General features: G+C 33.3%; 65 protein-coding genes (1 of these 65 running past the window's edge). All 65 read right to left on the minus strand.

Translation table 11 applies throughout. The features are described from left to right. Positions 1–186 precede the first annotated feature (186 nt). Positions 187–456: a 30S ribosomal protein S15 gene (rpsO, locus tag ACESM9_RS00005; RefSeq protein ID WP_372993983.1), complete on the minus strand. Its 270-nt coding sequence runs from the start codon at positions 454–456 to the stop codon at positions 187–189. A 127-nt stretch (positions 457–583) separates the two neighbouring features. Beyond that, entirely contained in the window at positions 584–1,495 is a 912-nt protein-coding gene (locus ACESM9_RS00010) for a bifunctional riboflavin kinase/FAD synthetase (protein WP_372993985.1), read from the minus strand. A gap of 16 nt (positions 1,496–1,511) precedes the next feature. Further along, entirely contained in the window at positions 1,512–2,423 is a 912-nt protein-coding gene (truB, locus tag ACESM9_RS00015; RefSeq protein WP_372993987.1) for a tRNA pseudouridine(55) synthase TruB, read from the minus strand. A 3-nt stretch (positions 2,424–2,426) separates the two neighbouring features. Continuing rightward, a complete protein-coding gene (locus tag ACESM9_RS00020) occupies positions 2,427–3,386 on the minus strand; it encodes a DHH family phosphoesterase (RefSeq protein WP_372993989.1) in 960 nt (319 codons plus the stop codon). Next, on the minus strand, positions 3,383–3,748 hold the full coding sequence (rbfA, locus tag ACESM9_RS00025; protein WP_372993991.1) for a 30S ribosome-binding factor RbfA: 366 nt from the start codon (positions 3,746–3,748) through the stop codon (positions 3,383–3,385). The genes ACESM9_RS00020 and rbfA overlap by 4 nt, the downstream gene beginning before the upstream one ends. Before the next feature lie 18 nt (positions 3,749–3,766). Continuing rightward, positions 3,767–5,944, minus strand: coding sequence for a translation initiation factor IF-2 (infB, locus tag ACESM9_RS00030; protein WP_372993993.1), 2,178 nt, complete (start codon positions 5,942–5,944; stop codon positions 3,767–3,769). 20 nt (positions 5,945–5,964) lie between these two features. Further along, positions 5,965–6,279: a L7Ae/L30e/S12e/Gadd45 family ribosomal protein gene (locus ACESM9_RS00035; protein WP_372993995.1), complete on the minus strand. Its 315-nt coding sequence runs from the start codon at positions 6,277–6,279 to the stop codon at positions 5,965–5,967. Further along, positions 6,266–6,541, minus strand: coding sequence for an RNase P modulator RnpM (rnpM, locus tag ACESM9_RS00040; protein ID WP_372993997.1), 276 nt, complete (start codon positions 6,539–6,541; stop codon positions 6,266–6,268). The genes ACESM9_RS00035 and rnpM overlap by 14 nt, the downstream gene beginning before the upstream one ends. 11 nt (positions 6,542–6,552) lie before the next feature. Then, positions 6,553–7,596 carry a transcription termination factor NusA gene (nusA, locus tag ACESM9_RS00045; protein ID WP_372993999.1) on the minus strand — a complete coding sequence of 348 codons (1,044 nt, stop codon included), beginning with the start codon at positions 7,594–7,596 and terminating at the stop codon, positions 6,553–6,555. 16 nt (positions 7,597–7,612) lie between these two features. Further along, positions 7,613–8,032 carry a ribosome maturation factor RimP gene (rimP, locus tag ACESM9_RS00050; RefSeq protein WP_372994218.1) on the minus strand — a complete coding sequence of 140 codons (420 nt, stop codon included), beginning with the start codon at positions 8,030–8,032 and terminating at the stop codon, positions 7,613–7,615. Between the two features lie 194 nt (positions 8,033–8,226). After that, positions 8,227–12,468 carry a PolC-type DNA polymerase III gene (locus ACESM9_RS00055; RefSeq protein WP_372994001.1) on the minus strand — a complete coding sequence of 1,414 codons (4,242 nt, stop codon included), beginning with the start codon at positions 12,466–12,468 and terminating at the stop codon, positions 8,227–8,229. A gap of 42 nt (positions 12,469–12,510) precedes the next feature. Then, positions 12,511–13,149, minus strand: a complete 639-nt coding sequence (locus ACESM9_RS00060) for a glycosyltransferase family 2 protein (RefSeq protein ID WP_372994003.1) — start codon at positions 13,147–13,149, stop codon at positions 12,511–12,513. Between the two features lie 21 nt (positions 13,150–13,170). Then, complete coding sequence (gene ispG / locus ACESM9_RS00065; protein WP_372994005.1) at positions 13,171–14,226, minus strand: flavodoxin-dependent (E)-4-hydroxy-3-methylbut-2-enyl-diphosphate synthase; 1,056 nt, start codon at positions 14,224–14,226, stop codon at positions 13,171–13,173. Positions 14,227–14,236: 10 nt separating this feature from the next. Next, entirely contained in the window at positions 14,237–15,247 is a 1,011-nt protein-coding gene (gene rseP, locus ACESM9_RS00070; RefSeq protein WP_372994007.1) for an RIP metalloprotease RseP, read from the minus strand. 5 nt (positions 15,248–15,252) lie between these two features. Beyond that, entirely contained in the window at positions 15,253–16,413 is a 1,161-nt protein-coding gene (locus ACESM9_RS00075) for a 1-deoxy-D-xylulose-5-phosphate reductoisomerase (protein WP_372994220.1), read from the minus strand. Between the two features lie 6 nt (positions 16,414–16,419). After that, on the minus strand, positions 16,420–17,226 hold the full coding sequence (locus tag ACESM9_RS00080; RefSeq protein WP_372994011.1) for a phosphatidate cytidylyltransferase: 807 nt from the start codon (positions 17,224–17,226) through the stop codon (positions 16,420–16,422). A 12-nt stretch (positions 17,227–17,238) separates the two neighbouring features. Further along, complete coding sequence (locus ACESM9_RS00085) at positions 17,239–17,961, minus strand: isoprenyl transferase (RefSeq protein ID WP_372994014.1); 723 nt, start codon at positions 17,959–17,961, stop codon at positions 17,239–17,241. Between the two features lie 83 nt (positions 17,962–18,044). Beyond that, the gene (locus tag ACESM9_RS00090) at positions 18,045–18,245 is read right to left on the minus strand and encodes a hypothetical protein (RefSeq protein WP_372994017.1); all 201 of its coding nucleotides are present in this window, start codon (positions 18,243–18,245) and stop codon (positions 18,045–18,047) included. A 2-nt stretch (positions 18,246–18,247) separates the two neighbouring features. Continuing rightward, positions 18,248–18,805, minus strand: coding sequence for a ribosome recycling factor (frr, locus tag ACESM9_RS00095; RefSeq protein ID WP_372994020.1), 558 nt, complete (start codon positions 18,803–18,805; stop codon positions 18,248–18,250). A gap of 3 nt (positions 18,806–18,808) precedes the next feature. After that, positions 18,809–19,522 (minus strand): UMP kinase, encoded by a 714-nt coding sequence (gene pyrH / locus ACESM9_RS00100; protein WP_372994023.1) that lies wholly within the window; start codon positions 19,520–19,522, stop codon positions 18,809–18,811. A gap of 103 nt (positions 19,523–19,625) precedes the next feature. After that, positions 19,626–20,537 carry a translation elongation factor Ts gene (gene tsf, locus ACESM9_RS00105; protein WP_372994026.1) on the minus strand — a complete coding sequence of 304 codons (912 nt, stop codon included), beginning with the start codon at positions 20,535–20,537 and terminating at the stop codon, positions 19,626–19,628. 79 nt (positions 20,538–20,616) lie between these two features. Then, the gene (gene rpsB, locus ACESM9_RS00110) at positions 20,617–21,315 is read right to left on the minus strand and encodes a 30S ribosomal protein S2 (RefSeq protein WP_372994029.1); all 699 of its coding nucleotides are present in this window, start codon (positions 21,313–21,315) and stop codon (positions 20,617–20,619) included. A gap of 209 nt (positions 21,316–21,524) precedes the next feature. Further along, on the minus strand, positions 21,525–21,962 hold the full coding sequence (locus tag ACESM9_RS00115) for a hypothetical protein (RefSeq protein WP_372994031.1): 438 nt from the start codon (positions 21,960–21,962) through the stop codon (positions 21,525–21,527). Further along, positions 21,949–22,464 (minus strand): DUF6115 domain-containing protein, encoded by a 516-nt coding sequence (locus ACESM9_RS00120; protein ID WP_372994033.1) that lies wholly within the window; start codon positions 22,462–22,464, stop codon positions 21,949–21,951. The genes ACESM9_RS00115 and ACESM9_RS00120 overlap by 14 nt, the downstream gene beginning before the upstream one ends. A gap of 11 nt (positions 22,465–22,475) precedes the next feature. Continuing rightward, positions 22,476–22,793 (minus strand): hypothetical protein, encoded by a 318-nt coding sequence (locus ACESM9_RS00125; RefSeq protein WP_372994035.1) that lies wholly within the window; start codon positions 22,791–22,793, stop codon positions 22,476–22,478. A gap of 12 nt (positions 22,794–22,805) precedes the next feature. Next, a complete protein-coding gene (locus tag ACESM9_RS00130) occupies positions 22,806–24,476 on the minus strand; it encodes a FapA family protein (protein ID WP_372994037.1) in 1,671 nt (556 codons plus the stop codon). Positions 24,477–24,514: 38 nt separating this feature from the next. Further along, positions 24,515–25,255 (minus strand): sigma-70 family RNA polymerase sigma factor, encoded by a 741-nt coding sequence (locus ACESM9_RS00135; RefSeq protein WP_372994039.1) that lies wholly within the window; start codon positions 25,253–25,255, stop codon positions 24,515–24,517. 40 nt (positions 25,256–25,295) lie between these two features. Beyond that, positions 25,296–25,625, minus strand: coding sequence for a hypothetical protein (locus tag ACESM9_RS00140; protein WP_372994040.1), 330 nt, complete (start codon positions 25,623–25,625; stop codon positions 25,296–25,298). A gap of 14 nt (positions 25,626–25,639) precedes the next feature. Next, a complete protein-coding gene (locus ACESM9_RS00145; RefSeq protein ID WP_372994042.1) occupies positions 25,640–26,125 on the minus strand; it encodes a chemotaxis protein CheD in 486 nt (161 codons plus the stop codon). Position 26,126: 1 nt separating this feature from the next. Next, positions 26,127–26,741: a chemotaxis protein CheC gene (locus tag ACESM9_RS00150; protein ID WP_372994044.1), complete on the minus strand. Its 615-nt coding sequence runs from the start codon at positions 26,739–26,741 to the stop codon at positions 26,127–26,129. A 23-nt stretch (positions 26,742–26,764) separates the two neighbouring features. After that, positions 26,765–27,199 carry a chemotaxis protein CheW gene (locus ACESM9_RS00155; protein WP_372994046.1) on the minus strand — a complete coding sequence of 145 codons (435 nt, stop codon included), beginning with the start codon at positions 27,197–27,199 and terminating at the stop codon, positions 26,765–26,767. An 11-nt stretch (positions 27,200–27,210) separates the two neighbouring features. Further along, a complete protein-coding gene (locus ACESM9_RS00160) occupies positions 27,211–29,217 on the minus strand; it encodes a chemotaxis protein CheA (RefSeq protein WP_372994048.1) in 2,007 nt (668 codons plus the stop codon). A 23-nt stretch (positions 29,218–29,240) separates the two neighbouring features. Next, positions 29,241–29,912, minus strand: coding sequence for a flagellar brake protein (locus tag ACESM9_RS00165; RefSeq protein ID WP_372994050.1), 672 nt, complete (start codon positions 29,910–29,912; stop codon positions 29,241–29,243). Positions 29,913–29,932: 20 nt separating this feature from the next. Further along, on the minus strand, positions 29,933–30,853 hold the full coding sequence (locus ACESM9_RS00170) for a MinD/ParA family protein (protein ID WP_372994052.1): 921 nt from the start codon (positions 30,851–30,853) through the stop codon (positions 29,933–29,935). Beyond that, positions 30,834–32,018, minus strand: a complete 1,185-nt coding sequence (flhF, locus tag ACESM9_RS00175; protein WP_372994054.1) for a flagellar biosynthesis protein FlhF — start codon at positions 32,016–32,018, stop codon at positions 30,834–30,836. Before flhF ends, ACESM9_RS00170 begins: the two co-directional genes overlap by 20 nt. Then, positions 32,018–34,048 (minus strand): flagellar biosynthesis protein FlhA, encoded by a 2,031-nt coding sequence (gene flhA / locus ACESM9_RS00180; protein WP_372994056.1) that lies wholly within the window; start codon positions 34,046–34,048, stop codon positions 32,018–32,020. Before flhA ends, flhF begins: the two co-directional genes overlap by 1 nt. Before the next feature lie 13 nt (positions 34,049–34,061). Continuing rightward, positions 34,062–35,147, minus strand: coding sequence for a flagellar biosynthesis protein FlhB (gene flhB, locus ACESM9_RS00185; RefSeq protein ID WP_372994058.1), 1,086 nt, complete (start codon positions 35,145–35,147; stop codon positions 34,062–34,064). Between the two features lie 5 nt (positions 35,148–35,152). Then, positions 35,153–35,938, minus strand: coding sequence for a flagellar biosynthetic protein FliR (gene fliR, locus ACESM9_RS00190; protein ID WP_372994060.1), 786 nt, complete (start codon positions 35,936–35,938; stop codon positions 35,153–35,155). Positions 35,939–35,942: 4 nt separating this feature from the next. After that, entirely contained in the window at positions 35,943–36,212 is a 270-nt protein-coding gene (gene fliQ, locus ACESM9_RS00195; RefSeq protein ID WP_372994062.1) for a flagellar biosynthesis protein FliQ, read from the minus strand. A 21-nt stretch (positions 36,213–36,233) separates the two neighbouring features. After that, positions 36,234–36,992, minus strand: a complete 759-nt coding sequence (gene fliP, locus ACESM9_RS00200) for a flagellar type III secretion system pore protein FliP (protein ID WP_372994064.1) — start codon at positions 36,990–36,992, stop codon at positions 36,234–36,236. Continuing rightward, positions 36,985–37,371, minus strand: coding sequence for a flagellar biosynthetic protein FliO (locus tag ACESM9_RS00205; RefSeq protein ID WP_372994066.1), 387 nt, complete (start codon positions 37,369–37,371; stop codon positions 36,985–36,987). The genes fliP and ACESM9_RS00205 overlap by 8 nt, the downstream gene beginning before the upstream one ends. 49 nt (positions 37,372–37,420) lie before the next feature. Further along, entirely contained in the window at positions 37,421–37,783 is a 363-nt protein-coding gene (locus tag ACESM9_RS00210; RefSeq protein WP_372994068.1) for a response regulator, read from the minus strand. 37 nt (positions 37,784–37,820) lie between these two features. Further along, the gene (gene fliY, locus ACESM9_RS00215; protein ID WP_372994070.1) at positions 37,821–38,900 is read right to left on the minus strand and encodes a flagellar motor switch phosphatase FliY; all 1,080 of its coding nucleotides are present in this window, start codon (positions 38,898–38,900) and stop codon (positions 37,821–37,823) included. Then, the gene (fliM, locus tag ACESM9_RS00220) at positions 38,893–39,888 is read right to left on the minus strand and encodes a flagellar motor switch protein FliM (RefSeq protein WP_372994072.1); all 996 of its coding nucleotides are present in this window, start codon (positions 39,886–39,888) and stop codon (positions 38,893–38,895) included. Before fliM ends, fliY begins: the two co-directional genes overlap by 8 nt. A gap of 16 nt (positions 39,889–39,904) precedes the next feature. Next, positions 39,905–40,330, minus strand: a complete 426-nt coding sequence (gene fliL / locus ACESM9_RS00225; RefSeq protein WP_372994074.1) for a flagellar basal body-associated protein FliL — start codon at positions 40,328–40,330, stop codon at positions 39,905–39,907. Positions 40,331–40,360: 30 nt separating this feature from the next. Continuing rightward, positions 40,361–41,071: an OmpA family protein gene (locus ACESM9_RS00230; protein WP_372994076.1), complete on the minus strand. Its 711-nt coding sequence runs from the start codon at positions 41,069–41,071 to the stop codon at positions 40,361–40,363. A gap of 2 nt (positions 41,072–41,073) precedes the next feature. Beyond that, the gene (locus tag ACESM9_RS00235; RefSeq protein ID WP_372994078.1) at positions 41,074–41,865 is read right to left on the minus strand and encodes a motility protein A; all 792 of its coding nucleotides are present in this window, start codon (positions 41,863–41,865) and stop codon (positions 41,074–41,076) included. Positions 41,866–41,887: 22 nt separating this feature from the next. Continuing rightward, positions 41,888–42,094 (minus strand): flagellar FlbD family protein, encoded by a 207-nt coding sequence (locus ACESM9_RS00240; RefSeq protein ID WP_372994080.1) that lies wholly within the window; start codon positions 42,092–42,094, stop codon positions 41,888–41,890. A 55-nt stretch (positions 42,095–42,149) separates the two neighbouring features. Beyond that, on the minus strand, positions 42,150–43,589 hold the full coding sequence (locus tag ACESM9_RS00245; protein ID WP_372994082.1) for a flagellar hook protein FlgE: 1,440 nt from the start codon (positions 43,587–43,589) through the stop codon (positions 42,150–42,152). An 80-nt stretch (positions 43,590–43,669) separates the two neighbouring features. Then, positions 43,670–44,062: a TIGR02530 family flagellar biosynthesis protein gene (locus ACESM9_RS00250; RefSeq protein WP_372994084.1), complete on the minus strand. Its 393-nt coding sequence runs from the start codon at positions 44,060–44,062 to the stop codon at positions 43,670–43,672. A gap of 20 nt (positions 44,063–44,082) precedes the next feature. Next, entirely contained in the window at positions 44,083–44,691 is a 609-nt protein-coding gene (locus tag ACESM9_RS00255; protein WP_372994086.1) for a flagellar hook assembly protein FlgD, read from the minus strand. Positions 44,692–44,702: 11 nt separating this feature from the next. Continuing rightward, positions 44,703–46,163 carry a flagellar hook-length control protein FliK gene (locus tag ACESM9_RS00260; RefSeq protein ID WP_372994222.1) on the minus strand — a complete coding sequence of 487 codons (1,461 nt, stop codon included), beginning with the start codon at positions 46,161–46,163 and terminating at the stop codon, positions 44,703–44,705. Between the two features lie 36 nt (positions 46,164–46,199). After that, entirely contained in the window at positions 46,200–46,814 is a 615-nt protein-coding gene (locus ACESM9_RS00265) for a MotE family protein (RefSeq protein WP_372994088.1), read from the minus strand. A 14-nt stretch (positions 46,815–46,828) separates the two neighbouring features. Beyond that, on the minus strand, positions 46,829–47,269 hold the full coding sequence (fliJ, locus tag ACESM9_RS00270; protein WP_372994090.1) for a flagellar export protein FliJ: 441 nt from the start codon (positions 47,267–47,269) through the stop codon (positions 46,829–46,831). A 9-nt stretch (positions 47,270–47,278) separates the two neighbouring features. Next, positions 47,279–48,592: a flagellar protein export ATPase FliI gene (gene fliI, locus ACESM9_RS00275; protein ID WP_372994224.1), complete on the minus strand. Its 1,314-nt coding sequence runs from the start codon at positions 48,590–48,592 to the stop codon at positions 47,279–47,281. Positions 48,593–48,594: 2 nt separating this feature from the next. Next, a complete protein-coding gene (locus tag ACESM9_RS00280) occupies positions 48,595–49,341 on the minus strand; it encodes a FliH/SctL family protein (protein WP_372994092.1) in 747 nt (248 codons plus the stop codon). Continuing rightward, positions 49,334–50,350, minus strand: a complete 1,017-nt coding sequence (fliG, locus tag ACESM9_RS00285; protein ID WP_372994094.1) for a flagellar motor switch protein FliG — start codon at positions 50,348–50,350, stop codon at positions 49,334–49,336. The genes ACESM9_RS00280 and fliG overlap by 8 nt, the downstream gene beginning before the upstream one ends. Before the next feature lie 14 nt (positions 50,351–50,364). Continuing rightward, on the minus strand, positions 50,365–52,056 hold the full coding sequence (gene fliF / locus ACESM9_RS00290) for a flagellar basal-body MS-ring/collar protein FliF (RefSeq protein WP_372994096.1): 1,692 nt from the start codon (positions 52,054–52,056) through the stop codon (positions 50,365–50,367). A 19-nt stretch (positions 52,057–52,075) separates the two neighbouring features. Beyond that, the gene (fliE, locus tag ACESM9_RS00295; RefSeq protein ID WP_372994098.1) at positions 52,076–52,369 is read right to left on the minus strand and encodes a flagellar hook-basal body complex protein FliE; all 294 of its coding nucleotides are present in this window, start codon (positions 52,367–52,369) and stop codon (positions 52,076–52,078) included. Positions 52,370–52,384: 15 nt separating this feature from the next. After that, complete coding sequence (flgC, locus tag ACESM9_RS00300) at positions 52,385–52,828, minus strand: flagellar basal body rod protein FlgC (protein ID WP_372994100.1); 444 nt, start codon at positions 52,826–52,828, stop codon at positions 52,385–52,387. Positions 52,829–52,834: 6 nt separating this feature from the next. After that, positions 52,835–53,242 carry a flagellar basal body rod protein FlgB gene (gene flgB / locus ACESM9_RS00305; RefSeq protein WP_372994102.1) on the minus strand — a complete coding sequence of 136 codons (408 nt, stop codon included), beginning with the start codon at positions 53,240–53,242 and terminating at the stop codon, positions 52,835–52,837. A gap of 372 nt (positions 53,243–53,614) precedes the next feature. After that, positions 53,615–54,391, minus strand: a complete 777-nt coding sequence (codY, locus tag ACESM9_RS00310) for a GTP-sensing pleiotropic transcriptional regulator CodY (RefSeq protein WP_372994104.1) — start codon at positions 54,389–54,391, stop codon at positions 53,615–53,617. Positions 54,392–54,409: 18 nt separating this feature from the next. Further along, positions 54,410–55,798, minus strand: a complete 1,389-nt coding sequence (hslU, locus tag ACESM9_RS00315; protein WP_372994106.1) for an ATP-dependent protease ATPase subunit HslU — start codon at positions 55,796–55,798, stop codon at positions 54,410–54,412. Positions 55,799–55,808: 10 nt separating this feature from the next. Further along, positions 55,809–56,339 carry an ATP-dependent protease subunit HslV gene (gene hslV / locus ACESM9_RS00320; RefSeq protein ID WP_372994108.1) on the minus strand — a complete coding sequence of 177 codons (531 nt, stop codon included), beginning with the start codon at positions 56,337–56,339 and terminating at the stop codon, positions 55,809–55,811. A gap of 191 nt (positions 56,340–56,530) precedes the next feature. Continuing rightward, positions 56,531–57,671, minus strand: partial view of a type I DNA topoisomerase gene (gene topA, locus ACESM9_RS00325; RefSeq protein ID WP_372994110.1) — the 3' portion only. The gene runs 947 nt beyond the window's last position; the window shows 1,141 of its 2,088 coding nt (coding positions 948–2,088); the start codon falls outside the window, past its right edge — the gene reads right to left on this strand; it ends in the stop codon at positions 56,531–56,533.

Genomic DNA, 57,671 nt, shown 5'->3' on the forward strand with positions numbered 1-57,671 from the left:
GGAGTTGGCAGGAAGAACATTATCTGTAGAAGTAGGAAAAGTAGCTCAACTCCATACTAAATTCCTCCAATATATTACCTCCTTTCATGAAATTAATATTTCTATACAATATGTATTATTTCCTGCTTCTGATTTTTAAAAACATAAATAATGAGCGGATTCAACCGCCCATCATTTATAAAAATATTACCTTCTTATTCCAAGTTTATCAATTATTTCTCTATATCTTTCAATATCCTTGGACATCAAATAGTTGAGCAAGCCTCTTCTCTGACCAACCATCTTTAGAAGACCTCTTCTTGAATGATGATCTTTCTTGTTAATCTTTAAGTGCTCATTTAGAGTATTAATTCTTTCGGTAAGTAAAGCAATTTGCACCTCTGGGGATCCAGTATCCCCCTCTTTTAATTGGTACTTTTTGATTATCTGTTCTTTAACTTCCTTTGATAATGCCATTTTTTCACCTCCTAATTTTACGCCATTTGCTAAGCATATCGTCGGTGAATCGATATACCTGGTAAATGGTCTCATCTATAACAAATAAATTTTAACACAAGGGTGGGCTTTGTGTAAAGGTAATTATTTAATAATTTAATCTATTATTAATATCATCCAATATCTGCTTTTTTAATTCTGATGCATTATTAAATGCTTTCTCTTCTCTGTTCCATTTTAAGAAGAATATTTCAATATTTTTTCCATATAAATCTTCTTGAAAATCTATTATATGTGTTTCTATGTTCATTTTGTTGCCGTTAAAAGTTGGGTTAGTGCCAATATTTGTGACACTCTTATAAACATTATTATTCACAATTGTATCTGTGAAATATACTCCCGGTTTTGGTACTACTAAATCTTTGTTGATACTTAAATTTGCAGTTCGTATACCAATCTTTTCTCCAATTTTCTTACCGTGGATTACTTGTCCATCGATGCTATAGTTGCGACCTAAATATTCTTTCACATCATCAACCTTACCGCTTTTTATCATATCTCTTATAAAGCTGCTTGAAACAATGTTTCCTTTTATCTTAACCGCATCCACTATAGCTACTTCAAAACCATATAGGTCACCGTATCTTTTTAATATTTCTGCATTGCCATCTTTTTTATTACCAAAGGTAAAATTATATCCAGCTACAGCGCATTTAATGTTAAAATGAGACACTAATATATCTTTGACAAATGTCTCTGCATCCATCTTCATTATATTTTGAAAATCCTCTAGATAGACAGCATCAAGTCCAAAGCTTTCCATTATTTTAACTCTTTGTAAATTTTGTGTTATCATTTCATGAGAGCAATTTGGTGTTAACACTTTTTTAGGGTGATCCATAAAAGTATAAACCATGCTATTGCAATCCAGTTCCTTTCCTTTATTCACAACCCTTTCGATTAATTTTTGGTGTCCTAAATGAACTCCATCAAAACTGCCAAGAGCTATACAATAAGGATTTCCCTTTTTTGCTTCTTTATAATTTGTATAAACTACCATGTATATCTCCTCTTAATCAGGTAAATAAGGTTTTTATTTTTATAAAGTTTTTATTGTAACAAGCATCATATCCTATGACTCCTAAAGCAATGAATCTATCTCCAATGTATAAACGGACCATTGTTCCTTCTTCATATGCTTCTATATTATCTTCTAAACCTGGTGTAAAAATTGGATTGCCATTAATTGCAGATTTCTCTGCAGATTTTTTTATATTGATTCTGTCAAATTCTTGGAAGAATAGATCCGGTGGGTATATAAACTTCTGCAAACAATTATTTTTAGCTGCGGCACTAACTTCTTCAAGAGTAAGAGAATCATCTATACTAAAAGGAAAAGATTCTAATCTAATTAACTGGGACAAATGGGCTCCATAGCCGGATTTTAATCCTATATCATGGCACAGAGTTCTTATATAAGTTCCTTTAGAACATAATACATCCATAATAAATTCATCTTTATCAATTTTATCAATTATATTGATTTCATAAATTTCAATATATCTGTTTTTAATATCAACTGATTGCCCTTCTAAAGCATATTGATATAATTTTTTTCCCTTATGCTTTATAGCTGAATATATAGGCGGAGTTTGAAGAATCCTTCCTTTAAAGCATTCAACCAATTCTTTAACAGTCATGATATCCATGTCAGGTACAGGCAGTTGCTCTATCACTCTGCCATGCTTATCTTGGGTATCAGTAGTAATACCAAACTTAATATTTGCTCTGTACTTTTTAGTCTTTTCCGTCAGATATTGGGCTGCCTTTGTGGATTTTCCAATACAAATCGGTAGGACTCCCGCTGCTTCGGGATCTAGTGTTCCAGTATGTCCAACCTTTTTAATCCCTAATTCTTTTCTGATAAAATAAACTACATCGTGAGAAGTCATGCCTGGAGGTTTTAAAATATTAATTACACCATTCATAGCCTACACCACCGGAAAAACACTTATTACAGCTTCTATCACTTTATCCTTTATATTTTTAATCTCACCAATAGCAGTTGCACCTGCAGCTCTCTTATGTCCTCCACCGCCAAACTTCTGGGCAATTTCATTTACATTAATAAGATCTTTTGACCTAAAACCGATCTTTATTTTTCCATCCTCAGTTTCTCTAAACAATAAGGCTACTTCTACACCCCTAATGTCTCTTGCAAAATTAATAAGCCCATCTGCATCCTCATCCTTAGCTCCTACTTGCTCAACTAACTTTTTCGTAAGTGTAATTGAAGCTACCTTATTATTATAGTGGAGTTCAATTGAATTGAGAGCTTCCCCTATAAGCTTCATCTTTGATATGGAATTATTCTGGTATATATCCTTATATATTTTTGCCGGTTCAACACCTTTACTAATCAAATCTGCAGCTATTCTATGAGTTAGAGAAGTTGTGTTGCTATATTGAAATTGGCCTGTATCGGTGACTATTCCTGTATATATACATTCACATATATCCTTATCCAAGGCTATCTCAAGCTTATTTATTAATTCATATACTAATTCAGCCGTTGCTGAAGCATTTGTATCCACTATATTGTAATGTCCAAAATTAGTATTGCTAATATGATGATCGATATTAATTACCTTACTATTTTTCAGATATTTGGCACTCTTCCCAAGCCTTCCTATATCGCCGCAATCTAAAGCTATAACTAGATCGAAATCGTAGTTACCTTCAGGTTTTACTATTCTATTTGAATTCTTAAGAAATCTATATGCTTCTGGTACATCGTCATCCTGTACAACTACAACATTTTTACCTAGCCCAAGAAGGGCATTATATAATGCAAGGCAAGAGCCAATATTGTCCCCATCAGGCATAATGTGAGACAATATTGCAATATTACTGCTCTCTTTTATCAATTCTACTGCTGCTTCAACAATCAAATCTGTTTTCCCTCTTCCTTTTTATTAATCTCATTTAAGATCTCAGCTATTTTAGCACCATGTTTTATGGATTCATCCATAACAAAATGGATCTCGGGAAGGTACCTGATTTTCATTACATCTCCCAGCTTTCTTCTTATGAAGCCGCTTGCATTCTTTAAGCCCTTTAAAGTATTCTCCTTTTCTTCTTTGCTTCCAAATATACTTACATATACTTTTGCATACTTTAAATCCGGGGTGGTTTCTACAGAAACAATGCTGCACATAGCAGATATTCTGGGATCCTTTAACTCGTTCATAATAATCATGCTGATTTCTTTTTTTAATTCCTCAGAAATGCGATTTAGTCTTTGTGTAGACATATTAAATCACCTGCTTTTCTATTTTCTTGGTACAGCCTCCATTGTGAAGCTCTCTATTATATCCCCTTCTTTTATATCATTAAACTTCTCTAAGCTGATACCGCATTCAAAACCAGTGTTCACTTCCTTGGCATCGTCTTTGAATCGTTTTAAAGATGATATTTTACCTTCATGTATGACTACACCATCTCTGACTACTCTGATATCGTTATTTCTATTTATTTTGCCGTCTGTAACATAACAGCCTGCAATAGTACCTATGCTTGAAGCTTTAAATATAGCTCTAACTTCTGCATGACCTAATACCACTTCTTTATATTCAGGTTCCAGCATCCCTTTCATTGCAGATTCAATATCTTCTATAGCATCATAGATAACTCTATATAGTCTAATATCAACCTTATCTTTCTCTGCTAATGTAATTGCAGCGGGCTGTGGTCTTACATTAAAGCCGATAATTATAGCATTTGATGCAGAAGCAAACATAACATCAGTTTCTGTTATAGCACCAACTCCCCCGTGTATAGCCTTTATCTTGACTTCATCGTTGCTAAGTCTTTCCAGAGATTGTTTTACAGCTTCTACAGAACCTTGCACATCTGCTTTTACAATAAGATTTAATTCCTTAACCTTACCTGCTTGTATCTGACTAAATAAATCATCTAAAGATATTTTTTGGCTGCTTTGCAAATGTTCTTCTCTATATTTTTCTTTTCTCTTGTCGGATATTTGTTTTGCTATCTTTTCATCCTCCACTGCTATGAAAATATCACCTGCATCCGGAACTTCTGATAAACCTGTTATCTCAACTGGTGTAGAGGGTCCTGCTTTTTTTATATTTTTACCTTTTTCATCTATCATAGTCCTTACTTTTCCATGGGTATTGCCCACAACAAAGAAATCGCCGATATTTAAAGTACCATTTTGTACAAGAACTGTAGCTACAGGTCCTCTGTTTTTGTCCAATTTAGCTTCTATGACAGTACCTTTTGCTTTTCTATTGGGATTGGCTTTTAATTCTTGCATTTCTGCAACTAAAAGAACCATTTCCAATAGGTTTTCTATTCCTATTTTCTTTTTTGCAGAAACAGGAACACAAATTGTATCTCCGCCCCAATCCTCAGGTAATAATCCATGCTCTGTAAGCTCTTGTTTTACCCTATCAGGATTTGCCCCAGGCTTATCAATCTTATTTATTGCTACTATTATTGTAACATTGGCAGCTTTGGCATGGTTTATGGCTTCGACCGTTTGTGGCATAACACCATCATCAGCAGCTACTACTAATATTGCGATATCAGTTACCTTGGCACCTCTCGCCCTCATAGCAGTGAATGCTTCATGCCCGGGAGTATCTAAGAATGCTATCTTTCTTCCTTCTACATTTACCATATAAGCACCAATGTGCTGTGTAATTCCTCCTGCTTCTGTAGCAATTACATTTGTTTGTCTTATGGCATCTAATAGAGAAGTTTTTCCATGGTCAACATGACCCATTATTGTTACTACAGGTGGTCTCGGTTTTAAGTCTTCTTCTCTATCTTCCACATCATTCAAAAGCAATTCTTCGTCATCTTTATCGATAGCTTTTTCTATTTTAATTCCAAACTCCTCAGCAATGAGAGCTGCGGTATCATAATCTAAATCTTGATTGATAGTTGCAACTACTCCAAGTAGTAATAATTTCTTAATTATCTCTGCAACAGTTTTGCCAGTTTTTTCACTTAAATCCTTTACTGATATGGTATTACCAATTTTTATTGGTTTTTTAGGTGCAGTATTTTCATCTTTACTTACCGGTATAGATTGAGATTTATCTTTCCGCTTATCATTTCTATTATGATGTTTCTTTGCATTACTCTCATTTCTTTTATTGGATACAACTTTTTTGCTTTTCTTTGCTAATTTTTTGTTATTAAACTCAGTATCAAAATCTTCATTAATAGTATCTCTCACATTGTTTTTCACAGTCTCTTTCATCTTTACTGAATCGGGAGAGTTAATTGTATTCTCTTTACTTCCTGATTTTATATCATTCTTTTTGGCAAACATATCTCTAATTATTTTTTCCTCATGACTTTCTATATTACTCATATGATTATTCACAATAATATTTGCTTCTTTTGCCTTGCTTATTAATTCCTTGCTTGATAATCCCAATTCTTTAGCTAATTCATATAATCTCTTCTTACTCAAACAATTCACCCCCAGTTTTTTTAGCTACTATTCTCCATGAGACTGATTAAATGCTTGGCAAATCCTTCGTCAGTTACACTAGCCACAGATCTTATTTTTTGGCCTAAGCTGTCACTTAGCTCCGCCTTAGTCAAGTAAATAAAGTATGGTACATGGTAATAAATTGCAGAATTAATAAACCTTTTTTTTGTATTGTCAGAAGCATCTTCTGCTATTATCAAAAGTTTGACACTATTCTTTCTAATAGCTTTTCTCACAGGATCCTCGCCGGATATTATTTTACCTGCTTTATATGCCATACCAATCATTGATAACAGTTTTTTACGATGTTCCATTTGATAATATTTGCTCCCTAAGAGTGTTGACTAATTCATCGTCTATTTGTGTTTCCAAAGCACTTTGTATCCTTTTAGCCTTTATAGCACTTTCTAGGCACTCGATGGTAGGACATATATAGCACCCTCTCCCAGAGGCTTTCCCCTTTAAATCCATGTTTATTTTTCCTTCAGGACTTCTTACTATCCTTATCATTTCCTTTTTTGCTTTCATTTCATTACAGCCCAAACATTTTCTCATGGGAACCTTTTTTTTCACCATCAAATCACCTCTTATTCATTTAATAAGGCTTGTGATTCACTTTTTATATCTATTTTGCATCCAGTAAGCTTTGCAGCTAATCTTGCATTTTGCCCTTCCTTTCCAATTGCCAGAGATAGTTGAGAATCACTGACAACAACATTGGCAGTATTCTCTTCTTTATTTATATTGACACTTATAACCTTTGCTGGACTTAAGGCGCTTGCTACAAATATAGCTAAATCACTATTCCACTCAATAATATCTATCTTTTCTCCCCTTAATTCATCTACTATCACCTGTACCCTTTGTCCTTTTTGTCCTACGCATGCCCCTACTGCATCTACGTTCTCATCATGAGAGTATACAGCCATTTTAGTCCTTGAACCTGCTTCTCTTGATATACTTTTAATCTCCACAATCCCATCTTTTATCTCCGGTACTTCAAGTTCAAAAAGCCTTTTTACCAACCCTGGGTGAGTTCTGGATAACATCACTTGTGGCCCCTTCGTTGTCTTTTTCACTTCAACAACATATGTTTTTAATCTGTCACCTAGATTATAAGTTTCCCCAGGTGCTTGCTCATTTGGTCCAAGAACAGCTTCTGTTTTGCCAAGATCAATATAAACATTGTTTTTTTCTTTTCTTTGGACCAATCCTGTTACAATTTCATCTTCTTTATTAATGAACTCTTCATAAACATTGCTTCTTTCAGCCTCTCTTATTCTTTGAACAACTACTTGTTTAGCAGTTTGTGCAGCAATTCTTCCGAAATTTTTTGGAGTTACTTTGATTTCAACAATATCACCAATATCATAATTCCTATTAATATTCTTGGCTTCCTCTAAACTGATTTCTAAAAGCTCGTCATTAACAACCTCGACTACTGTCTTTTTAGCAAATACATCAACATCTCCATTTTGCCTATTTATTGTTACTTTTACATTCTGTGAAGTTCCATAGTTTTTCTTATATGCTGTCACCAGAGCTGCATCAATTGCTTCAAACAGTACTTCCTCTTTTATACCTTTTTCCTTAGCAATCTGCTCAATTGCCTGGAGAAATTCCCCATTCATTTATTTATAACCCTCCTTAAAACTTAATCAAAGGTCTCATTATGGCTATTGTTTTCTTATCAATTTCAATTTCTTTGCCTTTATAGTCCAATATCACTTTTTTATCATCATAATCTAATAAAGTAGCTTCGATAGATTTTTTCCCATCAAAAGAATCATAGAACTTCACTTCTAATTCCTTGTTTAAGTTCTTTTTGTAATCTCTTTCGGTTTTTAGAGGCCTATCGATACCAGGTGAAGATACTTCGAAAATATAAGAATGTTCTATGGGATCAATTTCATCTAATTTGTCACTTAATATTTCGCTTACCAATTGACAATCGTCTATAGTAATTCCACCGTCTTTGTCAATAAATAATCTTAAGTACCACTGACCACCTTCCTTCTTATATTCTACATCAACAAATTCAAAATTATATTTGTCTAGAATCGGCATGCTTATATCATATAATATGTCTTCTACTTTTCTCTTCAAGGTAACTCCTCCTTTATCTGTTTACCCGATGACAAATTAGAGCAAATAATCTGTTTATGTTTATAATAGGAAAGAGTGGGAAAGCCCCACTCTAATTGAAAAAAATAAGTTTGTGTCCAGAAAGATTATAACATTGTTTATATATTCATGCAAGTTTAAAATAAGCTCAACTGATTATTTTCGGGCAGTCCCTCTAAACATCCATGATTTCTCATTATTTCAATAACGGTTTTGGAGATTTTTGTTCTCTCCCTTAAATCCTCTACAGAAATAAATGGACACTTTTCTCTTTCTGTTACTATGCTTAAAGCAGCGTTAGAGCCCAACCCTTGTAAAGCTCTCAGTGGAGGTCTTATACCTTCATCAGTAACAACAAACTTATCTGCTTCAGACATATATAAATCTACCGGCAAAAGCTTAATACCCCTGCAATACATTTCATAGACCACTTCTACTAATGTCATCAGGTTTTTTTCTTTTGTAGTTGCATTATTCCCTAATTTGTCTAATTCAATCCATTTTGCTCTAACCAAATTCTTCCCTTTAGTAAGAATATCAGCATCAAAATCATCTAACCTAACCGTGAAATACGTAGCATAAAAGGCTTCTGGATAGTAGACTTTATAATAAGCGATTCTAAAAGACATCATAACATAAGCCGTTGCATGAGCTTTAGGGAAGAGATATTTGATAGTTTTACATGAATCTATATACCATTCAGGTACACCTTTTTCTCTCATGGCTTCTTCAAATTCAGGCGTTAAGCCCTTGCCCTTTCTTACACTTTCTGCAGTCTTGAAAGCTAGCTTTGGCTTTACTCCTTTGTAAATAAGATATAGCATTATATCATCTCTAGTTGATATTACATCCTTCAGAGTAGCCTTACCACTTTTTATAATGTCTTGTGCATTATTAAGCCATACATCCGTGCCATGTGATAAGCCTGAGATTCTCAATAACTCTGCAAATGTAGAAGGTTTAGTATCCATTAACATCTGCCTTACAAACTTAGTCCCGAACTCTGGTATGCCTAGACTACCAACTTTACAATCAATATCGTCTAAACTTATCCCTAAAGCTTCTGTTGAAGTAAAAAGACTCATGGTTTTTTTATCATCTAATTTTATGCTTTGAGCGGATAATCCGGTAATATCCTCCAGCATCCTTATTATTGTAGGCACATCATGGCCTAAAATGTCTAGTTTTAATAGTCTGCCGCTTATAGAATGATAATCAAAATGAGTAGTGATTATTGATGAGTCTGTATCGTCTGCAGGATGTTGTATCGGAGTGAACTCATAAATCTCTTTATCCGATGGGACAATCATAACTCCTCCTGGATGTTGACCAGTAGTTCTTTTAATTCCAGTACAGCCTGATATTAATCTCTTAGCCTCCGCACTATTAAGCTTTTTGCCTTTGCTTTCAAAATACTTTTTAACAAAGCCATAAGCCGTCTTTTCTGCTATGGTACCTATCGTCCCAGCCCTGAAGACATGGCCTACTCCAAAAAGTTCTTCTGTGTATTTATGAGCAACAGGTTGGTATTCCCCTGCAAAATTCAGATCTATATCAGGCTCTTTATCCCCTTCAAAACCTAGGAATATTTCAAAAGGTATATCATGTCCATCTTTTATTAAACTATTGCCGCATACTGGACAGCTCTTGTCAGGTAAATCAGCTCCAGACCCAACGCTTCCATCTGTAAAAAAGTAGGAATATTTACAATTGCCACATACATAATGGGGTGGAAGAGGGTTCACCTCAGTTATGTCGCACATGGTAGCTACAAAAGAAGACCCTACAGATCCTCTTGAACCAACTAAATAACCATCTTTCATAGATTTAGTTACCAATTTATGTGCTATTAGATACAACACTGCATATCCATTGTTTATTATAGAATTCAGTTCCTTGTCCAGTCTTTCTTTAACTATTTGAGGTAACTCATCACCATAGATACTATGGGCTTTTCGCAATGTCATTTCTTTTATCTGTTCTTCTGCACCATCTATCTTAGGAGGAAATGTTTCTTGTGGTATTGGTATTATTTCTTCAATACTGTCAGCAATTTTTGATGGGTTTTCAATGACAATTTCATGAGCTATATCATTACCGAAGTAATCAAAATCCTTAAGCATCTCCTCTGTAGTTTTATAGTATAAAGGAGCTTGTTCGTCAGCATCACTATATCCTTGGCCAGACATAAGTATTCTTCTGAAAACCTCGTCTTCGGGTTCAATAAAATGAACATCACCAGTTGCCACCACAGGCTTATTCAGCTTCTTACCCAATGCATAAATCTTTTTATTTATCTCTATGAGCCCTTTCATATCAAGGGTTCCATTTCTAATCATGAACTCATTATTCCCCAGAGGTTGTATTTCAAAATAATCATATAACTTTGCTTTCTCAAGCAAAACATTTTCTTCAACATTATTCATAATAGATCTGAATATTTCCCCTGCTTCACAACCAGAGCCCACAATCAGTCCCTCTCTATAATTCAACAATATACTTTTCAATATCCTTGGCTTCTTGTAAAAATGATCAAGATGAGAAATAGAAATAAGCTTATAAAGATTTCTCAGCCCAATATGGTTTTTAACCAATAAAACTATATGATAACTTTCTGATGTCTTCAGATTCATGCCCTCTTTTATTATACTGTTTATTTCAGACATAGAATTTATATTTTTCTCCTCAAGCAGCCTAAACAGTTCAATAAGTATTAAAGCTGCAGCTTCTGCATCGTCAGAAGCCCTGTGATGATGCAGAAGTTTTATGCCAAAATGATCACACAAATTATTCAACCTATGCTTCTTTATTGGCAGCAAATTTCTAGATAGCTGTAATGTATCTACAACGGGATTATTAACTTCGATACCTAATAAAGATGCTTTATATTTTATAAAGCCAACATCAAACATTGCGTTATGTGCAACTAATGGCCTGTTCCCAACAAAATTCAAAAATTCAGGAAGGACTTCTTTTATAGATGGAGCATCAGCTACCATCTCATTTGTTATACCTGTTAATCTCTGTATCTTATCTGGTATAGGTATTTCGGGATTAATAAGAGAATTGAATTTAGATATAACTTGCTTATTTCTAATCAAAACAGCTCCTATTTCAGTTATTTTATCATTTACATTGTTAAGTCCAGTGGTCTCTATATCAAATACAACATATTCATCTTCAAAACTATAATCAATTTCATTGTAAACAATAGGGATTCCATCATTTACCAGATAGCCTTCTACCCCATATAATACCTTTATGCCATATTTCTTTGAAGCTTCAAAAGCCTCTGGAAAGGCTTGTACCACTCCATGGTCTGTTATTGCCACTGCTTTATGGCCCCAGTCCTTAGCCTTTTGTATTAGAGCAGTGGCTGAAGACATTCCATCCAAAGCACTCATTGAGGTATGAGCGTGTAATTCGACTCTCTTCATAGGAGCTGAATCCACTCTTTCCTCTATATTTGAAGCCATAATGCTTATAGGATATAGTACAACTTCCTTAGAATATGGGTCTAGCTGTACATCACCCTTCACTTTTACAGCATTGCCAGGGCATAGCTTTCTTTCCATATCAGCCAGGTCTTCATCTTCCTTTAAAAACAACTTGCAAACTATAGAATTTGAATAATCAGTTATGTATAAACTTAATATTTTTTTGCCATTATTAAGTATCTTGCTCTCTTGATGAAATATCTTACCTTTAATCACAACTCGTCCTGATTCTTCATTTAAATCATCTATAGAAACTGATATAGCATCAGAAAAAGATTTTCCAAAAATCACATCATTATAACATGTTTTTTTCTCCTTATTATTCGTTTCACTATTGTCTATAGATTTTAGTGTTTCTATAATTATCTTTTTTTCCTCTTTCTGTAGAGTGTCAATATAATCATTGCTATCTATATCCTCTTCGGAATAATTAAACTTTACTGACATATTAATGCCAAAATCCTTTAAGGCTATTTTTTCTATAAGTAAATCCAACTTTTTCTGTTTCACATAATCATAAGATAATTGGGATTTTAACGTAATCTCCATTATATTACTATTACCACATGTTATTGAACAATCCTTCAAAAAACCTATAAAACCAGGGTTTTCATTTAAAACTCTGGCTATTATATCATTCTTGCATTCTTCGATACTAATTTCTGTTCTAAACAGGTTGGTTTCATCCATAAGTACCAGTTTTACCTCGGATAAGGCATATTCTTTAGCGAGTTTAGCCTCAATATACTCCAGCTCTTTAACATCAATAGGTTTCTTAGGCTTTATATATAATTCCCATTTTTTTCTTCTAGGATGTACCTTAATTTTATTAATATCAAATACACTATTATATAAATCAATTAGATTCTTAGTTTTCTTCATATTATTTTGCATATTATCACCAAGCATTTTCAAAATTTTATCTTAATGTTTTACAGATTTACTCAGGACTTTTATTATATCCTTATACATTTTTAACCGTGATGAAAAGCCATGAACAAATCCAAACTTTTCTTCTTTAGTTAAATGAGTTATATCCTCTAGATATATTTCTTTAACATTGTAAGATTTCTTATTAGCATGAATTGTAAGAGAGACTTCTATCCCATATCTAACAATATCCATGTCTTCTATCTCATCTAATATACACTTTTTCAATGCTCTTTGACCAGAAAGGTTGGGTGCGATTTTCTGAGCAATATCTGTGATTGGTCTTCCATTCTTAAACACACCTACAGTCATATCAATGTTTTCAAACATAATAGGAGTAACTAAATCATATATGTGATCCTTTTTCAGACCTATAAGATCTGCATCCAGCAGCAGAACAATATCTGAGTTACATTCTTTTAATCCTGCTTTTATCGCCCCACCTTTACCAATATTATCTTTCAGCTCAATTACTTTTACCCCATATTTTTTTGCAATATTCACAGTATTATCCCATGAACCATCACTTACTACTATGATTTCATTAATTAATGATAATTCAGATACTACATTTAAAACATTTCCTATTGTTTTTTCTTCATTATAAGCAGGAATAATCGCTGTAATAGACATTCTTAATCCCTCCATCGGTTGCTAAATAATCTTTTTAATTTCCTCTATCAATATGTCTACCGCACAGCTTTCATTAACCTTTTTAATTGGTTCTCCTTTAACAAAAAGCAAATATTCTCCTTTTCCACCTGCAATACCAATGTCTGCATCTTTAGCCTCACCAGGTCCGTTTACTCCACAGCCCATTACTGCAACTTTTATCCTTTTTTTTGTTATAATATTTTCTACCCTTTTGTCAACTTCTTCAGCAATCTTAATCAAATCCACAGAAGTTCTTCCGCATGTAGGGCAGGATATAACCTCTATGCCTGAATCAAATAACCCTAAGTTCTTTAGTATTTCATAGGCAACTTTTATCTCATCCTTTGGCTCTCCAGTTAATGATACTCTTATTGTATCTCCAATTCCTTGATATAGCAAACATCCAATACCTATTGAAGATTTAATTATACCTTTTCTCGCTGTTCCTGCCTCGGTAATTCCTATATGAAGAGGGTAATCTACAATGTCAGAAATCCTTTTGTAACTCTCAATAGTATCCAAAACATTACTGGATTTTATAGATATAACTATTTGGTCATAGTCTAGTTGCTCTATCATCCTCACATTTTTTATTGCACTTTCAACCATTGCTTCAGGATCAGGTCCTCCGTATTTTTCAAGGAGTTCCTTCTCCACGGAACCAGAATTAACTCCTACCCTAATTGGAATACTCCTCTCCTTGGCAGCCTCCACAACTTTTTTCAGCCTTTCGCTGCCTCCTAGATTCCCTGGATTAATTCTTATTTTATCTGCTCCATTCTCTATTGAAGCTATTGCAAGCCTGTAATCAAAGTGAATATCTGCAACAAGTGGTATATTTATAGCTTTTTTAATATCTTTTATTGCTTCAGCAGCTTCCATGCTTGGAACAGCAACTCTTATTATTTCACAGCCTACATTCTCAAGCTCATGTATCTGTCTTATCGTATCCTTTATGTTCTCCGTTTTAGTGTTAGTCATAGATTGAACAATTACTCTTTGTTCGCCGCCTATAACAACATCTCCGACTTTTATTTCCTTTGTTTTTCTACTCATAATACTTTACCTACCTAAAAAAATTCAACAAATTAAATTTTATTAAGTCTTTATATGCTATTATCACAGCAAGTACCATCAAAGCTACAAAACCTACAAAGTTAATAAAACCTTCTTTCTCTGCTTCTATTGGTTTACGCCTTATAAGTTCTATAAAGAGAAATAGCAATCTTCCTCCATCTAATGCAGGAATTGGCAATAGATTGACTATACCTAAGTTTAAGCTTAAGAAAGCAGTTAGGTTTAATAAATATAAAAATCCAATTTTTGCAGCTTCGTTAATAAAAACTATAATCCCTACAGGTCCTGATACCTCATCAGATGAAGCTCTTCCTGTAAACAGCTTTACAAGAAAATCTAACATGGTTTTTGACACTTCTACAGTTGTGTTTATTCCGTTTTTAAATGACATTCCAGCTATCCTAAGGGATGGTGTTATTCCAATGATTGCGCCTTCTGCTTCATTCTCAACTATTGGTGTTACAATGATGTTTTTTAATTCTTTATCTCGCTCCACAACAATATTAATAGGAATATTAGGATTAGATGAAATACTTTGCTTTATGCTATCCCAATCTTCTACCTGCCTCCTGTTTATCTGCACAATTTTATCACCTTTTTGCATACCGGCGGTATAAGCAGGTTTATCCTCTATTACTTCATTAATTATTGTACTTTGAGATATAACTAAAGAAAAAATCAAAACAGCCAGTAGAAAATTCATCAATGGACCAAAGAAAATCACTGCCATTCTCGTAAACAAAGACTTATTATTAAAGGCTCTAGTATCATTAGATGCTTCATCTTCGCCAGTAAGCTTGCAATACCCTCCAATAGGTATGGCTCTTAATGAATACAATGTCTCTCCTTTTTTCTTTCCTACAATTTTAGGTCCCATACCAATAGCAAATTCTTCAACTCTTATACCAGATAATTTTGCTACTATAAAATGACCAAACTCATGAACCATAACAATAGCAGCAAATACTAAAACTGAAATAATAAAATTACCAAAAGTCATTTTCCTCACCTCTTATTATACAATTCCAAAGCAATTTTTCTCGACCACGCATCTACTTGAAATACATCTTCTAAATCATTTATATTAGTTTTTACATGTCTCTCTAAAGCATTTGCTACTATATCATATATTTCAATAAATCGAATCTTCTCTTGTAAAAATAGGTTTACTGCTACCTCATTAGCTCCATTCAGTACTATACAACTGCTGTCTCCATCTTTCAAAGCCTCGTATGCCAGGTTTAGACAAGGAAATCTTTTTATATCAGGCTCTTCAAAACTAAGGGATTTAAGCTTGGAAAAATCCAGTTTATTTTCATTGGTTATTGTTCTTTCAGGATATGTTAGAGAATACTTTATTGGAGTTCGCATATCCGGTACTCCCAATTGAGCCAGGATGGCTCCGTCTACAAACTCTACCATTGAATGAATAATACTTTCCGGATGTATACATACATCTATTTTATCCGGGTTCATATCAAACAACCATCTAGCTTCTATAACTTCTAATCCTTTGTTCATCATTGTAGCAGAATCAATTGTGACTTTCTTACCCATGTTCCAGCTAGGATGTTTTAGTGCATCAGATAAGGATACTTTCTTTAACTCTTCTGGAGTTTTTTTTCGGAAAGGTCCGCCAGAGGCAGTTAATATAATCCTTGATACATATTCACTATTGCTTCCTATACATTGGAATATTGCTGAATGCTCACTATCAACAGGTATTATAAAAGCATTTTTTTCCTTAGCTTTTTTTGTTATGATTCTTCCAGCGGTGACTAAGGTTTCTTTGTTTGCCAATGCTACTGTTTTCCCTTTTTCTACAGCTTTATAAGTAGGCTTCAGACCAGCTATACCTACAATAGAAGATATAATAATATCATTTTTATCATAAGCGGCTACATCAAATAATCCTTCTTCACCATATAGCACCTTCAGTGAACTATTAAATGGCTTGATAGCAGATTTGAATTCTTTATATTTTTCAAAATTTGTTATAGCTACTATTTCAGGACTAAACTCTAATACCTGATCATATAAAATATCTATGTTTGAGTTTGCGGTCAATGCACACACCTTGAAATCAGTTTTGTTATCCCTTATAACATCTAAAGCCTGGGTTCCAATAGACCCAGTTGAACCTAAAATTGCAATATTTTTCATGATTACTCCTTATATAAACTCTTTTATTATAGTTATATATGTATAAAGGGTAGGGGCAGTAAATAATATGCTATCAAATCTATCAAGTATACCCCCATGCCCAGGGATTACATTGCTATAATCCTTTATTTGAGCAAATCTCTTTATTGATGAAGCAGATAAATCACCCAGCATAGAAGTTATTCCACATATAAAACCAATAATAAGGAAGTGAATGATACTTACTTCATAACCTATACTATTAAATAAGAATCCGGTAAAAGCACTAAACAAAGCACTTGCTATTACTCCTCCTATAGCTCCTTCAACAGTTTTTTTTGGACTTAACGAGGGGCAAAGCTTTTTCTTGCCGAAATAACTGCCTATGAAATATGCTCCTGTATCAGAGAACCAAGCAGTTAAAAAAGGTAACCAGATTAACAGCTTTCCGTTTAATTCATTATATATAAAAATCAAATTGCTGAAGAGAAATGGTACATATAAAATACCAAGGATTGTAACAGCAACGTTGAGTATATTATATCCTCTTCTTATAATATCCAAAAAAAATAATAGTAAAGCAATAAATATCAATATTGAAATGGTAAAAAAACTATTGATATTCAAAAGTATTAGTAAATAATAAACTATTGTTACCAAATAACCAATCCAGGTAATTGGTTTATAGTCGGTATTTGAAAATGCTCTGTAATACTCATATAATCCTATTACTGAAAGTAAAAAAACAAATAGATAAAATAACTTACCTCCCAAAAACAAAACAGCAATTATCAATGGTAGACCAACAACAGCACTGATGATCCTTGTTTTAAGCATATACATCCTCCATTATTTAACTTTTCCGAAGCGTCTATCTCGTTTTTCATATTCATCTATAGCTTCTTTTAGATTATCCTTATTAAAATCCGGCCATAATACATCCGAAAAATATAACTCACTATATGCGCTTTGCCATATAAGAAAATTGCTAATCCTCATTTCTCCACTAGTTCTTATAATCAAATCTGGATCTTTTTCTCCCGAGGTATATAAACAATCTGTTAGAAGTTTTTCATCTATATCAGTTGCTTTAATTTCCTCATTCACTATCATATCAGCTATCTTCTTTACTGCATCAACTATCTCTTTTCTGCCACCATAATTCAATGCAATATTAAACTTCAGACCTGAATTATTCTTAGTGAGTTCAACAGCTTCTAAAATCTGTCTCTTTGTGGAACTAGGTAACTCATCTATATCTCCTAATATTCTTATTTTCACATTATTTTTATTTAACTCATCAATCTCCTTTTTCATATAGTCAACTAATAGGATATTTATCAAATAATCTACTTCTTCTACAGGTCTTGCCCAGTTTTCAGTAGAAAAGGCATATACCGTCAATATTTTTATTCCTATATTGCTTGAATATCTAACTATTTCTTTTAATGCTTCTACGCCAGCCTTATGTCCTAAGGACCTTGGCAACCCCCTTTGCTTAGCCCATCTCCCATTTCCATCCATTATTATCGCTATATGCTCTGGGAATTTTTTTGACCTTTGTCCATTCATATTGATGCCTCCGAATAACATACTTAACTATATTTTACACAATTATATATTAAAAAAAAACCCCTCATTGTGAGGGGGACAATTTATCTGAAATAACTAACAGTCAAAACTATCCTTTCTTCATTTTCTACATGCTTCACCACAATAGGGTTCAAGTTATAAAACTCATTTTCTTCCGCAATAGATGGTGCCTTTGTCACCTCTACAATTATTTCCTTATCATGAGGCAGCTTTAATAATGCATCATTTAGCCTGTAACCAATTAATAAAAGATTTTGCTGCAATACTAAACCTCCATGATTTCCTTTTCCTTAGCTTCAAGTATCTTATCAATTTCTTTAATTGCTTTATCTGTGCACTTCTGCATATCATCTTCAGCTTTTTTCAATTCATCTTCAGTAATTTTATTATCTTTTTTTAATTTTTTAAAACTATCATTTGCATCTCTTCTGGTATTTCTAACTGCAACTTTTGACTCTTCACCCATTTTCTTAACGACTTTTACCAGTTCTTTTCTTCTTTCCTCAGTTAACTGGGGTACTACAAGTCTTATTACTTTACCGTCATTTGATGGATTAATGCCTAGGTCTGACTTCAATATTGCTTTTTCAATGAGACTGATTGATTTTGCATCCCATGGCTGTATGGTCATAACTCTTGGTTCTGGAGCAGATATATTCGCAAGCTGATTGAGAGGTGTTTCAACACCATAGTATTCCACTGTAATTCTATCTAACATAGCGGGATTAGCACGACCAGCTCTCAATGAAGCCAGTTCTTTTTTTAATATACCTATTGTTTTGTTCATCTTTTCCTCTGCTGTTTTCTCAATCTCCTTAATCATGAATTAATCCTCCTTTACTATTGTACCAATTATTTCACCTTTTATAACTTTAATAATATTATCCGGGTTATTTAAGTTAAATACTATTATAGGTATCTTGTTATCCATACAGAGGGAAGCTGCAGTTGAATCCATAACTCCTAATCCTTTATTGATTACATCTATATAGGAGAGATAATCGTATTTTTTTGCATTTTTATTTTCAACAGGATCGCTATCATATACTCCATCAACTTTTTTAGCCAGCAGAATTATTTCTGCTTCAATTTCAGCAGCTCTGAGTGCAGCAGTAGTATCAGTAGAAAAATATGGATTTCCTATGCCAGAAGCAAATATTACAACTCTGCCCTTCTCTAGATGCCTGATTGCTTTTCTTCTTATATAGGGCTCAGCAATCTGCCTCATTTCAATCGCAGTTTGTACCCTTGTAGCTACATCTATTCTTTCTAGCGCATCCTGTAAAGCTAATGCATTTATTACTGTTGCTAACATTCCCATATTATCAGCAGTTGTCCTATCCATACCAATACCGCTTCTGCCTCTCCAGAAATTGCCTCCTCCTACTACTATAGCAACCTGAACTCCCATGTTTACTAACTCTCTTACCTTCTCAGCAATGCTTTCAATGGTGTTTTGATCCAACCCAAAATCTTTCTCTCCAGCAAGCGCTTCACCACTCAACTTTAAAATAACTCTTTTATATTTAGTCGATTCCATAATACATGCCTCCAGTTAAGCTAAAATTTCTACATTAAGCATAAAAATCCTTCTAATTTTATAAAAAAGAGAACACTTTGTGTTCTCTTTTTTCAATTGTAGTTTATTTATTTTTCATCTGACTCATAACTTCCTCAGCGAAATTATCTTCTCTCTTTTGTATTCCTTCACCTTTTTCAAATCTTACGAATCTTGAAATAGAAATCTCTGAGCCAATCTCTTTTGATTTATCATTCAAGAGCTTAGCAATAGTTCTTTCTCCGTCTTTTACAAAAAGTTGGTCCATAAGACAAATCTCTTTCAGCTGCTTTTTAAGTCTTCCTTCTATCATTTTTTCCACAACTTCAGGTTTTTTACCTTCATTTAGAGCCTGAACTCTTAATATTTCTCTTTCTTTTTCAATATAATCATTGGGAACATCAGATTCATTAATATATAATGGGCTCATTGCAGCAACTTGCATGGCAATATCCTTACCTAGTTCAACTAATATATCATTAACTACTGTACTTTCTAATTGAACCAAAGTACCGATTCTTCCACCACCATGTATATAGGAAACAATGGCACCGATTTCTACACTAAATCTTTCAAATCTTCTAATAGTCATATTTTCACCGATTTTTGCGATTAATGTACTTAGGGCTTCTTTTACCTTCATCCCATTATACTCAGTTTCGTTTAGCTGCTCCACATCATCTAGTTTTCTATCTACTACAAGCTTTGCCATTGAATTAACAAAATCAATGAATTCTTGATTCTTGGCAACAAAGTCAGTTTCACAATTGACTTCAACAATTGCTCCCATTTTCATGTCATCACTAACATATGTACCTATAAGGCCTTCTGCAGCGATTCTTCCTGCTTTTTTAGCAGCAGCTGCCAAGCCCTTTTCTCTTAAAAACTCTATTGCCTTTTCTAAATCACCGTTGGTTTCAACCAAAGCTTTTTTGCAATCCATCATCCCTGCTCCGGTTCTATCCCTAAGTTCTTTTACAGTTGAAGCATCAACCATATTAATCTCCTCCTAAACATTATTAAAGGTAAGGGAAGGAGAATATAAATTCAGAACTCCGACCCTTACCGCATAATCATTATTCTGCTAGCTGTTCACCTTGTCTTGCTTCTATTACAGCATCAGCAATCTTAGAAGTTAAAAGCTTGACTGCCCTTATAGCATCATCATTACCCGGTATAGGATAGTCAACTTCTTCTGGGTCGCAGTTTGTATCTACAATTGCAACAACCGGAATTCCTAATATGTGGGCTTCTTGAATAGCTATCTTTTCTTTTCTTGGATCTACAATAAATATGGCTCCTGGTAAGTCATTCATGTTTTTAATACCATTTAGGTTCTTTTCAAGCTTTTCCTTTTCCGCTTTAAGCTTTATGACCTCTTTTTTGGGTAAAATCTCAAATGTACCATCATTCTCCATTTGTTCTAGTTCTTTAAGTCTCTCAATTCTCTTCTTGATGGTTTTGAAGTTAGTTAACATCCCACCTAGCCATCTTTGGTTTACATAGAACATATCGCATCTAACTGCTTCAAACTCGATTGACTCTTGTGCCTGTTTCTTAGTACCAACGAAAAGAATACTCTTTCCTGAAGCGGCAACCTCTTTAATAAACTCATAGGCTTCTTCAACTTTCTTAACAGTTTTTTGAAGGTCTATGATATAAATGCCATTTCTTTCAGTAAAGATGTATTCAGCCATTTTAGGGTTCCAACGCCTAGTCTGATGTCCAAAATGCACACCAGCTTCTAATAGTTGTTTCATAGAAATTACTGACATTTAATGTCACCTCCTGTGGTTTTTTCCTCCATAGCCATCCTCTTGACTAAAAGCATTTCTGCACCCTTTAGCCAATCAAGCTATGTGTGATTTTTCACATATTGTAGTATAGCATATATGTACTTTGTTGGCAATAAAATTATTTTACTGAAATCATATTTTTATACTTGCCTTTTTAAAACATTTTATTCAAATTTTAATTAAATTATTTAAGGCATCGTTATTATATCTATTATATCATCATAACTAGTTCCTTTTTTAATTATGTAAACTCCATATTGAATCTTTCTTTCTTTCTCTTTTTCTTTTAATCTATTTAAAAATTCTTTAATGTCTAAAATCAATCCGTTTTTCATCAATACCTCAGCTGCATCATATGAATTAAAGCCCTTTAATATTTCAATTCTTATTTCTTCCTTCTCAGCTTCATCACTCTCAATTTTTTCGTCATCTTTAATATCTTCATTTTTAATATTCTTATTTATTAAATCTTCCGGATTTATTACAATAAACCCTCTTTTAATCGCCTCTGTTCTAATATAATCATCGCTGAATGCTTTTCCATTGATATTTATATTTATTATAGAGGATAATACTAAGCCTATACCCATACCTAGCATTATTCCTTTAATGTCATATACTTTCATTGCTTTTGATCCCTCTGCTTAATGATAATATTAACATTACCTCGCCTTTTCCCATTTGAAGTCTTTTTGCAATTTCATCGACGGTCATTCCATCGCTATACATCTTTAAAATATCCTTTTCTTTTTCCTTTTTCTCATGCGTATGGCTTTCTTTTTCTTCTTTCATAGGCACTACCTCTGCATTTGTTTCGGTCATTATATAAGCATCTTCTACTGGACCAGATTCTGTCAACTCAACTACAGTATTATCTTCCTCTTTTATATACTTTCTCTTGTGAACAATATAATCCTCTATCTCATTTACTATTGTTTCAGATGTATATACCAGTTCGTCGATCATCTCGTTAGCCTCATCTATAATCTTTTTTATATCCTGTTCTTTGACACATAAATCATAGTAAATCTTTTCGCCTTTTATTTTATCTGAAATAATCAAAAATAAGGATACAATGATCATGCTTATACCAACAATTGTTAATAAATAATTAATATAAATCATCATACTCAACACCACTATATTTGAATATCAATTTTTGAACCTTTAAAGCATATATTTTCTTTTTCATTTTTTTCTTTTTTACCTTTATCCTTTCTTCCATAACTTTGATTTTTATTTTTTCCACCTTTATTTCTTTCGTCTTTGCTTATTGCAAGCTTATATGCTTTATCGCTTTTACTAATGCGTTTTAAGTCTTCTGTCTTTTTCATGGAATCCTGAGTAATATTTATTTGCTGATTATTCTTAAGAGTTTCGTTTTCAATATGCTTTATTTTTTGAATCTCAGGTGCTTTAGGTAGAAGAACTTGAAGATCTACAGATCTTATTGACATATTATTACCACCTTATGGCTCATAAGAACCTATTTTTATTTCTCCTGAAGTTCTATAAAATGTAACATACTGCATTTGATCTCTAACATACATGCTACTGCTGCCGATTGTTATCTTAGTCCCTGAATATACTACATTTTCAACTTTTATCTTACCATTTGGAATATCTTCAATATACTCTGCAATTTCTTTTATTTCCTTCTCTAAATCGTCCAGAGCCTTTTGTGTTTGTAGCTTTAATAATATAGATTTATTTAACAATTCTCTCTTATCATTGCTTAGTTCTTCCTTTCTACTTAGCTTTGTTAACATATCTACAGCTTGAGTAAGCTTTTTCAGATTTTCTGAATTTTTATCCTTATCTAGCTTTAATTTATCATATTTTTTTCGTACATCCGGATTTACTCCTACCTCAACTTCTGTAATCGTCGCCATTGGAGATCCAATTATCTTTGCTTTGATTTCATCAGATACCTTTATCTCACCGCCTACGATAAGTCCTTTTCTTCCCTGCACTTCAAGCTTTTTACCACAATATACAGTACTATGCATTATAGCATCGGTTTGGATGTTACCCTTTGCATACACATTGCTATTTTCAATGAATTTAGCAATCAAATCTCCTTCGCAAACCAATTTGCCCTTATTCATGCCTTGAATGCCCCTATGTAGAATTATGCTTCCTCTTGAATTTATGACAGCCCCTTCAACTACCCCAAATACTTCAACGTCATCATCTGCATCTATAGTAAACCCTGTTAAAACATTTCCCTTTATAACTACTTTTCCTATAAATCGTATATTTCCTGTAGAATTATCAACATTTCCTTGTACAGTATAGACTGGGAATACACTTATTTTATTATCTACAATCTTTACTTCTCCATCAATTAAAGAAATAAGCTGCAACCCATCTTCACTTACTTCAACATTTTTACCTTTAGGCATTTTGATTTGCTTTCCATCTTTGGCTTTAATCTCTTTTCCATACACATTTTCCCCATTTGTACCTTTTGTTGATGGTATCATAGTAGCAAGAATTTCACCTTTATTCACATTCTTTATTAAGGATAATTCTTTATAATCCACTCTTCCATCATCTGCAATAAAAACTTTTTTGTCCTGAGAAATATTAAACTTGTATTCTATCTTTGCATCTTCGCCGTTTATAGCAGGTTTCCCTTTAGCAATTAACACACGGCTATTATATATACGTTCATTTACTAGCTTGTCTATTTCATCATTTAGTATTCCGCTCTTAATGTTCTTCTCTTCCAACGCTTTATAAACATCTTCTTTATCCAGTTGTCTTCCTCCAACAGGCGGATGTACATATATATATGCTTCCATCAAATCTGCTGATACCGTGACTTCATACTTTGAATCTATTACTTCTATAGGTATATCAATTTCATTATCATCTATTGCAGAGTTTTGAGCATTATTACCTGTCTCAGCTGTTTTTAAATCATTTTCTATATTATTAATTATTTCTGACAAGCTATTATATTTGTCATTATCCTCAATAGTTGCACTTATTTTATAATGTTTACCGAATAGTGTTTTTTTCTCTTCGATCACTTCAATTTTGATGAAATCCTTACTAGTTTTAAAATGAGCTTCAGCTTCTGATATAAGTCTTTCTAAATTCTTGCCTTCTAGAATTACTGTGCTTGTTACCACAATATCAACTCCTCAACAAATAGATAACAATGGCATATTTACTTACAAAATAATAATGTCATTCTAGCTTTTAGCTTAAGTATTGCTTTAGTATGTAATTGAGATACTCTTGATTCAGATATTGAAAGTATAGATCCTATTTCTTTGTATGTAAGTTCCTCAAAGTAGTAAAGTGTTATTATTTTTTTCTCTTTTTCCGGTAAACCGCTGATTGCTTCAGCCAAGCCCTCTCTAAATTCTTCAGCTTCAAGCCTGCTGGTTGGGTTACAATCTTCGTTATATATATCAATAGTGCTTTCTCTATGTTGGTCTAAATACTCATCGAGAGATACAACACTATATGAAGTCATGCTTTGAATTCTTTTTTGTAGCTCTGATTCAGTTATACCTAGCTTTTCTGCAATGTCCTTATCCGTTGCATTGCTGCCCTTTTCCATTTCTACCTCCGTATAAGCTTTCTCAAGCTCTTTAGCCTTTTGCCTTACGGATCGGGGTATCCAATCAATTTCTCTTAAATAGTCTATTATTGCACCTCTTATTCTTAAATGGGCATATGTTTCAAACTTAACACCACGACTAAATTCGTATTTATCAATGGCATCTATAAGACCGAACATGCCATAACTTACTAAGTCGTCATATTCCACATTATTATTGTAGCTAACATAAAGCCGACCAGCTATATATTTAACCAAATATAAATAATTGAGTATTAATTCCTCCCTAAGTTTTTCATCTTTACTTTTTTCATACTTTTCCCATAGATCGTTTATATTCATCTTATACCTCCATGAGGAAGCTAGTAAATACACTATAATTCTATTTCTTATTGTATAAATCTGCTGGATTTATTTCTTGAAAATCATCTTCTTTGTTTAAACTCGCAAACTCTTCGTCAGTTATTGGTGGAATATATGCTTCAAAATTATAAGATTGTTTTTTCTCATTCATTTGCTTATTAACATTTATCATATAGTTCCTTTTCAAAGTATCAGAAATTAAAATACCACAGGTTGTGAGACTTATTGTTAAGACTATACTTTTAAGCATTAAAACTATAAAATTACTATTAAAATATAAACCCGCTATTAAATTAATTATTAAACCTATAATTACTAATGCATAGGGTATAATTTTTATCATATACATCTTTTAAACCTCAGTTATATCCATTTTGTACCATATCCTATTGTTTTCACTAATAGCATTCCTGTTTCGGAATAAAACTCAATAGTTCTTCCATAACTCCCACCAGTATCCTCAGATATCAAAGGAATATTTAGATTCTTTAAAGTTTCCTTCACTGCCTGCACATTTCTGGCACCTATTCTCATTATATCACTTGAATCGTTAAAATTGAACATTTGAGCTCCACCTGCAACTTTACTGATAATCCTAGATTTTTTTGCTCCCATCACTATCATATCATTTAAAAGCTTTGAAATGCCAGTATCTGCAAACTTTGCCAGATTGCTATTATTCTTTATTTGATGGCTATAAGGCAGCATAACATGTACCATACCAGAAACTTTTGTTTCTCTGTCATATAGACATACCCCTACACAGGATCCTAAACCAAGTGTAACAAGAGTATTTGGTGGATAAACACAATTCATATCTGCCATTCCGACTTTTATTATATCTGCCATGTCATATAACTCCTAAACTTTTGAGTAAAATTTCAAAAGACTTTTCGTCTGGTATAAGAAAAAAGTTCCCTTTCACTCGATTTAAGCCTTCTATAAAATCTGTCTCAATTAAAAGCACATGATCTCCTACTTGACCAAAAAGTATTACAGGAACACTCATTATTGCCCCCGCCATATCTATAGCTAGTGATGGAATTGAAACTGTCATTTTAAGCCCAGTTAAAGTTGATATAGATGATAGATAAGAGCCAGCTAGTATATTACCTATTTCTTTTAATGCAGATACTTCTATCTCGTCAAATTCCATACTTGTCTCATTTTTGCTCATAAGCCAATTGATCAAAGTTCGTGAAGAATTGTTATCCATCAAGAACATGATACTGCCACTGATATCACCGCTTACATTAAAATAAATACCTGATACTATTTTTTCCGGCCCCCCTACCAGTTCTGCCACTTCTTTGAACTCAACAATATTCACCTTTGGAACATTCATGTCTATGCGTTTAGAAACCATTTTAGATAGTGCTGTAATAGCATTACCTGCACCTATATTTCCAATCTCCTTTAATACATCGATTTGCTCACTATTTAGGTCATTTATACTTATTGCCATAAACTCACCTCCGTAATATGGCTCTAAGCATTCAATAGCTTTTCTACATCCAATAATGTAATTACTTTATCATCAAGTTTCCCTATTCCATATATATTGCTATTCTCTTTGCTGCCTAAGGATTCTGGAGGAGCCTCAATCATATCACTATTAATATCTATTACTTTTGAAGCTGAATCAACAATGAGACCTACATCCATATCATCCACATATACAATAATAATTCTAGTGTTTTCACATTCCTCTTTCTTTTTCAAATTAAATCTTTCACGCAAATCTATTATAGGAACAATTTCACCTCTTAAATTTATAACCCCTTTTACATAAGAGGGAGTTTTCGGTACCCGGGTTATATTACTCATTTTTTCAATAGTTTTCACTCTTAGTATATCAATTCCGTACTCTTCATCATCTAACTCAAAAACTACAAATTGCTTGTTATGATCAGCATAACTCATAAGTGTACCCCCTAAATCATTGAATTTGTATCTACAATAAGAGCTACTTGTCCATCTCCCAGTATGGTTGCTCCTGCAATATTTCTGATGCCAGCTAAATATTTTCCTAAAGACTTAATAACTATTTCTTGCTGCCCAATAAGGCTTTCGACAATAAATCCAGAAGTTTTGTCTCCTTTCTTAACTATCACCACAGTCAGTTCGTTTTCATCCTCAGCATAGTCTTTAACATCAAGTACGTCTGCTAATCTTATTATAGGAAGAACTGAATCTCTATATAAAACTACTTCCTGCCCTTGGACATTTCTTATTTTATCTTTTTCAATAGATGTAATTTCCTTAATGGAGTTTAAAGGAATGGCATATTTTTCACTTCCTATAGTTACCAATAAAGCCTGAATAATAGCTAAAGTAAGGGGTAGTCTTATCATAAATTTGCTTCCCTTATTATTAAAGGACTCCACCTCAACAGTTCCGCCTAAGGATTCTATCTTTGTTTTAACAACATCTAACCCTACTCCTCTTCCTGAAATGTCAGATATTACATCAGCTGTGCTAAATCCTGGATGAAATAATAGCTCCACCGCCTCCTTATCACTCAATCCATCCGCTTCAGATTTGTCTATAAGCCTATTATCTATAGCTTTTTTCTTTACTTTAGCTATATCAATACCTTTTCCGTCATCTTCAACTTCAATAACAACACTGTTACCATCCTGATATGCCCTCAAATAAACATTTCCAACTGCTTTTTTATTATTATTGGCTCTTTCAGTCTTATTCTCAATACCATGATCAATAGCATTCCTTATTAGATGTATAAGAGGATCGCCTATTTCATCAATTACAGTTCTATCCAGCTCAGTTTCTTCTCCGCTTATATTGAGGTTCACTTCTTTATCCATTTCCCTTGATAAATCTCTTACCATTCTCGGGAATCTATTAAACACTCTTTCTATAGGTACCATTCTTACTTTCATTACTGCATCATGTAAATTAGTTGTTATTCTTTCAAGGTATTCAACAGCTTCTGACATGTTTTGATTTTGTGAATCTGAATCAATACCTTCTAATCTCGTTTTTATAATTATTAGCTCACTGACAAGATTCATTAGATTGTCCAATCGATTAATATCAACCCTTACTGTCTTTCCCATCTTGTTCTTCTTAGCATGATGCTCCTCTTGTTCTTCTTGTTCTTCCTTTTCTATTTTGGCTTCTTGAGTAGCAGCAATTTCATTTGACGTAGCAACTTCCATAGAAACCAGATTGGTATACTCTTCTACTATTGCTTCTTCAATTTCTGATATAGACTCCAAATCCTTTTTTATCTTATCTTTATTCTCATTGGTTACAATAGCTATTTTAAAACTATTATCAAATTTCTCATCTTCAATATCTTCTACTGCTGGGGAAGATTTGAATATCTCTGCATACTTTTCAAGGCTCTTAAAGACAACAAAAGCTCTAGCGGATTTCAGCATACAGTCCTTAGTTAATATAATCTTTATCTTAAAAACTTTCATTCCTTTAGCCACTGCTTGTCCTACTAAATTCTCATCATATTGGTTGAATTTAAAATCATCCATATCATTCTCTTTATTTTTTTCTTGCTCTGAATCATGAGATATACTATTGCTATTTAATAGATTTAACAGCTTCTTTTTCAAAGGTTCTATACTTCTTTGATTTTCTTTTCCATTTTCTGAGATATAGTTAACAGATTCCTCTAAAAAATCCAGGCATTCAAATAATACATCCATAATACCTGCATTTATATTGATAAGACCATTTCTCACAGCATCGAGAATATTCTCCATGTCATGAGTCAAATTCATCATGGAGTCATAACCCATTGTACCTGCCATACCTTTTAAAGTATGAGCAGATCTGAATATTTCGTTTAGAATATTATTGTCATTGGGATTGCTCTCAAGGCTTAAAAGGTTTTGATTTAAATTTTGTAAATGTTCTTGAGCTTCTTCAATGAAAATTTCTAGATACTGATTAATATCCATAATTATACCTCCATATAATAAAACTACAACATTCCTTTTTTTAATAGTTTTCTTTGCTCTTCATATATATACTTCATCAGCAGGTTTCTAGCCTTTTTATTGATTTCACTAAACCTTACTCCGTATTCATATAATCCAGATTTATCTGCATTATACTGTTTGCGAACTATAATACCTTTAAGCTTTAAACCTTTATTAATACCAATATCAATGATCAATTCCAATAAGTCACTTTCTTCCATCTCCTTCTTTGTACAGAACATAAGGCCACCTTCGCTTATATCAAGTAAAATACCTTCATTATATTTTGGCATCTCTTCTTCGGAATCCTTTAAATTATTAATTATTCTATATTCAACAGGTTTTACAATTTTCAATCTGTAGAAATTTCTTCTTTGTATTCTTATCGGTTCAGATACTACTTTAAGCCTCATAATAGGAATGTTTTCATATTTTTTTTCCACAACCACAGCTTGAAACTCAAATACTGCATCTTGTTTTCCTATCACTAATATTAATTTCTCACCGTTAATGAAGTATATAGTTTTGTTTTTATGGATTGGAAAAGATATCTCAATTATTTCATCCTCACAAATATCAGTTATTTGGCTTACATATATGTGTTTATTTGATTTGTCCATAGCTTTTACATTTACTTTATCTCCTATACTAAAGATCTTGCTTAATGGCTGCATATACTCCACCACTCCCTTTGCTACTTAAAAAACCACTTTAATTTATTAACAAATAGTCTTATACCGTAACCATATTCGATTTTTCTGTCTTCGATACAAATCAATGATTTAGCTATAGAAGAAATATCTAAAGCAGCAGCAGACTTTTCAAAGGTAATTACAAAGGGTTGTTGTAATTTTACTGCTTTTGGTATGTTAGCATCATTGCATACAAATCCTAACTTATCGATTGAAATTCCTAAGAACTTTAAACAAACTTGGTACAACTTATCAAGAGTATTGCTTGCCTCTGTTGGATTATCAGCCTTATTAAGAAGAAGACTTATCTTTTTTGATTTATCTTTTTGTGCGATAACTTTTATTAAAGCATAAGCATCTGTTATTGCAGTGGGTTCTGGCGTTGTTATAACTATCACCTCTTTAGCAGCATAAACAAAGCTAAGTACTTGGTCTGATATCCCTGCTCCCGTATCTATGAATATAATATCAGCTTCTTCATCAAGCCTTCCCAACTCAATGAGCAAATGGGCTAGCTGCTCTTTGTTAATTTTTATCAAATCTTGAAGACCGGATCCTCCTGATATGAATTTTACACCACCTGGTCCTTCTTCTATTATTTCATGAATATTTCTTCTGTTATTAATAACATCAGAGAGATTGAAATTAGGTGTTTTGCCTAGTACAATATCAACATTTGACAAACCTAAATCTGCATCTATTACAATAACCTTAAGTCCTAATTGGGATATTTTAATTGCTAAATTTATTGTTATATTAGTTTTACCTACTCCGCCCTTACCACTGGTAACGGTTATAACTCTGGCATTCCTTCTGTTTGCTACAGCTCTTTCAGGTACAATAGTTTCCTTATTATCGCTAGTTATATCTGTATTATTTAGTTTATTTACTATACTTCTTAGTTTAGCTGCTTGATCTTTCATAAATCCTATCACCTAATAGCGCATTAATAATTTTGCTTTTATTTGCCACTTCTATATCATCAGGAACATTCTGACCATAAGTCAAGTATGATAAAGGTCTTTTTGTAATATATGAAGTATTTAATAATATTCCATAAGTTGAAGTTTCATCTAACTTTGTAAATAATAGATTATAATCTTCAAGAAAACTATAGCTGTTTAATATATCACGGCAATCCTTCATTTTTGTTCCCGCACTCATGACAAGGTATATTTTGCTCTCCATATGAATATCTAAAAGATGTTTCAATTCTGCTAATTGATATTTATCCTTGTGACTTCTGCCTGCAGTGTCAACCATAATAATATCCTTATCTTTGAATCCTTCCAAAGCAGTATTAAACTCTTGAGGAGAATATATTACTGATAAAGGTATACCGATTATATCACTATAAGTTCTCAATTGTTCAACTGCGGCGATTCTATATGTATCAGATGTAATAAAGCCTACTTTTTTATGCATGGATAATGAATATAATGCTGCTAGTTTTGCCATGGTCGTTGTTTTTCCAACACCAGTTGGTCCGATAAAAACTATTACTTTCTTATCATTGTTATCTTCTTCTTTCTTCTCTGTAGTTATATATTCTGATAACAAATTATATATAAAATCCCTAATAAAATCTTCATTATTTTGCAGGTCCATAGTTAGCTTTTCAATTTTTTCTATAATATTATCTATTATCTCTTCATCCACTTCTTCATTTCTCAATCTGTTTACATATTCTCTACAAAGCTCTGATAGATTCTTTTCATCTGCTTTTATGACTTTATAGACCTTATTTAACATTGTTTTTATTTCATTAAACTCATTATCTATAGGGCTTTCTTCTTTATTATTTATCAGCTTAAGCTCTTTCAAAAGCTTCTCACTTTCCCTAGAATTATCACTTTCTTTTATATCATCTTCCTTCATAGTTGAATAATTTTTACTATGATTATCCAAAACTCTTTCATATTCATCTATAGCAGCCACTACTTCTATGACAGGTTTAGAAAAAAAGCCTCTTATACCTTTCTTTCTTATCTTTCTAGTATTTATTATTACAGCATCTCTCCCTAACTCTGCCTTTACTTTTTGATATGCATCTTGTACATTATCTCCTATATACCTTTTTACTTTCATTATATATTCACCATCCCAATAGATTGAACTTCAATTGAAGGATCTATCTCGTTATAAGATAACACTATTATTCCAGGTGAGACCCCTTCAGCAATTCGCCTAAAATACATTCTTACTGACGGCGAAGTAAGAATGATAGGTTGCTCACCCATAGACATGAATTTTTGTATCTCCTTCATAAGGTTTTTGGCAATCATTTGTGTTACATTAGGGTCCATAGATATATATGTACCATAGTCAGTCTGCTGAACCGAGTCTATTATGGTTTGCTCCAGTTCCTGCCCAAGAGTAATTACTCTAGCTTTATTACCATTTATAAACCTTTTAGTTATGGATCTGCTCAAAGACTGCCTTACATATTCTGTTAATATATCTGTGTCTTTGGTCAATACTCCATAATCCGCCAATGTTTCCATTATAGTGACTAAATCTCTTATTGAGATGTTTTCCTTTAACAGATTAGCCAATACTTTATGTATTTCACCAAGACTTAATATCTTTGGCAATACTTCATCTACCAAAGCCGGGTAAGTTTCTTTCAAATTATCAAGAAGCTTTTGCACTTCTTGTCTTCCAAGTAGTTCCGCAGAATGGGATTTGATTATTTCTGTCAAATGAGTAGCTATAATTGATGGAGGATCCACTACTGTGTAGCCCATCATCTCTGCCTTTTCTCTTTGTCCTTCACTTATCCATATAGCAGGTAACCCAAAAGCTGGTTCTATTGTCTTTATACCTTCTAAATCGCCTTCAGCAGTACCTGGATCCATAGCCAGATAATTATCAAACATTATTTCGCCACTAGCCACATCTGTGCCTTTTATTTTTATAATATACTCATTTGGTTTTAATTGAATATTGTCTCTCAATCGTATAATCGGCACTACTATACCTAAATCAAGTGCGCATTGTCTTCTTATCATAACAAGCCTATCAAGCAAGTCGCCACCTTGGTTCGCATCAACCAGAGGTAAAATGCCATATCCAAATTCCAGTTCGATAGGGTCAACCTGAAGTAAAGACATAACATTCTCCGGCTTTCTCATTTCATCGGCTTCATTATCCTGATATAATGATTCTTCTTGCTTTTCTGCTTCTTTCATGATTTTGTCTAGATTGTATGCCATAAAGGATAATAATCCTGAAAGAATAATATTGGGCAATGCAGGTAAGCCTGTAAAGGCTAATAAGAATAGTACACCGCTTGCTATGTATAAAGCCCTGGGTTGTGAAAATAACTGCTTGGTCATCTCACTTCCAAGATTTGATTCAGATGCTGCTCTTGTTACGATTATACCTGTTGCTGTAGATATCAATAGTGCAGGTACTTGGGTTACTAAACCATCTCCAACAGTCAAATTAGTATAAATTGAGGCTGCTTCAGCCATTTCCATTCCTTTTTGTAAAACTCCTATTACAAATCCAGCAGTTATATTTATAATAGTTATGATAATACCTGCAATTGCGTCTCCTTTTACAAATTTACTTGCTCCATCCATGGCACCATAAAAATCTGCCTCACGTTGAATCTTTTTTCTTCTTTCTTTAGCTTCAACTTCGCTGATCAGGCCTGAATTTAAATCAGCATCTATAGCCATTTGTTTTCCAGGCATAGCATCTAAAGTAAATCTTGCAGAAACTTCAGCAACTCTCTCGGCACCTTTTGTTATTACCATAAATTGAATTACCATGATTATAAGATATATCAAAATACCAACAATGATATTCCTTCCAATAACAAAATTACCAAAGGCTTCTATAACATTGCCCGCATCTGCGTTGCTAAGAATTAATCTGGTTGAAGAAATATTCAAAGATAGTCTGAATAAGGTAGCAATTAGGAGCAAAGAAGGAAATATGGAAAACTCTAGAGGTTCTTTAACATACATTGAGATAATTAATATAATAAGCGATAAAGATATATTTATAGTAAGCAGCAAATCCATCAATAAAGTAGGTATTGGGACAATTATCAATAATACTATTGCTATAACTGCTATAGCCACTACAATATCTCCAAACTTAAACAACGCTGTTTTCCTCCTACTTATTCTTTAAACTGTATACAAAAGCCAATAACTCAGCTACCGCTTGATACATTTCGACAGGTATTTGCTGACCAATATCTGTAGTATTGTATAAAGCTTGAGCTAAGGGCTTATTTTCAATAATGGGTACATCCGACTCTCTAGCCTTATCTTTTATTCTATGTGCGATTAAATCTTTCCCTTTTGCTATGACAATAGGTGCATCAGAAACATCTGCATCATATTTTATCGCCACTGCATAATGAGTAGGATTTGTGATTATTACATCTGCTTTAGGTACTTCAGCCATCATCCTTCTAAGAGATAACTGCCTTTGTTTTTCTCTAATTTTTGATTTTATTTGAGGATTACCTTCTACTTGCTTATACTCTTCTTTTACTTCCTGCTTTGACATTCTGAGATTCTTTTCATACTCCCATAACTGATAACCATAATCGAACACTGCCAAAACAAGTAAAACTATAGCTGATCTTATTCCAATGGTTATTATTGCATTCCCTACAAAGGTAACCGAAGTACTAAGCTCCATGTGCATAATATTAGCAATCATCATATAATTGTCTCTTATAAAATCATATATAAAATAGCCAATCAGCAATATTTTAAAGGTGGCTTTAAAAAGCTCAACCAGTGAATTCTTAGAAAAAATTCTTTTCAATCCTTCAATTGGATTCAACTTATTAAAATTAGGCGTTAATGGTTTAAAAGAAAAAATAAATCCAACTTGTAAATAATTTGCTAATATTGAAGCAAAAAGTGCTATTAATAAAATAGGTAATACTATTGACATAAATGACCATATGCATTGAATGAACATATGCTGCATATCCCCTGGCTTATATAGATTATCTACATCAGCAAATATTGTTAGAAATTTACTCACTATATAAGTCAAACGATCATATATATATCCGGATAAAACCTTTATGCACCAAAACATCAGAAGCAATAATATGGCAGATACAACTTCCCTGCTTTTTGCTACCTGGCCCTTCTCTCTTGCTTCTCTTCTCCTTTTAGGGGTAGCCTTCTCTGTTTTTTCTTCAGAAAAGAGAGTAAGACATATAACAAAGTCATCCAAATCTATCATCCTTCGATCATGCTCTGAATAATGATGCCAATAAATGCAAATAAACTATCAAATAAGTAATCTAAAGTCTTAGAAAAACCTGGCAAAATAATTAATAATACCAAGAGTCCCATCACAATTCTTAATGGCATTCCTACCATAAATACATTCATCTGAGGAACTGTTCTTGCCAATATTCCCAAAGCTACCTCGGATATTAAAACAGCGGCTATCACAGGGAATGCTATTTTCACAGCCATCAAAAAAGTTTCAGTAAAAATCCCTATCAGATTATTAATCATTTCTTTCGTAAAAAACAAGCTATTTATTGGTACAATATTGTAGCTTTTAGCAATAGCTGAAAAGAGTATATGGTGCCCATCAGCATATATAAATATTAAGGTTGCAAGTATATACAAAAAATTTCCTATAAGAGGAACTTGTATATTGCTTTGGGGATCTAATACATTGATCATGCCAAAACCGATCTGTGTATCAATTATTTGCCCTGCTACAAACAATGCTGAAAAAACCATATAGCTTACATATCCAATAATAACTCCCACAAACAATTCCTTAAAAATAATCTGGGTAAAATCTATGAAACTTGTATATTTTATAACAACATTACCTAGTAAAGGAGCAATAATAAAAGTGGTGAATAAAGCTAGTCCTATTTTTAAATAAGAAGGCATGTTCTGCCTTCCGAATATTGGACTTATAATGAATAATGAGGTCATTCTTATGAAAACCAATAGATATATAATAAATTGATTCATAATTACATCTGTTGTGTTACTCATTTTTCTACCTTATATATGTATGTATATTTTCATATAGATTTATTGTAAACTCAGTTATCATATTGCCCATCCATGGGCCAAAAATTATTAGTGTCAATAATATTGTTATAAGCTTTGGTATAAATGAAAGAGTTGCTTCCTGTATTTGGGTTGTAGCCTGTATAATACTGACTAACAGGCCTACTAACAAACCTAAACCCAAAATGGGCGCTGAAATCATTACCGCAAGACTAATGGCTCTTTGGGCTACATCCATTACTATACTTTGATCCATAAAAACACCTCATTAATTTGACTAAAAGCCTAATATTAAAGATCTAACAATAAGATTCCATCCATCTACCATCACAAATAGTAATATCTTAAAGGGCATGGAAATCATAACTGGAGGTAACATCATCATACCCATTGACATTAAAGTGCTGGCAACTACCATATCTATTATTAAAAAAGGTATGTAAAGAAAAAATCCTATTTGAAAAGCTGTTTTTAGCTCGCTTATTATAAAAGCAGGAATTAATGCTCTTGTTGGTATGTCGTCAAGGCTTACTGTACTGTCAAGTTGACCAAGTTTTAAAAATAATGCCATATCTTTTTCCCTTGTATACTTAAACATAAAGTTTCTTATAGGCTTCATTGCACTCTCTATAGCCTCTTCTTGAGAAATTTGTTCTTCCATAAAGGGCTTTATGGCTGTATCATTTATTTCAGTGAATACAGGAGTCATAATAAAAATAGTTAAAAATAAAGCGAGCCCAATTAGTATTTGATTCGAAGGCATTTGCTGAGTTCCTAAAGCACTTCTGGTAAAAGACAATACTATAACTATTCTTGTAAATGAGGTAAGCATAATCAGTATAGATGGTGCTAACGACAAAATTGTAAGTATAAACAATATTTGTAAGCTTAAAGCAACCTCCTGGGGTGATTCAGCAGCTTTTACATTTAAATCGATATTAGGTATTGGTAAAGCTGGTTCAGCATATACAAAGCATCCTACCATCAGTGCAATTATAATAAAAAATAATAATTTTTTTAAAACTCTTTTATTCATTTCCTTTATTCCCTTTGATAATCTTATTGAGCTTCTTAATATTATGTTTAATACTGTTTCGACCACTAAATATATTTGTATTGTCATAAGCATTGTCCAAATAACTATCAAAGTCGCCATAGCTATCATCATTAGTAATTTGCTCTTTAAAAGATTCATCTGCAAGCTTGTCTACTAAACATATACCTTTTTGACTGCTTGATATTAAGTAATATTCATTGCATACTTTTATAATATGCAAATGTTTATCATTCCCTAATGCTAGAGTCTCAATAAGTTTCATAAATCTATTTTTCCCTGAAGCTCTTCTGCCAATAAATCTGGAAAAATAATAACTGATACCTAATACTATGAAGAATACAATCAAGATGTAGATCATTTTCAAAAAACTCATAAAACCATTTGATTCGTACAATCCATCCATAGCTTTAACTTAATACCTTCTTTACTGCTTCAATTATCCTCTCAGCTTGAAATGGTTTTACAATAAAATCCTTTGCACCCGCTTGAATGGCTTCTATTACCATTGCTTGTTGTCCCATAGCAGAGCACATGATAATTTTTGCTGAAGGATTTATTTTTTTTATTTCCTTAACAGCCTGTATTCCGTCTACTTCAGGCATAGTTATATCCATAATTACAAGTTCAGGAGAAAGTTCTTTATATTTTTCAACAGCCTTTAGCCCATTTTCAGCCTCTCCAGCGATTGTAAAACCATTCTTAACTAGTACGTCTTTTATCATCATTCTCATAAATGCAGCATCATCTACAATTAAAATACCATTAGCCATTCTATATCCTCCTAGTCCTTACTAATATATTATAACATTATACTTTCTTAAGTCTTTTACTGGGACTCACAATATCGGTTATGCGTACACCAAAGCTCTCATCAATAACAACTACCTCAGCTTTAGCAATAAACTTTCCATTTACAATAACATCTACAGGCTCGCCTGCAAGCCTATCTAGTTCAACAACAGTACCAGGTCCAAATTCTAATATATCTTTTATCAACCTTTTTGTTCTCCCTAGTTCCACTGTTATTTCAAGTGGAACATCCATAATCAAATCAATATTCTCTTTATTACTATTTATATTATCTTTATCAAATTCTTCAAATTGTACAGGTTGAATCTGAACATGATGCATATCAGTCTTTTTTGCTTCTGGAATATCGTCATCATGTCTTACACTTTTATCTACTATTCGACTTTTATCTGGTAATTCCTTCTTATCTATTTCTATTTCTTCATTATCTGCTTTAGGATTTAGTAAGTCCTTCACCATTTTTTTTGCAAAATCTACAGGTATAAGCTGCATTATCTCACTATCAAGAACACCTTCAACTTCCATTTTGAACGCGACTCTCACAATTGAATCATTGAAACTAAACTTCATAGGGTTCGATTCTTTAAAACTCATTAAAAATGCTTTCGGTGGAGATATGTTGATACTCTTGTTAAATATACTGGATAATGAAGTAGATGACGAGCCTATCATTTGATTCATAGCTTCACCTATAGCACTTAAATGCAAATCATTTATATCTCCTTCAATATTATGACCGTCCCCACCCATCATCAGATCCGTAATTATTTTTACATCCTCTTCTTTAAGAATTAATAGATTAGAGCCTTCAAAACCCTCAGTAAATTTAACCTCAACTGCTACATAAGGGATAGGATACTCCCTCACTAAATCATCCCAAGTCATTACACTAACCTTTGGAGTAGTTATAGTAACTTTATTATTCAACAGCGCAAATAAAGTTGTGGCTGATGTACCCATGCTAATATTACCAATTTCCCCTATAGCATCAACTTCTTCCGGGGTAAGAACCGCATCGCTTTGATTGTTTCCTCTTAATAGAGCATCTATTTCTTCTTGTGTAAGCATATCACTCATCTGCCTCATCTCCTCTCTTCTCTATTCTAGTAACTTTAACCGCAACTTTATTTTTCTTCAATCCAGGATAACAGTAGAATTTCAGATTATTTCCTATAAAGACTGCCAATTCTTCATTTATTGGCTTGTCTAATAAGACAACATCCCCTACCTGAAGGTTTAATATATCTTTTATACTCAAAACAGCTTTACCCAAAACTACACTTAAGGGTAAGTATGTCCTCTCTATTCTTTTCTCCAAATTTTGCATTTCACTTGCTGAAACTTCCTTTGTAAGGCCAGAAAACCAGAATTTAGTTGTAAGTTTCGCAATAATAGGCTCAATAACTATATGAGGTATACATATATGAATTGACCCTTCTACAGATCCAATCTTCACATTTAAAGTTACTAAAGCTATGGTTTCATTAGGTGACATTATCTGGGCAAACTGAGTATTTGTTTCTATATTTTTGAGTTTAGGCTTTAGCTCAGCTACATTTTTCCATGGGTCCTTGTATAAGTTTAAAACCTGATTAAGAACCTTTTCAATAATAGTTAATTCTATCTCTGTAAATACACGATTCTTTTCATAGACCTGCCCAGCTCCTCCTAGAATTCTATCTATCATTGTAAAACTAATTGTCGGACTTATTTCTAATAATATTGACCCACTTAGTGGCAAAAAATCAACTACCCCAAGAGTAGATGGGTTTGGCATTGAGTTGCTGAACTCATAATAAGTTAGTTGATCAACCGAAACAACCTCTACTTGAACTAAAGATCTCAAATACCCTGACAAATATGTCTGCAAAAGTCGTGAAAAGTTATCATGTATCATCTGCAGAGTCCTTAACTGGTCCTTTGCAAACTTATTTGGTATTTTGAAATCATATGTTCTTACTTTTCTTTCTTCTTTTTCTTCTTTGATTTCTTTTACATCTAATTCTCCAGTATTTAACGCATTTAATAAAGCATCGATTTCAACTTGTGATAATACTTCGGTCAATAGTTGCCACCTCCTGTTATTGGATTATGAACTCATCGAAATATACATTAAGCACCTTTTCAGTGTTAAGTAGTTTCCTGGTTACATTTAATATTTCCTTTTGGAGATTCGATTGACCTTCCGACCCTTTTAAGTCTTCTTCGGTTTTTCCCCTTAGAAGCAGATTTATCTCATGTCGTATCTCAGGGTTTCTTGCTTTTACAATTTCTTGTATTTTTGAGTTTGAAAGCTCCATCTTAATGGTGACTTTAAGTATCCTATTACTATCTTTTACATTGCTTATAAATGATTCATCGAATGAGTACATAATAATATTCTTATTTATTTTTAAAGATTCTTCTTCTCCTCCAATGTTTTTTTGCATAAAAAACACTGTTAACCCAAATGTTATAACTATAATTAATATAATAACTATAATAAGTAAAATATTTTTCTTTATCAACTTCAACCCTCCATATTAATATAGGTTAGGTTAGTTCCCATTTGACTCAGAATTTATAATCACAATATCCACTCTTCTATTATTCTGCCTTCCTTCTGCAGTGTCGTTTGTGTCTATTGGATGGTACTCGCCGTATCCAACAGCTGATAATCTCCATGGCTCAATATTTCTAACTTCAATCAAATATTTAAGCACATTCACAGCCCTTGTAGTTGAAAGCTCCCAATTTGAAGGAAACTTTTCCGTATTTATAGGTACATTGTCTGTATGTCCTTCAATTCTAATGTTTTTACCACTTTCCATTATTACATCAGAGATCATTTCTATGATATACTTTGCTTCATTCTTTATCTCTGCTTTGCCGGAATCAAACAGTGTTGCATCTAATAATCTTACAAGCAATCCTCTCTCATCAAGAATAAGGGACACACTCTTTTCCAAATTATTCTCTTTAATAAAATCGTCCATTTGCTCCTTTATTCTTTTAAAATCATTTTCCTCATCCCTTGTGTCTCCAGGAAAAGTATTTATAAGAGGGTCTACCTGTACAATGACTCCTGAATCCAACACACCCAAAGAACCTTGCATAGATTGTATAATAGCCTTAAACTTATTGTTATCGATTGTAGAAAAAGAGAATAACAAAACAAAGAAACAAAGCAATAAAGTTACAAGATCTCCATAAGTGGTCATCCATTCTGGGGAGCCTTTGTTGCTATCTTCAGGCTTTCTTCTTGCCATTATTATTCAACTCCCTCATTTTGTTCTTTCTCTTTTTTCATATTTTTTCTTATCGTTGGAGATAAAAAGGCTTTTAGCTTTTCTTCAATTATTCTCGGATTCTCTCCAGCTTGTATTGAAAGCATACCCTCAAGCATCACGTCTTTTAGAAGTATTTCCTGAGAACTTCTAATTCTAAGTTTGTTAGCAACCGGAGTGCAGAACAAATTAGCTATTAATGATCCATAAAATGTTGTAACAATTGCTACTGCCATATTTGGTCCCACGGAAGAAGGATCTGTAAGATTAGCCAGCATGTTTATCAAGCCTATGAGAGTTCCAATCATACCAAAACCTGGTCCTAACGCTCCCATGACTTCATATACATTCTGATTTCCTTTATGTCTATCTTCTATGAAAGCCAATTCAGTTTCTAAAATATTCCTCACAAGTTCCGGATCGGTTCCATCTACTATAAGCATAATACCTTTTTGCAAGAACTCATCCTCAATTTGCATAGCTGCTTCCTCTAACGCAAGAAGCCCTTCCTTTCTTGCTATATTAGCCAGATCTATAATAGATTTAATAATGTCATCCGAGTCGTAGTGTTTATAAAAGAATACATATTTAATTGATTTTAGAGCATCTTTTATGCTGCTTAATGGAAACGCAAAAACAACAGCTGAAAAAGTACCTCCAAAAGTAATAAGTACAGAATTAAAATCTATATAACCCATTATATTGCCGCTGGCTAATATAGAAAATACTATAAAGAATAATCCTAATATCAGTCCGGCAAAAGATGCTATGTCCAATTAACTGCACCTCTTTTCACACTTAATCTTTTATTAATAAATCTTCATTAGTAAACACTCTTCTTTTAAATTCAATAATTCTATCAATTACTTCACTTGCTTTTTCTAAAACTACATATTTTTTCCCATCCCTCAGAGTAATTACAGTGTCTGGTGTTTCTTCAATTATTTCAATTAAGTCAAAGTTTATATAATATTCTTTTCCATTTAACCTTGTAACTTTAATCATCTAATCGCATCCTTTTTATATAGTCCCTGGGCACAGCCCAGGGACTATTACCTCATTATCTCTTCATATTAACTAACTCTTGAAGCATCTCATCAGATGTAGTAATAATTCTGGAGTTGGCTTGGAAGCCTCTCTGGGTAGTTATCATCTCTGTAAATTCGGCTGATATATCAACATTGGACATCTCTAAAGTCCCTGGATTTAAAGCTCCTAACCCGCTGCTGCCTGGAATGCCGTATATAGGTTCTCCAGAGTTTGGGCTAACCTGGTACATATTTTCTGATGTTTTCTCCAATCCTGCTGGATTCTTAAATGCTGCCAAGGCTATCTGTCCTATAACTCTGCTTTGGCCATTGGTGAATATCCCAAAAATTTCTCCTGACTGACCAATGCTGAATGTATCCAGGTAGCCCTGTGGGTAACCACTCTTGTTTGTTATTGATGCAGTTGAATCATTTGCAAACTGGGTTAAGCCTTCAAAATTTACATCAATCTCCATATCGTCAAATATCTGATTTCCATCTGCATCTTGTCCCGGTATCACCAGTGTGATTTTACTAACCTTATCGGGATCATTAGTAATTAATTTACCATCTGAATCAAACTTAATCGGAATTACAATTTCATCAAGAGTTGGCGGGTCACTTACAGTAGTAGTATCATCTTTAGCAAAATAACTCATATCATCTAAATTTTGAACTATTACACCCCATTCATTATCGCTGCCTACAGTTGAACCATCTGCCAATCCTCGAATAAATGTAAACTTAACCTTATGCTGTCCTCCTAAGCTATCATAGAAAACCGAAGTTGTTTCTCTAAACTTTACACCACCACTAAACTCCAATGATTTATCAGCAGCAATGCTAATATAATCAGAAGGATCAGAAAGTGTTGTACCATCTTCTTCATACATAGGTATTCTTGCTATATCTTTATCCAAATTTCCTTCCATTGTGGCACTATCTGTAGCCATAGCTGGGAAGGATTTGGATTTTGATATTACAATACCTTCCATAACACCTTTCAACACTGTAGATCCATCTGGAGCAGGATTCCTTTCTTCATCTTCCATATAGCCAAGCACTCTGTAACCATTTGAAGCAACTAAATTGCCGTATTCATCCAATTTAAAATTTCCTGCTCTCGTATATGTTCTGTTTAGAAAATCACTGCTATTGGAAAGTATAAAAAACCCGTCACCGTTGATAGCCAAATCAGTGTTATTGTCAGTTCTTTGAACAGCACCCCTGATATGGAAAGTATCAATTGATGATAATGAAATTCCTAAACCTATTTGCTGAGGGTTAGTGCCTCCTCTTCCAAGTTGAGGCGAGCTTGCACCTTTTATGGTCTGGTTAAAAACCTCCTGGAAGGTTGCTCTTTGGCTTTTAAAACCAACGGTATTCACATTTGATATATTGTTGCCTATTACATCCATTTTCAGCTGATGGGCTCTCAGCCCTGATACACCTGAAAACATAGATCTCATCATAGAATATTCGACCTCCTGTTTGCTTTAATATCCCTTCATCTGTCGTTCAGAAGGGTTAAGCCTCCTATAAAAGGTCCGGCTTATATAATTATGGCTCCATCAATATTAGTAAAAATATTATCCTTTAAAGACTCTTCTGTTGCTGCAGTAATAATTGTTTTACTCTTCACATTGGCTATCAATGCGGTACTGCCCAGAATTATCAAGGTATCCTTTACACCCTTTTTTGCTGCTTTTTCAACAGCTTTATTAATATTATCTATATCGTTTTGAGAAAGCTTTACATTTCTTGACATAAGTCTCTCTTGTGCATGTTTTGAAAATTTAACACTCTCATGCTGCTTTATCTTTTCATATAAGATATTCTCAAAACCAATATTCTGCTTGATGGAAGGCTTGTCCTGGGTATTGATTTTATTGTTACTGCCAACAGGTATTATGTTTCTGTTTATGTTTATCTTAAAATCGTTCATGATATCACCTCAACAGTTTCTCATCTAACTTCGTAAATTTCATCGAGGGATAGTTCATATTCACCTACAACTAATTTAATGTTGCCTTCTACGCTTTTAATTGATTCTACTGTTCCGGTTATTTCAACACCATCTCTTTTAGCTTTTACTTCTTTTCCCAGCATGCTATATGCCATATTGAATCTAATATTCTGCAGCATTATGCTATTTTGTTCCACAGCGTTTATTAAATCTGCTACCTCATTAACAGACTCGTAGGGTATTTCTTTTGAATCTACCACCAGATAAGCTTCATCTCCAACTATTCTAACGCTATCAACAATCCCTGTTACATCCTGTAACTCGCCGGTTTCACTGCTTATGGTTGCGCTTATCAATTTGCCAACCATCCCATATGCTGAATTGAGCCTTGCAATCTTGTTTGTATTTTGTGCTTGTTCTAAGCTTGTGAATTGAGCCATCTGGGATATAAATTCCTTGTCATCCATTGGTTCTAAAGGATTTTGGTATCTCAGTTGAGTTACTAACAGATTTAAAAAAGCATCCTTGTTTAAAGAATCAGTGTATTCTTTTGCTTTATTGTTACTGTATACTGTGTTTGTATTACCTGTAACACCATTTACGCCCACTTTTTCACCTCCTATACCCTTATATCAAGGTAGCCTTCGTTAATATTATAGGGATTGTCATATACCATGATATTCTCCTCTAATTCCCCTTCCACATCACCGATGTATGCATTTCTTTTATTGCTGTTATTCCAAGCTCGTAAATTCTGATTTTCATATCCCCATCTGCCCTGGTTGCCTATAGACACACTTAAGTTCTGTATATTAATTCCCTTCTGGTTTAAAGCATCCTTAAGCTCTGTAAAGTTAGATTCAATGGTTTCTTTCACTCTTTGATTTTCTGCGATGAATCTTGCAGTTATTTCACCATTTTCCATAACCAGTCTTATAGTCAGTTTTCCCAAGGAATCGGGCTTCAGCTTTATTTTTATTTCAGAAATACTTTCATCATTAATAACTTCACTGATTTCGAGGATTTGACCGAATAACTCTTCCCTATTAATGAACTCGGTTTTATTAATAGTAGAACTCTTTTGCAAGGATTCCGATGTGTTAGCAACATCGAAGTCTTTTCCATCTATTGCTGAGTATTCAGTTCCCATATTGTTTATTTGATTATTTAAATCATCATATGTATCTACAAATTCTATGTCCTTTAACTTCACCTTTAATCCATTTTGTGTATAGGCATCCTCAATTAAATCAGATTTATTATTTAGCTTGGTCTCAATATCCTTTATTTCTTCCTCTTTTGCTTCAGTAATGTGACTATTTGCTTCATCTACTTCCAATGCTTTGGCAGTTTTAGCTTGACTATTTTTCATAGCTACATCCAAAATCTTTGTATTGTTCCATTTCTCATTTTTATCAGGCTTTTTTAATTCTTTGTCATTGGCGGGTAATAAGCTGTAATAATCTTGTTCATCTGCTAGAAAAGTTTCATCCAGTTCTAAAGTTTTAATCATTTCAATTGCCTTATCAATCTCTGCTTTCCCTATTAGCTCATTATTTTGGATGATGGTGGATATTTTTTCTATTAAATCAACCTCTGTTATCTTAACATTATCTAAATGATTGATCTCATTAAAAAGAGTCTCCCTAACCTCTTTTATATCCTGTTGTTCCAAGTTCAACAATCCAGCCATCATAGTCAGAATTGAGTCAGTCAAGCTTTTTACTTCTGTCTCAATGTCTTTTGAATCTATACCCATCTCTGAAGTCTCTTTATCCTTCACTGTAATCTCTCTGCTTGTATCTGTCCCATATACAGGATATCTTTGCTCATTCCCAAGCTTTAGCCCCTTATTTTTTTTGCTATCTTCACCTCTATACGTTGATATATCTACATCATTATAGCTGCTATCATCATTTTGAGATAGTCTTCGTTCTTTAGGCTGCTGTAAATTTTTTCTATGTTCCAGGGCTTTCTCCATAATTGTTTTGTAGTCAGTGTTATTGATATCTAGATTTGGTTTAAAGCTTATTTTATTATTGATAGGTTTGCTACTAATTAAGCCTGAAAAATCTATCATGTTCAACTCTATCACCCCCTTTCACCTTTATTTATGTTAATTGATGCCTTCTGGTTCCCCAATTTCTTCTAATATTTGGGCTGCATGCAATGGATCCATGAGCATCAAAATTGAACTGCTTTTTTCCTTTTTCATATTTCTTATTATTTGCACTACTGTATCCTTGCTTTCCATATTTGATAATATTTGCACTGCCTTTGATGAGTCCATCTTTTCTAGATATTCTACTTGTTCAGCAATACTGCTCAAACTAGTGTTTACTCTTTCAAGTTTTTCTTCTAATTCGGTCTCCCTTTCCTTCAAATATTCTTCCTTGCTTGCCAGTTCATTCGCTTTCTCTTCCAGTTCTTTTTCTTTTTCGTTTAGCAGCTTTTTTGCTGTTTCCAAATCATTTTTTTCCTTTTTAATCATATCTAGCTGTATTTCTTCCGGTGTTTTATTTTCAGCAACAGGTTTAATAACATTGCCAATCACAGGCCAAGTTGACATATAGTTTAATATTGAAGATTTTGCTCCTCCTATATTGAATAATAGTATACCTCCCACGACAATTATTGTTGTTAAAAGTATTATCGTCAATATTAGGAAGAAATTTTGCAGCTTGATATTCTTTTTTGTAGTTTTTATATTCTTTTTCTCAACCTGCTGCATAATGTCACCCTCCATTACTTCCTGCTTTCCTTATATGATACTATTTCTTCAATATTCTTTTCATATTTGCGCTGCTCACCAGCTTGAAAACTGTTATAATATACTTCATTTAATTTTTCCATTGTTTTTTTGTTTTGCATAGCTTTTATAAGCTCCTGTCTGCTTTTTTTTACTTCTTCTTCTGCCTTGATAACTGAGTTAGTTTTATGTTTAATTCCTTCTCTATAAAATACCTGTTCCTCATAAATATCTCTTAATTCTGCGATTGTAGTTCCATTGCTTGCCTTCTGATACAGTATGTGATTGCTGTTGTTCAATCGGTCATATAACTTGTTAAGATCTTCCTTCTCTCTTTGGTATCTTTTTATGCTTATGCTTAACTTACTCTTCTTTTGATCCTCCATGCTCTTTCTATACTCAAGCACCTTTTGAAACTTAAACTTATATGTTGCCAAAACAATCACCTAACTCAATATTTTTTCCATAATATGTATAGAATCCTCAAAGCTTACTTTCTCATTTGTAGGTTGGGTTAGAAATTGATTTATACTATCTATCTTATCTATAGCTAAATCAATTTTTTTATTGCTTCCTTTTTGATAGGCCCCTAAATTTATTAAGTCTTCCGCATCTTTATATATAGATAATATCTTCTTAATCTCATTTGCTAAATCATGGTGGTGGTTATCTACTATATTGGTCATTAATCTGCTTACACTTGCAAGAATGTCAATGGAAGGGTAATGATTTCTATTGGCCAAAAGTCTAGATAAAACAATGTGTCCATCTAGAATTCCGCGAACTGCATCTGTTATTGGTTCATTCATATCATCACCATCAACAAGCACAGTATAAAAAGCTGTAATAGAACCTTTATCAGATGTGCCTGTTCTCTCAAGAAGCTTTGGCAGCACTGAAAATACTGATGGTGTAAATCCTCTTGATACAGGAGGTTCACCAATAGAAAGTCCTATTTCCCTTTGAGCCATAGCAAACCTGGTAAGGGAGTCCATCATGAGCAAAACATCCTTACCCTGATCTCTAAAATATTCTGCTATGGTTGTAGCAACATAGGCTGATTTTAATCTAATTAAAGGAGGTTGATCTGAAGTGGCTACAACAACTACAGATCTTCTTAAGCCCTCCTCTTGTAAATCATTTTTTATAAACTCATTAACCTCTCTTCCTCTTTCACCGATTAAGCATATTACATTGATGTCAGCAGTTGTATTCCTTGCAATCATGCCAAGCAATGTGCTTTTACCCACACCACTTCCAGCAAAAATACCTATTCTTTGTCCTCTTCCAATGGTCAATAATCCATCAATAGCTTTGATACCTATAGGAAGGGGTGTATTGATAATGCTCCTACAAAGCGGATCTGGAGGTTCATTGTATATTGAATACAATGAGCTGTCTTCAATAGCTCCTTTGCCATCCATAGGCTGCCCTAATCCATCAATAATCCTGCCCAATAGACTATTGCTGACAGGAACATGCATACTTTTGCCAGTTGCTACAACTTGACTTCCAGGACCTATTCCATCTAAAGATCCTAAGGGCATTAAACTGACAATGTTTCCTCTAAATCCTACCACTTCCGCCAAAACAGTTTTATTATCTTTTACATTTACAATAGTACACAATTCATTTAAATTGACAGCAGGACCTACAGATTCTATAGTAAGTCCTATTACTTGAGATACTCTTCCGCTGTATCTAATAAAATCTTTAGTGTTTATTAGTTTCTTATATTTGGATAAGTCAAGACTCATCAAAACTACCACTCATTCCTCAATGCAAAATAAAAAGCTTTTTGTAATTGCTCAAGCTGAAGTTCAATGCTTGAGTTGACTTCTCCTGATGGTGTGTCTACAATACAATCACCTTTTTTTAAAAACTTGTCTTCGATTATTTCCAACTCTGATATTCCTTCAACCAATGATTCAATAATATGCTTCTTAACGAGCACATTAGGATAATCTTCACTGCTAACTTTTATAGCCACTTTATCCCTATATGTACATTTTTCAAGTGCTATCTTTATTTGTGAGATAATTATATCCTTGTTTTGCTGAATCTCATTTCCTATTATCTTTTTTACCGAATTCAAAATGAGTTCGACTATTTCTTCTTCAGCTTCCCTATATATGCTCTCTTTTCTATCATCTAGAGATTTTTTAATGCTCTGAGCTTCTTTTATAATATCTTTGGTTTTTGCCTTCGCTTCTTCATATCCCTTGTTAAAACCCTTTTTGTATGCTTCCTCCAATTCTTTTTTCTTAAGTTCTTCCATTTCATCATATTTCTCTTTAATAATTCTATTTGCTTCCTCATTAGCTTCTTTTAATATACTAGCATACATCTCACGGGCTTCTTTGATGATTCTGTCATACTCACTGGAATCATTCTTGTCATCTATACTCTCATCATTCTTAACTATATCTAGTTTTATGTTTTCTACCTTGTTTATCAGTGGCTTAGGCATACCAATACTTACTTTTTGAGATTTATATACTTTATACAATTATCTCATCGCCTCCACCTCTAGATATTACAATTTCTCCTGCATCCTCAAGCTTTCTAATAACATTTACAATTTTCTGCTGTGCCTCTTCTACATCTCTTAATCTAACAGGTCCCATAAACTCCATGTCTTCCTTTATCATTTCAGCTAATCGTTTTGACATGTTAGAGAATACTGCTTTAGATACTTCTTCACTTGAACTCTTTAATGCAAGTGCCCAATCTCCGTTTTCAACTTCCCTGATAACCCTTTGAATAGATCGATTATCAAGGGTGATAATATCTTCAAATACAAACATTCTCTTCTTGATCTCTTCTGCCAGTTCAATATCCTGTAGTTCAAGAGTTTCCATAATATTCTTTTCTGTACCTCTATCTACAGTATTCAATATATCAACTACTGCCTGAATACCACCTGTAGATGTATAATCTTGGCTGATCATTGAAGATAACTTTTTCTCTAATACTCTTTCTATTTCTTTTATTACTTCAGGTGATGTCCTGTCCATCATTGCTATCCTTCTTGTTACATCAGACTGCTTGTCCGGAGAAAGTGCAGACAATATTGCCGAAGCTTGCTGAGGTTTTAGATATGAAAGAATAAGTGCAATGGTTTGGGGATGCTCGCCTTGTATAAAGTTCAAAAGCTGGGAAGGATCTGCTTTTCTTACAAAGTCAAAGGGTCTTACCTGCAGAGAAGCCGTCAGTTTATTTATCACCTCTAAAGCCTTTTGATTTCCAAGAGCTCTTTCTAAAATTTCTTTAGCATAGGATATACCACCTTCTGATATATACTCCTGGGCTAAGCATATCTGATAGAATTCATTAAGAACTTCTTCTTTATCATCAGGAGCAACAGTCCTCATATTTGCAATTTCCAGAGTTAGCTGCTCAATATCTTCTTCTTTTAAATGCTTAAACACTTGAGCAGATTTCTCAGGACCAATTGCTATGAGCAAAATAGCCGCTTTCTGTAACCCACTGAATTGACCCTTGCCTGTCCTGCTCATACCATCACTCCCTCTTATTCCTCATTCAACCAAGTTTTTAGCAACTGCGCTACTTGCTCCGGCTTCTGGGAAACAAACTTCTCGACCTTTTTCTTTACTTCATTTCTGTCCTCTAAGTCAATATCACTTAATTCTGAAGCCTCTTCTATTTTACTTAAAGCAATTCCAATATCATCTTCGACTTCTTCTTTCTTGCTTCTTTTCATCAGAACTATCATAGCTCCCCCAAACACCAATATGGCAGCTATGGCAGCACCTAGCATTAATAACATTTGATTCCTTTTTTGCTCAGCCTCTTTGGCTATTGCATTCTCCACCTGATCCTTTAATGTGGTATCAAAATCCATAGCCATAACATGAATATTTTCTGTTATATTTATATTTGATTCATCTGCTTTATTTACAACTAAACCTTCAACAGCTTTTATTGCTAGAGCTTTTATATTTTCTTTTTCTTCATCGTCAATAGTTAAAGTAGGATCATATAAATCGTCATTTGGATTATTTAACATTTTTTCAATATCTATTAAAGACATTTTTTTAAACTTTTCATCAGACAACTTCAATCTAAGTGCTTTTCTCTCTATTTTGGCATTATTATCAATTAATATAGATAATGACAAATTCTCAATATATCCTTTTTCCTTAACAATTTGGTTGTGAATCTCGTTTATCTCATAATTTACTATTCTGCTGGATTCACTATAAGTTGATTCTGATTCGTCTATTTGTTCATATGTTGGAATTTCAATATTGCTATCAGTCCCTGGTACACCGCCAGTGCCAGTATTAGTCGATTCCTTATTGGTTTCTTCCATGCTTCTTATAAGTCCAGCATTATCATCACTATTATCTGGTGCTTCAAACTTTTTTTCAGTTTTTACTTCTTCACTAAAATTGAGCTTCACAGTGGCCATAACATTAACATTACCAACCCCATAGACTGATTCTAAAAACTTTTTAATGCTGTTTTGTATATTTATCCTAGTAGCTTCTTGTATCTCCATCTGCGTATTAACCTTAGCATTGAAAGCCATCCCTTCCGTCTTTAAGGATCGACCGGTCTCATCAATTATAGATATGTTTTCTTCTTTTAATCCTTTCACGCTTTTAGATATGTACTGAGCAATTCCATCAACTTGGGCTTGATCCAGACCAGGATATCCGGCTTTAGTCTTAACAATCACACTGGCGCTGGATTCCTGTTTATTGCTCTCCAAAACAAATACATTGTCATCTGGAATAAATAAGTTTACCTGTGCCCATTCAACACCATCCAAAGATTTTATTCCATTGGCTATGATGTTTTGCATGTATATTAATTCTCTCATCCTTTTATCTTGGGATGTATCATTAAAAGAAGATTTAAGCATTTCAGGAAACACGATGTCGTTCTGAGGTAGACCTTCCATCGCAAGGTTTATCCTTGCTTCATCCACTTTTTCCTTGGGCACTAGTATAGTAGTTCCATCAACTTTAACAGGGATTCTCATTTCCTCTAGCTTGTTCCTTATTTCACCTGCATCCTTAGCATCAAGATTTGGATACAAAACCTGATACCTTGGCATAGATGAAAATACGCCTATGCTAGCTATAAGCAATATTGATATTATAGATATAATTGCAATTCTTATTTTTTGTCCTTTATCAAGTCCCTGCCAAAACTCATTCAGGTTATCCCTCATTTTCTTGATTGCCTCACCCATTTAATCAATCACCTCTCAATTAAATGGACATGCGCATAATCTCGTTATATGCATCTAAAATCTTGTTTCTTACTTGTAATGTAAACTGAAGTGCTAATTCTGCTTTTTGTGATGCTATGACAACCTGATGAACATTATCTATATTTCCAGCTACTAATTGATTATTTAAATTCTGGGACTCTAATTGTAATTGATTAACTTTTTGAATACTATCTTTCAACATCTCACTGAAAGACAAATTATTTTTATTATCACTACTGCCTAATGTATCAAGAAGCTTTAAATTATTCGTATTAATAAAATCTATTCTCAAAGTTCTATCCTCCCGCTATATTCTACCTATTTCAAGAGCTTTCATGACCATGCTCTTTGTAGAATTTATTGAAGTGACATTAGCTTCATATGCTCTTGTGGCTGAAATCATATTAACCATTTCTACCATAATATCTACATTAGGCATCTTTACATATCCATTTTCATCTGCATCTGGATGGCCAGGACTGTATACTAATTTAAATTCAGATTTATCTTCAATAATTCCACTTACCTTAACACCTGACTTTATTACATTTCCTTGAGCAATTGATAAATAACTGCTAAAAGGCTTTTCTATATCCGCTTCTTTGAATATGACCATTTTTCTTCTATAAGGTAACCCATTAGATGTTCTGGTAGTATTTGCATTAGCGATATTTTGTGATATAATATCCATTCTAAGTCTTTCGGCTGTCAATCCTGAAGCACTAATATTTATTGAATCAAATAAACCCAAAATACCCTACCTCCCTTCATTAATTGCCTGTTTAATCAAGCCAAGCTCTTTGGATAACTGATTTGATAATATATTGTATTGTAATGAATTCTTGGCCAATTCTGCGTTTTCTTCATCAATATCTACATTATTACCGTCTCTTCTCATAGAAGTGCTTAAATCTCTTCTGACTATTATTTCATTTGATAAAAGCCTATCTTTACCAATAGGCAGAAATTTAGGATTTTTATGTATAGATGCAATATGGAACTGGCTTTTCTTTTCATTAAGTGATGCTTCAAAATATACTTTAAACTTCTTATACCCAGGAGTCTCTGCATTTGCTATATTATTTGATATTACTTCGTTCTTAACCCAGCATGCATCCAAAGCTCTTTCTAACAAACCAGTTTGTCGGTTAATTTTATCTATCATTGAACCATCCCCTTATATTTCCTAAATATTTTTACTTCGACACAAATTATGGTTTTCCTTTAAGTAAACAGAATATAATAGTATAATTTTCGATATAATTAATAATATAATGATAAAATACATTATTATACGATAAATTTCAACTTATATTCTATTATAAATATTTTATTTTATCGAGTAAATGGTCGCAAAGTTCTATTTATTTTACAAAATAATGCAAATAATACATTTTCCAATAAGCTTTATTGGCATTTTTTGGAAAAAATAAAAGAATATTATTTAATCAGATGGTGTTTGCAATAAAATATGAGAGTATTTTATACAATAAAAAAGTAAGATAGATTTGCTCTATCTTACTTTTTTATAAATGCTTTATCCAAGTTTTTTCAGCTCATCAATCAGTTTATCATTCAATATTTTTATATGGGTTCCTTTCATTCCTAAAGACCTAGACTCAATAACTCCTGCACTTTCAAATTTTCTTAAGGCATTTACTATTACCGATCTTGTGATCCCAACTTTATCAGCTATTTTGCTTGCTACTAGTAAACCTTCGTTTCCACCTAACTCTTTAAATATGTGTTCTACTGCTTCAAGTTCTGAATAGGACAATGTGCTTATTGCCATTTGTACTACTGCTTTTTTCCTTGCTTCCTCTTCTATTTCCTCTTGTTTAGAGCGAAGCATTTCCATGCCTACAACTGTTGCTGAATATTCCATCACTACCAAGTCTTCTTCGATAAACTTATCTTCAAACTTACCTAGCATAATGGTACCTAATCTTTCCCCACTGCCATAGACTGGAACAATTGTAGAATATCTAAAGTCCATGGTGCATACTTTGCTATTATCTACTACACAAAGATTATCCGTCTTTTCAATATTTGCTTGTGTTTCTGTAACACTCAGTAATCTATCATTATAGTCATCGGGAAATTTCCTGTCTGCTAGTATTTCATTATTGACAATGCTACACTCCATAGCTCTACAGAGGCCATAGCCTAGAACCCTGCCTTTTTTGCTTATGATATACACATTTGCATTCAAAACTTCGCTTATTATGCTGCATAGTTCTTTAAAAGATACAGGTTGTGGCCCTGTCATTTGTAATACTTTATTAACTTTCCTTACTTTCTCCAATAATGTCATTCAAAAATTCCTCCTACTTTATATGATATATCTGTTAGTATCTTTTTCTCTTAAATTGCTAGATAATATTTTTCTGACATACTCTTTTGTAATGATGAACTGCTTTTCTTCAATTTCAGAAGCATTAAAGGACAATTCTTCGAATAGCTTTTCCATAACAGTATATAGCCGTCTTGCTCCAATATCCTCTGTTTGCTCATTCATTATAGCTGCGATCTCTGCTATTTCATCGACTGCTTCTTCTTCAAATTCTATTTCTAGGCCTTCTGTTGATAACAATGCTTTGTACTGTTTTATCAGGGCATTATTGGTTTTAGTCAATATTTCTTTAAAATTTTCCTTTGTTAAACTGGTCAATTCTACCCTTACAGGAAAGCGTCCCTGGAGCTCAGGAATCAGATCCGTTACCTTTGAAACATGAAATGCACCTGCTCCAATGAATAACATATGATCTGTCTTTACTGGCCCATACTTTGTCATTACTGTGCTTCCCTCAACAATAGGAAGTATGTCTCTTTGTACTCCCTCCCTCGAAACATCAGGACCTCCTGAATAATCTTTTCCTGCAATTTTATCTATTTCATCAATAAAAATAATGCCTCTTTCTTCAGCTCTGATTATGGCTTCATCAATTACAGCATCCATATCTATTAATTTCTGTGCCTCTTGCTGGGTAAGTATCTTGAGTGCATCTTTTATTGTCATCTTCTTTTTCTTAATTTTTTTCGGAAATATATTACCAAGCATATCTTGAATATTTATGCTCATTTGTTCAATGCCAACTCCGGAAAACATATCAATGGTAGATGATGAATTATCTTCTACCTCTATCTCAACAATCTGATCGTCCAGTTCTCCTCTTCTTATCTTTTCTTTTATATAAAATCTATTCATTATTATCTTTTCGTCATCATCATCTTGCACTTCATCTTCTTTGGACTGATAATTAAACAAAGCTTCAAAAGGGTTGTTATCCCTCCTGCCCTTTTTTAATGATGGCACTAATACTTTTCCTAAGTGGTCTACCGCAGCTTCAAATGCCTTTTCATTTACTTCTTGGCTTTTTTCTGCTTTAACAATACGAATTGATGTTTCAACAATATCTCTAATTATAGACTCTACATCACGACCTACATATCCAACTTCGGTAAATTTAGTTGCTTCTACCTTTATGAAAGGGGCATTAACAAGCTTAGCAAGCCTTCTTGCTATTTCAGTTTTCCCAACCCCAGTGGGGCCTATCATTAGAATATTCTTAGGAGTAATCTCACTTTTTATATCATCCGGTAATTGGTTCCTCCTATATCTGTTCCTTAATGCAACAGCTACAGACTTTTTTGCACCTTTCTGCCCTACTATATACTTATCCAGCTCTTCTACTATTTGTTTTGGAGTCAATTCAATCATAAAAAACCTCCTAGACCACTTCTACAATTATATTGCTATTAGTATAGACACATATAGATGCAGCTATCTCAAGAGATTTCTTAGCTATTTCCTCTGCACTAAGTTCTGTATTATAATATAAAGCTTTTGCTGCAGCTAATGCATAATTCCCACCTGAGCCTATTGCAATAAATCCTTCATCCGGCTCTATAACTTCTCCTCCACCGGAGATAACCAACAGTGTTTCATTGTTTGCAGCTATCAACATAGCCTCCAAATTTCTAAGTACTTTATCTTTTCTCCATTCTCTGGCTAATTCCACAGCAGCTCTTTTAAGATTTCCTCCATATTGTTCTAATTTTTCCTCAAATTTTTCTGATAAAGCAAATGCATCTGATACAGACCCTGCAAAACCAACTAAAACTTTACCATTATATAACCTACGAATCTTTTTGGCTGTAGATTTAATAATAGTATTTTGACCTAAAGTAACCTGTCCATCACCAGCAATTGCACATTTACCATTTTTTAAGACCCCAGCTATGGTTGTCCCGTTAAACATAAAATTCCTCCAGTTGACATCATTGCTAATATTTTGAATATTCTTACAAATCTAAAAGCCCATCAAAGTACATAATAACATAACAATTATTATTAATCAATATTTATTAATATATCATTTTTATACCAATATGCTCACTATTATCATATGCTTAGTACTAATAACTTTTACTTTTATTAAAGGCTTTACACTCACTTATCTATTTTTTTCTCAAAATCACATTCTTTATTTAAGCATTTCAATATATTTTGCTTGCTATTCTGCTTTTTAGCTAAATGGCTCCCACACTTAGGACAAACTTCTTTTGTAGGCTCATCCCAACTAGTAAAATCGCAGCTAGGATAATTGCTGCATCCATAGAACTTTCTACCTTTTTTTGTCTTTCTGGCAATCAATTGTCCACTGTCGCATTTAGGACATTTTATACCTGTGTTTTCAACAATAGCCTTTGTATTTCTGCATTCTGGAAAACCTGGGCATGCAAGAAATTTGCCATATCTACTCATTTTATAAACTAAGTTTCTTCCACAATACTCACATACCTCATCGCTCACTTCATCAGGAATCTCTATTTTCCCTATGCTTTCTTCCGCTATTTCTAATGCTTTCTCAAATGGCATGTAAAACTTCCTTATAACATCAATCCATTTTTCCTCACCATCAGCAATATTGTCCAAATCTCTCTCCATATTAGCTGTAAACTCTACATTAATAATATCCTTAAAATTGTCTATTAAAAGCTTTGTTACAGCTTCACCCAGTTCAGTTGTTTTAAGATACTTCTTTTCTTTTACTACATAACCCCTGGCTAATATTGTGGATATTATTGGCGCATAAGTACTGGGTCTGCCTATGCCCTTCTCTTCTAAAGCCCTTACCAATGTTGCCTCTGTATATCTCGGTGGCGGTTCTGTAAAATGCTGCTTCGGTTCAAGTTTCTTGAGTTTCAAAATCTGACCCTCATTTATTTCAGGCAGAATTATATCCTTTTCTTCTTCTTTTTCATCTTTGCCTTCAGTATATACCAGCATAAATCCAAGAAATTTGATACTGCTACCAGTAGCTCTAAATATATAATCCCCCGCAGTAATATCAATTGTTACAACATCGTATATAGCTGGCTCCATTTGGCTGGCAATAAATCTTGTCCATATTAAGTTATATAGTTTATATTGATCTTTTTCCAATGAATCTTTTATCAAATTTGGTTCCCTAAAAGCTGATGTAGGTCTTATTCCTTCGTGAGCGTCTTGCACTTTCTTACTGGATTTTACTTGAAGATTATTCTTTCTATAATACTTCTCACCATATCTATCAATTATAAACTGCTTT

Origin of the sequence: Lutispora sp. (assembly GCF_041687175.1) — a bacterium.
Lineage (GTDB): Bacteria > Bacillota > Clostridia > Lutisporales > Lutisporaceae > Lutispora.

Coding starts and splice junctions, on each gene's coding strand:
- rpsO (WP_372993983.1), bottom strand. CDS start 456: ATGGCATTATCAAAGGAAGTTAAAGAACAGATAATCAAAAAGTACCAA.
- ACESM9_RS00010 (WP_372993985.1), bottom strand. CDS start 1,495: ATGGTAGTTTATACAAATTATAAAGAAGCAAAAAAGGGAAATCCTTAT.
- truB (WP_372993987.1), bottom strand. CDS start 2,423: ATGAATGGTGTAATTAATATTTTAAAACCTCCAGGCATGACTTCTCAC.
- rbfA (WP_372993991.1), bottom strand. CDS start 3,748: ATGTCTACACAAAGACTAAATCGCATTTCTGAGGAATTAAAAAAAGAA.
- ACESM9_RS00035 (WP_372993995.1), bottom strand. CDS start 6,279: ATGGAACATCGTAAAAAACTGTTATCAATGATTGGTATGGCATATAAA.
- rnpM (WP_372993997.1), bottom strand. CDS start 6,541: ATGGTGAAAAAAAAGGTTCCCATGAGAAAATGTTTGGGCTGTAATGAA.
- nusA (WP_372993999.1), bottom strand. CDS start 7,596: ATGAATGGGGAATTTCTCCAGGCAATTGAGCAGATTGCTAAGGAAAAA.
- rimP (WP_372994218.1), bottom strand. CDS start 8,032: ATGCCGATTCTAGACAAATATAATTTTGAATTTGTTGATGTAGAATAT.
- ACESM9_RS00055 (WP_372994001.1), bottom strand. CDS start 12,468: ATGAAGAAAACTAAGAATCTAATTGATTTATATAATAGTGTATTTGAT.
- ACESM9_RS00060 (WP_372994003.1), bottom strand. CDS start 13,149: ATGTCTATTACAGCGATTATTCCTGCTTATAATGAAGAAAAAACAATA.
- ispG (WP_372994005.1), bottom strand. CDS start 14,226: ATGAGTAGAAAAACAAAGGAAATAAAAGTCGGAGATGTTGTTATAGGC.
- rseP (WP_372994007.1), bottom strand. CDS start 15,247: ATGACTTTTGGTAATTTTATTATTTCAGTTTTAGTATTTGCTGCTATT.
- ACESM9_RS00080 (WP_372994011.1), bottom strand. CDS start 17,226: ATGCTTAAAACAAGGATCATCAGTGCTGTTGTTGGTCTACCATTGATA.
- ACESM9_RS00085 (WP_372994014.1), bottom strand. CDS start 17,961: ATGAATGGACAAAGGTCAAAAAAATTCCCAGAGCATATAGCGATAATA.
- frr (WP_372994020.1), bottom strand. CDS start 18,805: ATGATTAAGGAGATTGAGAAAACAGCAGAGGAAAAGATGAACAAAACA.
- pyrH (WP_372994023.1), bottom strand. CDS start 19,522: ATGGAATCGACTAAATATAAAAGAGTTATTTTAAAGTTGAGTGGTGAA.
- tsf (WP_372994026.1), bottom strand. CDS start 20,537: ATGGTTGATGCTTCAACTGTAAAAGAACTTAGGGATAGAACCGGAGCA.
- rpsB (WP_372994029.1), bottom strand. CDS start 21,315: ATGTCAGTAATTTCTATGAAACAACTATTAGAAGCTGGTGTGCATTTT.
- ACESM9_RS00115 (WP_372994031.1), bottom strand. CDS start 21,962: ATGAAAGTATATGACATTAAAGGAATAATGCTAGGTATGGGTATAGGC.
- ACESM9_RS00120 (WP_372994033.1), bottom strand. CDS start 22,464: ATGATGATTTATATTAATTATTTATTAACAATTGTTGGTATAAGCATG.
- ACESM9_RS00125 (WP_372994035.1), bottom strand. CDS start 22,793: ATGTCAATAAGATCTGTAGATCTTCAAGTTCTTCTACCTAAAGCACCT.
- ACESM9_RS00135 (WP_372994039.1), bottom strand. CDS start 25,255: ATGAATATAAACGATCTATGGGAAAAGTATGAAAAAAGTAAAGATGAA.
- ACESM9_RS00140 (WP_372994040.1), bottom strand. CDS start 25,625: ATGTATATGATAAAAATTATACCCTATGCATTAGTAATTATAGGTTTA.
- ACESM9_RS00145 (WP_372994042.1), bottom strand. CDS start 26,125: ATGGCAGATATAATAAAAGTCGGAATGGCAGATATGAATTGTGTTTAT.
- ACESM9_RS00150 (WP_372994044.1), bottom strand. CDS start 26,741: ATGGCAATAAGTATAAATGACCTAAATAGTGAGCAAATCGATGTATTA.
- ACESM9_RS00155 (WP_372994046.1), bottom strand. CDS start 27,199: ATGAGTTATGCTGATCATAACAAGCAATTTGTAGTTTTTGAGTTAGAT.
- ACESM9_RS00160 (WP_372994048.1), bottom strand. CDS start 29,217: ATGGATATTAATCAGTATCTAGAAATTTTCATTGAAGAAGCTCAAGAA.
- ACESM9_RS00165 (WP_372994050.1), bottom strand. CDS start 29,912: ATGCAGCCATTAAGCAAGATCTTTAGTATAGGAGATAAAGTAAATGTA.
- ACESM9_RS00170 (WP_372994052.1), bottom strand. CDS start 30,853: ATGAAAGATCAAGCAGCTAAACTAAGAAGTATAGTAAATAAACTAAAT.
- flhF (WP_372994054.1), bottom strand. CDS start 32,018: ATGAAAGTAAAAAGGTATATAGGAGATAATGTACAAGATGCATATCAA.
- fliR (WP_372994060.1), bottom strand. CDS start 35,938: ATGAGTAACACAACAGATGTAATTATGAATCAATTTATTATATATCTA.
- fliQ (WP_372994062.1), bottom strand. CDS start 36,212: ATGGATCAAAGTATAGTAATGGATGTAGCCCAAAGAGCCATTAGTCTT.
- fliP (WP_372994064.1), bottom strand. CDS start 36,992: ATGAATAAAAGAGTTTTAAAAAAATTATTATTTTTTATTATAATTGCA.
- ACESM9_RS00205 (WP_372994066.1), bottom strand. CDS start 37,371: ATGATCTACATCTTGATTGTATTCTTCATAGTATTAGGTATCAGTTAT.
- ACESM9_RS00210 (WP_372994068.1), bottom strand. CDS start 37,783: ATGGCTAATGGTATTTTAATTGTAGATGATGCTGCATTTATGAGAATG.
- fliY (WP_372994070.1), bottom strand. CDS start 38,900: ATGAGTGATATGCTTACACAAGAAGAAATAGATGCTCTATTAAGAGGA.
- ACESM9_RS00230 (WP_372994076.1), bottom strand. CDS start 41,071: ATGGCAAGAAGAAAGCCTGAAGATAGCAACAAAGGCTCCCCAGAATGG.
- ACESM9_RS00240 (WP_372994080.1), bottom strand. CDS start 42,094: ATGATTAAAGTTACAAGGTTAAATGGAAAAGAATATTATATAAACTTT.
- ACESM9_RS00245 (WP_372994082.1), bottom strand. CDS start 43,589: ATGATGAGATCTATGTTTTCAGGTGTATCAGGGCTGAGAGCCCATCAG.
- ACESM9_RS00250 (WP_372994084.1), bottom strand. CDS start 44,062: ATGAACGATTTTAAGATAAACATAAACAGAAACATAATACCTGTTGGC.
- ACESM9_RS00260 (WP_372994222.1), bottom strand. CDS start 46,163: ATGATAGATTTTTCAGGCTTAATTAGTAGCAAACCTATCAATAATAAA.
- ACESM9_RS00265 (WP_372994088.1), bottom strand. CDS start 46,814: ATGCAGCAGGTTGAGAAAAAGAATATAAAAACTACAAAAAAGAATATC.
- fliG (WP_372994094.1), bottom strand. CDS start 50,350: ATGAGCAGGACAGGCAAGGGTCAATTCAGTGGGTTACAGAAAGCGGCT.
- fliF (WP_372994096.1), bottom strand. CDS start 52,056: ATGGGTGAGGCAATCAAGAAAATGAGGGATAACCTGAATGAGTTTTGG.
- flgB (WP_372994102.1), bottom strand. CDS start 53,242: ATGATAGATAAAATTAACCGACAAACTGGTTTGTTAGAAAGAGCTTTG.
- codY (WP_372994104.1), bottom strand. CDS start 54,391: ATGACATTATTGGAGAAAGTAAGGAAAGTTAATAAAGTATTACAAATG.
- hslU (WP_372994106.1), bottom strand. CDS start 55,798: ATGATTGAATTGACTCCAAAACAAATAGTAGAAGAGCTGGATAAGTAT.
- hslV (WP_372994108.1), bottom strand. CDS start 56,339: ATGTTTAACGGGACAACCATAGCTGGGGTCTTAAAAAATGGTAAATGT.